The 57,671-nt window shown below is 59.3% G+C and carries 48 protein-coding genes (1 of these 48 running past the window's edge); 19 read left to right on the top strand and 29 right to left on the bottom strand.

Going from position 1 to position 57,671, the window contains the following annotated elements:
* The 8 genes from ACR0CR_RS04275 to ACR0CR_RS04310 form a co-directional block, all read right to left on the bottom strand.
* Nucleotides 1-240 carry the 5' portion of an NADH-quinone oxidoreductase subunit A gene (locus ACR0CR_RS04275; protein ID WP_010442778.1) on the bottom strand. It extends 126 nt beyond the left edge of the window, so only the first 240 of its 366 coding nucleotides appear in the window; it begins with the start codon at nucleotides 238-240; the stop codon falls past the left edge of the window.
* A 187-nt stretch (nucleotides 241-427) separates the two neighbouring features.
* Nucleotides 428-1,216: a crotonase/enoyl-CoA hydratase family protein gene (locus ACR0CR_RS04280; protein WP_480597058.1), complete on the bottom strand. Its 789-nt coding sequence runs from the start codon at nucleotides 1,214-1,216 to the stop codon at nucleotides 428-430.
* Nucleotides 1,217-1,219: 3 nt separating this feature from the next.
* Nucleotides 1,220-2,074 (bottom strand): hydroxymethylglutaryl-CoA lyase, encoded by an 855-nt coding sequence (locus tag ACR0CR_RS04285; protein WP_480597060.1) that lies wholly within the window; start codon nucleotides 2,072-2,074, stop codon nucleotides 1,220-1,222.
* 60 nt (nucleotides 2,075-2,134) lie between these two features.
* Entirely contained in the window at nucleotides 2,135-4,063 is a 1,929-nt protein-coding gene (locus ACR0CR_RS04290; RefSeq protein WP_480597062.1) for an acetyl/propionyl/methylcrotonyl-CoA carboxylase subunit alpha, read from the bottom strand.
* Nucleotides 4,064-4,066: 3 nt separating this feature from the next.
* A complete protein-coding gene (locus ACR0CR_RS04295) occupies nucleotides 4,067-4,489 on the bottom strand; it encodes an ASCH domain-containing protein (RefSeq protein WP_480597065.1) in 423 nt (140 codons plus the stop codon).
* A 1-nt stretch (nucleotide 4,490) separates the two neighbouring features.
* Nucleotides 4,491-6,095, bottom strand: a complete 1,605-nt coding sequence (locus ACR0CR_RS04300) for a carboxyl transferase domain-containing protein (protein WP_480597067.1) — start codon at nucleotides 6,093-6,095, stop codon at nucleotides 4,491-4,493.
* Nucleotides 6,092-6,556 carry a lysozyme inhibitor LprI family protein gene (locus tag ACR0CR_RS04305; RefSeq protein ID WP_480597068.1) on the bottom strand — a complete coding sequence of 155 codons (465 nt, stop codon included), beginning with the start codon at nucleotides 6,554-6,556 and terminating at the stop codon, nucleotides 6,092-6,094. Before ACR0CR_RS04305 ends, ACR0CR_RS04300 begins: the two co-directional genes overlap by 4 nt.
* The gene (locus ACR0CR_RS04310; RefSeq protein WP_480597070.1) at nucleotides 6,553-8,079 is read right to left on the bottom strand and encodes an AMP-binding protein; all 1,527 of its coding nucleotides are present in this window, start codon (nucleotides 8,077-8,079) and stop codon (nucleotides 6,553-6,555) included. Before ACR0CR_RS04310 ends, ACR0CR_RS04305 begins: the two co-directional genes overlap by 4 nt.
* A 136-nt stretch (nucleotides 8,080-8,215) precedes the next feature.
* Between ACR0CR_RS04310 and ACR0CR_RS04315 the strand changes: the two genes are divergently transcribed.
* A complete protein-coding gene (locus ACR0CR_RS04315; RefSeq protein ID WP_480597072.1) occupies nucleotides 8,216-8,821 on the top strand; it encodes an OmpW/AlkL family protein in 606 nt (201 codons plus the stop codon).
* A gap of 49 nt (nucleotides 8,822-8,870) precedes the next feature.
* Here ACR0CR_RS04315 and ACR0CR_RS04320 read toward each other — a convergent pair whose 3' ends face one another.
* The 3 genes from ACR0CR_RS04320 to ACR0CR_RS04330 form a co-directional block, all read right to left on the bottom strand.
* A complete protein-coding gene (locus ACR0CR_RS04320; protein ID WP_480597074.1) occupies nucleotides 8,871-10,034 on the bottom strand; it encodes an isovaleryl-CoA dehydrogenase in 1,164 nt (387 codons plus the stop codon).
* Between the two features lie 152 nt (nucleotides 10,035-10,186).
* Nucleotides 10,187-11,377: a DegT/DnrJ/EryC1/StrS family aminotransferase gene (locus ACR0CR_RS04325; protein ID WP_480597075.1), complete on the bottom strand. Its 1,191-nt coding sequence runs from the start codon at nucleotides 11,375-11,377 to the stop codon at nucleotides 10,187-10,189.
* Nucleotides 11,378-11,416: 39 nt separating this feature from the next.
* Entirely contained in the window at nucleotides 11,417-12,088 is a 672-nt protein-coding gene (locus tag ACR0CR_RS04330) for an HAD-IA family hydrolase (protein ID WP_480597077.1), read from the bottom strand.
* Nucleotides 12,089-12,222: 134 nt separating this feature from the next.
* Here ACR0CR_RS04330 and glmU point away from each other — a divergent pair, with 134 nt between their 5' ends.
* The 3 genes from glmU to ACR0CR_RS04345 are packed head-to-tail and all read left to right on the top strand — an operon-like array spanning nucleotide 12,223 to nucleotide 16,083.
* Nucleotides 12,223-13,575 carry a bifunctional UDP-N-acetylglucosamine diphosphorylase/glucosamine-1-phosphate N-acetyltransferase GlmU gene (glmU, locus tag ACR0CR_RS04335; protein ID WP_480597079.1) on the top strand — a complete coding sequence of 451 codons (1,353 nt, stop codon included), beginning with the start codon at nucleotides 12,223-12,225 and terminating at the stop codon, nucleotides 13,573-13,575.
* Between the two features lie 3 nt (nucleotides 13,576-13,578).
* Nucleotides 13,579-15,402 (top strand): glutamine--fructose-6-phosphate transaminase (isomerizing), encoded by a 1,824-nt coding sequence (gene glmS / locus ACR0CR_RS04340; protein ID WP_480597081.1) that lies wholly within the window; start codon nucleotides 13,579-13,581, stop codon nucleotides 15,400-15,402.
* A 6-nt stretch (nucleotides 15,403-15,408) separates the two neighbouring features.
* On the top strand, nucleotides 15,409-16,083 hold the full coding sequence (locus tag ACR0CR_RS04345) for a DNA alkylation repair protein (protein WP_480597083.1): 675 nt from the start codon (nucleotides 15,409-15,411) through the stop codon (nucleotides 16,081-16,083).
* Here ACR0CR_RS04345 and ACR0CR_RS04350 read toward each other — a convergent pair.
* Nucleotides 16,080-16,421 (bottom strand): hypothetical protein, encoded by a 342-nt coding sequence (locus tag ACR0CR_RS04350; RefSeq protein ID WP_480597086.1) that lies wholly within the window; start codon nucleotides 16,419-16,421, stop codon nucleotides 16,080-16,082. The genes ACR0CR_RS04345 and ACR0CR_RS04350 overlap by 4 nt on opposite strands.
* A 163-nt stretch (nucleotides 16,422-16,584) precedes the next feature.
* Here ACR0CR_RS04350 and moaA point away from each other — a divergent pair, with 163 nt between their 5' ends.
* Both moaA and ACR0CR_RS04360 read left to right on the top strand, forming a co-directional pair.
* Nucleotides 16,585-17,592, top strand: a complete 1,008-nt coding sequence (gene moaA / locus ACR0CR_RS04355) for a GTP 3',8-cyclase MoaA (RefSeq protein ID WP_480597087.1) — start codon at nucleotides 16,585-16,587, stop codon at nucleotides 17,590-17,592.
* A 1-nt stretch (nucleotide 17,593) separates the two neighbouring features.
* Entirely contained in the window at nucleotides 17,594-18,919 is a 1,326-nt protein-coding gene (locus ACR0CR_RS04360) for a 3-deoxy-D-manno-octulosonic acid transferase (RefSeq protein WP_480597089.1), read from the top strand.
* A 45-nt stretch (nucleotides 18,920-18,964) separates the two neighbouring features.
* Here the strand turns inward: ACR0CR_RS04360 and ACR0CR_RS04365 are convergent, their stop codons facing one another.
* The 5 genes from ACR0CR_RS04365 to ACR0CR_RS04385 are packed head-to-tail and all read right to left on the bottom strand — an operon-like array spanning nucleotide 18,965 to nucleotide 25,504.
* Nucleotides 18,965-20,128, bottom strand: coding sequence for a M20 aminoacylase family protein (locus tag ACR0CR_RS04365; RefSeq protein WP_480597090.1), 1,164 nt, complete (start codon nucleotides 20,126-20,128; stop codon nucleotides 18,965-18,967).
* A gap of 17 nt (nucleotides 20,129-20,145) precedes the next feature.
* Complete coding sequence (locus tag ACR0CR_RS04370; protein ID WP_480597092.1) at nucleotides 20,146-21,309, bottom strand: M20 aminoacylase family protein; 1,164 nt, start codon at nucleotides 21,307-21,309, stop codon at nucleotides 20,146-20,148.
* Between the two features lie 14 nt (nucleotides 21,310-21,323).
* Nucleotides 21,324-22,490 (bottom strand): M20 aminoacylase family protein, encoded by a 1,167-nt coding sequence (locus ACR0CR_RS04375; protein WP_480597093.1) that lies wholly within the window; start codon nucleotides 22,488-22,490, stop codon nucleotides 21,324-21,326.
* Between the two features lie 21 nt (nucleotides 22,491-22,511).
* Nucleotides 22,512-23,678, bottom strand: coding sequence for an acetylornithine deacetylase (gene argE, locus ACR0CR_RS04380; RefSeq protein WP_480597095.1), 1,167 nt, complete (start codon nucleotides 23,676-23,678; stop codon nucleotides 22,512-22,514).
* Between the two features lie 5 nt (nucleotides 23,679-23,683).
* Entirely contained in the window at nucleotides 23,684-25,504 is a 1,821-nt protein-coding gene (locus ACR0CR_RS04385) for an ABC transporter ATP-binding protein (protein WP_480597096.1), read from the bottom strand.
* A gap of 285 nt (nucleotides 25,505-25,789) precedes the next feature.
* Here ACR0CR_RS04385 and ACR0CR_RS04390 point away from each other — a divergent pair, with 285 nt between their 5' ends.
* The 3 genes from ACR0CR_RS04390 to ACR0CR_RS04400 all read left to right on the top strand — a co-directional run bounded on the left by ACR0CR_RS04390 (nucleotide 25,790) and on the right by ACR0CR_RS04400 (nucleotide 29,571).
* Nucleotides 25,790-27,496 (top strand): peptide ABC transporter substrate-binding protein, encoded by a 1,707-nt coding sequence (locus ACR0CR_RS04390; RefSeq protein WP_480597098.1) that lies wholly within the window; start codon nucleotides 25,790-25,792, stop codon nucleotides 27,494-27,496.
* A 94-nt stretch (nucleotides 27,497-27,590) separates the two neighbouring features.
* Nucleotides 27,591-28,598 carry an ABC transporter permease gene (locus ACR0CR_RS04395; protein ID WP_170523487.1) on the top strand — a complete coding sequence of 336 codons (1,008 nt, stop codon included), beginning with the start codon at nucleotides 27,591-27,593 and terminating at the stop codon, nucleotides 28,596-28,598.
* A complete protein-coding gene (locus ACR0CR_RS04400) occupies nucleotides 28,591-29,571 on the top strand; it encodes an ABC transporter permease (RefSeq protein WP_480597100.1) in 981 nt (326 codons plus the stop codon). The genes ACR0CR_RS04395 and ACR0CR_RS04400 overlap by 8 nt, the downstream gene beginning before the upstream one ends.
* Before the next feature lie 7 nt (nucleotides 29,572-29,578).
* On the opposite strand, the gene ACR0CR_RS04405 is transcribed toward ACR0CR_RS04400, so the two are convergent.
* The 6 genes from ACR0CR_RS04405 to ACR0CR_RS04430 form a co-directional block, all read right to left on the bottom strand.
* Nucleotides 29,579-30,715 (bottom strand): MFS transporter, encoded by a 1,137-nt coding sequence (locus ACR0CR_RS04405; RefSeq protein ID WP_480597102.1) that lies wholly within the window; start codon nucleotides 30,713-30,715, stop codon nucleotides 29,579-29,581.
* Nucleotides 30,716-30,784: 69 nt separating this feature from the next.
* The gene (locus ACR0CR_RS04410) at nucleotides 30,785-32,062 is read right to left on the bottom strand and encodes a DUF3422 family protein (protein WP_480597103.1); all 1,278 of its coding nucleotides are present in this window, start codon (nucleotides 32,060-32,062) and stop codon (nucleotides 30,785-30,787) included.
* Nucleotides 32,063-32,169: 107 nt separating this feature from the next.
* A complete protein-coding gene (locus tag ACR0CR_RS04415) occupies nucleotides 32,170-32,526 on the bottom strand; it encodes a VOC family protein (RefSeq protein ID WP_480597104.1) in 357 nt (118 codons plus the stop codon).
* Nucleotides 32,527-32,686: 160 nt separating this feature from the next.
* The gene (locus ACR0CR_RS04420) at nucleotides 32,687-34,138 is read right to left on the bottom strand and encodes an NAD(P)(+) transhydrogenase (Re/Si-specific) subunit beta (RefSeq protein ID WP_480597106.1); all 1,452 of its coding nucleotides are present in this window, start codon (nucleotides 34,136-34,138) and stop codon (nucleotides 32,687-32,689) included.
* A gap of 13 nt (nucleotides 34,139-34,151) precedes the next feature.
* Nucleotides 34,152-35,723, bottom strand: coding sequence for a Re/Si-specific NAD(P)(+) transhydrogenase subunit alpha (locus tag ACR0CR_RS04425; protein WP_480597107.1), 1,572 nt, complete (start codon nucleotides 35,721-35,723; stop codon nucleotides 34,152-34,154).
* 130 nt (nucleotides 35,724-35,853) lie between these two features.
* Nucleotides 35,854-36,303, bottom strand: a complete 450-nt coding sequence (locus ACR0CR_RS04430) for a methyltransferase family protein (RefSeq protein ID WP_480597108.1) — start codon at nucleotides 36,301-36,303, stop codon at nucleotides 35,854-35,856.
* A gap of 192 nt (nucleotides 36,304-36,495) precedes the next feature.
* On the opposite strand from ACR0CR_RS04430, the gene kynU reads away from it, so the two are divergent.
* Nucleotides 36,496-37,689 (top strand): kynureninase, encoded by a 1,194-nt coding sequence (kynU, locus tag ACR0CR_RS04435; RefSeq protein WP_480597109.1) that lies wholly within the window; start codon nucleotides 36,496-36,498, stop codon nucleotides 37,687-37,689.
* Here kynU and ACR0CR_RS04440 read toward each other — a convergent pair.
* Complete coding sequence (locus ACR0CR_RS04440) at nucleotides 37,682-38,275, bottom strand: TetR/AcrR family transcriptional regulator (RefSeq protein WP_480597110.1); 594 nt, start codon at nucleotides 38,273-38,275, stop codon at nucleotides 37,682-37,684. The genes kynU and ACR0CR_RS04440 overlap by 8 nt on opposite strands.
* An 81-nt stretch (nucleotides 38,276-38,356) precedes the next feature.
* On the opposite strand from ACR0CR_RS04440, the gene ACR0CR_RS04445 reads away from it, so the two are divergent.
* Nucleotides 38,357-38,821: a (2Fe-2S)-binding protein gene (locus tag ACR0CR_RS04445; RefSeq protein WP_480597112.1), complete on the top strand. Its 465-nt coding sequence runs from the start codon at nucleotides 38,357-38,359 to the stop codon at nucleotides 38,819-38,821.
* 3 nt (nucleotides 38,822-38,824) lie between these two features.
* Nucleotides 38,825-41,065, top strand: coding sequence for a xanthine dehydrogenase family protein molybdopterin-binding subunit (locus tag ACR0CR_RS04450; protein ID WP_480597113.1), 2,241 nt, complete (start codon nucleotides 38,825-38,827; stop codon nucleotides 41,063-41,065).
* Nucleotides 41,066-41,112: 47 nt separating this feature from the next.
* Here the strand turns inward: ACR0CR_RS04450 and ACR0CR_RS04455 are convergent, their stop codons facing one another.
* The 3 genes from ACR0CR_RS04455 to ACR0CR_RS04465 all read right to left on the bottom strand — a co-directional run bounded on the left by ACR0CR_RS04455 (nucleotide 41,113) and on the right by ACR0CR_RS04465 (nucleotide 44,741).
* The gene (locus ACR0CR_RS04455; RefSeq protein ID WP_480597114.1) at nucleotides 41,113-41,892 is read right to left on the bottom strand and encodes a gamma-glutamyl-gamma-aminobutyrate hydrolase family protein; all 780 of its coding nucleotides are present in this window, start codon (nucleotides 41,890-41,892) and stop codon (nucleotides 41,113-41,115) included.
* Between the two features lie 205 nt (nucleotides 41,893-42,097).
* Nucleotides 42,098-42,523, bottom strand: coding sequence for a GlcG/HbpS family heme-binding protein (locus tag ACR0CR_RS04460; protein ID WP_480597116.1), 426 nt, complete (start codon nucleotides 42,521-42,523; stop codon nucleotides 42,098-42,100).
* An 82-nt stretch (nucleotides 42,524-42,605) separates the two neighbouring features.
* The gene (locus ACR0CR_RS04465; RefSeq protein ID WP_480597117.1) at nucleotides 42,606-44,741 is read right to left on the bottom strand and encodes a malate synthase G; all 2,136 of its coding nucleotides are present in this window, start codon (nucleotides 44,739-44,741) and stop codon (nucleotides 42,606-42,608) included.
* Between the two features lie 206 nt (nucleotides 44,742-44,947).
* Between ACR0CR_RS04465 and pepN the strand changes: the two genes are divergently transcribed.
* The 7 genes from pepN to ACR0CR_RS04500 all read left to right on the top strand — a co-directional run bounded on the left by pepN (nucleotide 44,948) and on the right by ACR0CR_RS04500 (nucleotide 54,239).
* The gene (gene pepN / locus ACR0CR_RS04470) at nucleotides 44,948-47,500 is read left to right on the top strand and encodes an aminopeptidase N (protein WP_480597119.1); all 2,553 of its coding nucleotides are present in this window, start codon (nucleotides 44,948-44,950) and stop codon (nucleotides 47,498-47,500) included.
* Nucleotides 47,497-47,925, top strand: a complete 429-nt coding sequence (locus ACR0CR_RS04475; protein ID WP_480597121.1) for a hypothetical protein — start codon at nucleotides 47,497-47,499, stop codon at nucleotides 47,923-47,925. The genes pepN and ACR0CR_RS04475 overlap by 4 nt, the downstream gene beginning before the upstream one ends.
* 126 nt (nucleotides 47,926-48,051) lie before the next feature.
* Nucleotides 48,052-49,314 carry a hypothetical protein gene (locus ACR0CR_RS04480; protein WP_480597123.1) on the top strand — a complete coding sequence of 421 codons (1,263 nt, stop codon included), beginning with the start codon at nucleotides 48,052-48,054 and terminating at the stop codon, nucleotides 49,312-49,314.
* 67 nt (nucleotides 49,315-49,381) lie between these two features.
* The gene (gene gatB, locus ACR0CR_RS04485) at nucleotides 49,382-50,893 is read left to right on the top strand and encodes an Asp-tRNA(Asn)/Glu-tRNA(Gln) amidotransferase subunit GatB (RefSeq protein WP_480597124.1); all 1,512 of its coding nucleotides are present in this window, start codon (nucleotides 49,382-49,384) and stop codon (nucleotides 50,891-50,893) included.
* A 93-nt stretch (nucleotides 50,894-50,986) separates the two neighbouring features.
* Nucleotides 50,987-52,243: a peptidase T gene (pepT, locus tag ACR0CR_RS04490; RefSeq protein WP_480597126.1), complete on the top strand. Its 1,257-nt coding sequence runs from the start codon at nucleotides 50,987-50,989 to the stop codon at nucleotides 52,241-52,243.
* An 80-nt stretch (nucleotides 52,244-52,323) separates the two neighbouring features.
* Nucleotides 52,324-52,782, top strand: a complete 459-nt coding sequence (locus tag ACR0CR_RS04495; protein ID WP_480597128.1) for a DUF4177 domain-containing protein — start codon at nucleotides 52,324-52,326, stop codon at nucleotides 52,780-52,782.
* A gap of 89 nt (nucleotides 52,783-52,871) precedes the next feature.
* The gene (locus tag ACR0CR_RS04500; protein ID WP_480597130.1) at nucleotides 52,872-54,239 is read left to right on the top strand and encodes a DUF3179 domain-containing protein; all 1,368 of its coding nucleotides are present in this window, start codon (nucleotides 52,872-52,874) and stop codon (nucleotides 54,237-54,239) included.
* A 1-nt stretch (nucleotide 54,240) separates the two neighbouring features.
* On the opposite strand, the gene ACR0CR_RS04505 is transcribed toward ACR0CR_RS04500, so the two are convergent.
* Nucleotides 54,241-55,926, bottom strand: a complete 1,686-nt coding sequence (locus tag ACR0CR_RS04505) for a chloride channel protein (protein ID WP_480597132.1) — start codon at nucleotides 55,924-55,926, stop codon at nucleotides 54,241-54,243.
* An 80-nt stretch (nucleotides 55,927-56,006) separates the two neighbouring features.
* A complete protein-coding gene (gene recN, locus ACR0CR_RS04510; RefSeq protein ID WP_480597134.1) occupies nucleotides 56,007-57,656 on the bottom strand; it encodes a DNA repair protein RecN in 1,650 nt (549 codons plus the stop codon).
* Nucleotides 57,657-57,671: the final 15 nt, after the last annotated feature.

Consider the following 57,671-nt stretch of genomic DNA (forward strand, 5'->3'; position numbering starts at 1 on the left):
CAGGAAAGCGATTTCCAGATCGAAGATGATGAAGAGGATCGCGACCAGATAGAACCGGACATCGAACTTCATTCGCGCATCGTCAAAGGCGTTGAAGCCACATTCATACGCGCTGACCTTTTCGGGGTCTGGATTGCGGACGGCCAAAACCACGGCGGCTAGAATCAGGACGATCCCGAGGCCCACGGCAACGGCCAGAAACACCAGAATCGGGAGGTACTCCCGCAGCAGGTCTTCCACGAATAGCTCCTTTCCTGCGCATACCTTTGAAAGGTGCGCCGTCAATTGGCGAGTTGACTGGACATTCTCTATCCGTGCGGGGTCAGAGGGTCAACCGAACTCAGACGCGCAGGGTGCTAATATTCGGTTTAATTTGGCGCTTTGGATATTGAGGTTTTCTTTGCGGTCACCCCATTGGGACCTGCTCCTAAAGCTCACTGCTCCATACAGGTTTTCGTTTCTCGAAGAACGCGCTGATTCCCTCATCTGCCTCAGCCGTTTCCCAGCGCCCCACAAGCGCCCGAATGGTCTGGTCAATCACGGAATCGTCAATACGTGGGCCCAGCGCCCGCACCAATTCCTTGGCGGATGCCACGGCACCGGGGGCGCAAGACAGATAGGGCGCGACTTCAGCTTCGATTGCATCCGCCAGCGCGTCGGCGGGAACCGCTTTGGCCAACAGCCCAAGGTCCACCGCTTCGGCGGCATCAAACAGACGGGCCGACATGAACACACGCCGCGCACGCGCCTCGCCCATGCGCGCGATCACATAGGGACCGATGGTCGCCGGAATCAGGCCTAGACGGGTCTCGGTCAGGCCCATTTTCAGCGTTTCCACACCGATCGCCACATCACAGACCGCCGCCATCCCGACGCCACCGCCGAACGCATTGCCCTGCACCGCGCCGATCAGCGGTTTCGGCATCGTGTTCAGTGCCTGCAACATCTCGGCCAACTTGCGCGCCTCGACAAAGCGGGTTTCCGGGTCGGCGGCCATCTGGGCCTGCATCCACCCCAAATCGCCGCCTGCACAAAAGCTTTTGCCGGTGCCGGTCAGAACGACAACCCGAACGGTGTTGTCCTCACCCAACAGCGCGGCGGCGCGCGTTAGTTCGCTGATCATCTGCGCCGACATCGCATTGTGCTTGTCCGGACGATTCAACGCCAATGTGGCAACGCCGCGTGCATCTGTGGAAATCGAGATCGTGGCAAACATCACCTACTCCGCACGCATGGCCCGCGCCATCTGCGCTGCTTCTTCAACGACGACAGGGTCAATTCCCGTCTCATAACCCAGACGGTCCAGATGCGCGACGACGGCTTCGGTGGCGACATTCCCTGCCGCGCCGGGCGCATATGGGCAACCTCCCAGCCCTCCGACCGCCGAGTCGAACGTCCGTACGCCCAGCGCCAAAGCCGCATCGATATTGTCGATAGCCCGGCCATTGGTGTCGTGGAAATGCCCTGCCAGCCGGGTTACGGGAACGCGATCCCGAACAGCCAGAAGCATATGGGCAATGGTGTCGGGCGTTCCCTGCCCGATGGTATCACCAAGCGAGACTTCATAGCAGCCCAATGCGAACAGAGTATCAGCTACTTCGGCCACCTTTTCGGGCGGCGTCGGGCCGTCATAAGGGCAATCGGTCACACAGGACACGTAGCCCCGGACCGGCAGATCGATATGGCGCGCGGCCTCCAGGATCGGCGTGAACCGTTCAATGGATTCGGCAATGGTCGCGTTGATGTTGGCTTTGGAAAACCCCTCGGAGGCCGAAGCGAAAACCGCGATCTCATCGGCCTTGGCGGCAAGCGCGTCCTCATATCCGCGCATATTCGGCGTCAGCGCAGCGTAGCGGATACCATCCGCACGCGTGATCCCGGCCAGCACTTCGCCACTGCCAGCCATCTGCGGCACCCATTTGGGCGAGACGAAGCTTGCAACCTCGATCCGGTTAAAACCGGCACGGCTGAGGCAATTCACAAGGGCGATTTTCTCGGCCACGGGAATTTCGTGCTGTTCGTTCTGCAGCCCGTCACGGGGCCCCACTTCGAATATCTCGACCCGATCACCCATTATGTTCCTCCCGCCAAGTTGTTGATCCGACTGTGCCACGGCTGGCGCGATTGGAACAGATCATTCCTCCTCCAGCCGGACCAAAGCGGCGCCGGCTTCGACCTGAGCGCCCGCCTCGGCCAGCACTTCGGCCACAACACCGTCGCGGGCGGCCAGCAGCGAATGCTCCATCTTCATCGCCTCAAGGATGGCCAGCCGGTCGCCCTCGGCCACGGTCTGCCCCGCCTCTGCGAAGACAGCCTTGACCAGCCCGGGCATCGGAGCTTCGATCACGTTGGTATCGCCGGTCGCGCTGGTATCGCGGTCCAGTGGATCGATGACGTCAAAGACCTGCCCATAGTCCTCGAATACCGTGATCCGGGACCCAGTCATGGCGACGCGCGGCATGGCGACCCCATCAATAATCCACCCGCCGGACGAGCGCTTGGCTATGACAGTCTCATCACCGATCTGCCAGATCTGCCGGTTCGCGCCTTCGACCTGCACATCCAGATCGATAACCTCTTCCGACCGCAACTGAACCGCACGATGCAGCGGAGCCCAGAGAGAAAACCCCGTTTCTTCGTCGGTCTCCACCAGCCCCAGCGCCGTCATGGCTGCCGCGACGCTCGCCCGGTTCGAGGTTGGCGCAGACTGAACCAACGCGTCCAGATCACGTCCGATCAGCCCGGTATCCACATCGCCCGACGCAAAGCCCTGATGACGAGTCAACGCGCCCAGAAAGGCTAGGTTGGTGACAGTTCCGGCAACCTCTGTCTGTTGCAACGCACGGTGCAATTGTTCGAGCGCAACGGCGCGTGTGGGGCCATGCACGATAACCTTGGCAATCATCGGGTCATACCACGGGCTGATCGTATCCCCCGCCCGCACGCCGCTGTCGGCGCGGCAGTGCGCAGGGAAACGCAAATGCGACAAAGTCCCTGTCGCAGGCAGAAAGCCTTTGGGCACGTCCTCAGCGTAAAGACGCGCCTCAAACGCGTGGCCGTTGATCGACAGTTCGCTCTGGCTTTTTGGCAACGGCTCGCCCGATGCCACGCGCAACTGCCATTCCACCAGATCGATGCCCGTAATCGCCTCGGTCACCGGGTGTTCGACTTGCAGGCGGGTGTTCATCTCCATGAACCAGAACCGATCCGGTCGCAGCCCATCCGAGGCGTCGACGATGAACTCAACCGTACCCGCGCCTTTGTAGCCGATCGCCTCGGCCGCACGTACGCCCGCCTGCCCCATCGCCTCGCGCATCTCGAGCGTCATGCCGGGCGCCGGAGCTTCTTCGATCACCTTTTGATGTCGCCGCTGAAGCGAGCAGTCCCGTTCAAACAGATGCACCGCATGGGTGCCGTCGCCAAAGACCTGAACTTCGATATGCCGAGGCTTGGAGACGAATTTCTCGACCAGCACTGCGTCATTGCCAAAGGCGGTGCGTGCCTCACCCCGCGCGCTATTCAGTGCGTCCGAGAACGCTTCGGGAGTCTCCACCAGCCGCATGCCCTTGCCGCCACCGCCCGCAACCGCCTTGATCAGAACAGGGTAGCCAATGACTGCTGCCGCGTCGGCCAAATGAGCAGGGTCCTGATTGTCGCCGTGATATCCGGGCACGACAGGAACGCCTGCGTCTTCCATCAACACCTTGGCCGCGTCCTTGAGGCCCATCTTGCGGATCGCATCCGCCGATGGACCGATGAAGGTCAAGTCGGCGGCCTCAACCGCATCCACGAAATCCGGGTTTTCGGACAGAAACCCATAGCCCGGATGGATCGCCTGCGCCCCCGCATCTAGTGCTGCCTGAATGATCACATCGCCCTTCAAATAGCTCTCGGCCGGGGCCGCCCTGCCGATATGTACAGCCTCATCCGCCATCTGCACATGCTTGGCCGATGCATCCGCGTCTGAATACACCGCAACGCAAGCCACGCCCATGTTCTGAGCGGTTTCAATCACGCGGCAGGCAATCTCACCCCGGTTGGCAATCAGGATTTTGTTGAACATGTTTTATTCCTTGTCCGCAAGATCTTCGACAAGTCGGAACCGTTCGCAGACCAGTTCCATATCGGGCTCAAAACCTCCGTTGCGCTCGAAATACCGGCGATGATCTTCTCGCCAGCCTTCAAGCGTGTCGTTCTCTCCTTCGGCCAGCGCGAAATCCTCGGTCACATCGCAATACCGGCAGATCGAAACCTCAACCGTTTCGATCACCAGCGCCGGACGGTCATCCCAGTCCAAAGCAATGTCCCGTCGCCCCACAACCGGAGTCTCAGCACTGCCTTCGGGATAGTCTCGCAAAGCACCGCAGGTTGCGGTTTTCTGACCTGATCGCACCAAAGCCAGAAGCTCGGCGCTCAGCTTAGCATTGTCTCCGAACTTGAAAGTCTGCGCGCCGGGATAGCGGGTTTTCAGGTGTTCCAGATCGCTCATCTTACATCCTGAACACGCCGAAACGTGTCTCCTCAATCGGGGCATTCAGCGCGGCATTCAGCGATAGGGCCAGGACATCGCGTGACTTACGCGGGTCGATGATGCCGTCATCCCATAGCCGGGCGGATGCATAAAGCGGGTGCGACTGTTCTTCGAACATTTCCAGCGTCGGGCGTTTGAATTCTGCCTCTTCCTCAGCCGACCATGTCCCGCCCTGCCGTTCGATCCCGTCGCGCTTGACGGTGGCCAGAACGCCCGCCGCCTGCTCGCCGCCCATCACGGAAATCCGTGAATTCGGCCAGGTCCACAGGAACCGAGGCTGATAGGCTCGGCCCGCCATGCCGTAGTTTCCGGCCCCGAAGGACCCTCCGACAAGCATCGTGATCTTGGGAACGCTGGTCGTCGCCACCGCCGTCACCATCTTTGCGCCATGCCGCGCGATGCCTTCGTTTTCGTATTTACGACCGACCATAAAGCCAGTGATGTTCTGCAGAAACACCAGCGGAATGCGACGTTGAGAACACAGCTCCACAAAATGCGCGCCCTTCTGTGCGGCCTCGGAAAACAGCACGCCATTATTGGCGATGATCCCGACAGGGCAGCCTTTGACATGGGCGAACCCGGTCACCAGCGTCTCGCCGAAGCGCGGCTTGAATTCGTCGAACCGAGAACCATCGACCAGACGCGCAATGACTTCGCGGATGTCATAGGGCGTCCGCAGATCAGCCGGAACAACGCCAAGGATTTCCTCAGGGTCATAAGCTGGGTCTTCCGGGCTGGCCCAATCGACTGTCTGCGGCTTGCGTAGGTTCAGCGAGCCAACAGCCCGACGTGCCAGAGCCAGCGCGTGGGCGTCATCTTCGGCCAGATAGTCTGCCACACCGGACAGGCGGGTATGGACGTCTCCGCCGCCCAGATCCTCTGCGCTGACCACCTCTCCGGTCGCGGCCTTCACCAGAGGCGGCCCGGCCAGAAAGATCGTGCCCTGCTCTTTTACAATGATCGTCACATCCGACATCGCGGGCACATAGGCCCCACCCGCCGTACACGACCCCATCACCACAGCGATTTGAGCGATTCCCTTCGCGCTCATCCGCGCTTGGTTGTAGAAGATGCGGCCAAAGTGGTCGCGGTCGGGGAAAACCTCATCCTGATTGGGCAGGTTCGCACCCCCGCTATCCACCAGATAGATGCAGGGCAGATGGTTCTCCTCGGCAATCTCCTGCGCGCGGAGGTGTTTTTTAACCGACATCGGATAGTAAGTGCCGCCTTTCACGGTGGCGTCGTTGCACACCACCATAACCTCACGCCCCTGCACCCGGCCAATGCCCGCGATCACCCCAGCACAAGGGGCCGCGTTGTCGTACATCCCATGCGCAGCCGTCGCGCCGATTTCCAGAAATGGAGACCCCGCGTCCAGCAAGTTGGCTACCCTGCGCCGTGGCAGCATCTTGCCCCGCGACTCATGCCGCGCACGGGATTTCTCACCGCCTCCCATGCGGGCCGCTTCAGCAGCGGCCGAGATTTGCGCCAGCGCGTCCAGATGGGCGGTGCGGTTTGCCTTGAAGCCCTCGGAGGCGGGCGTAGCCTTTGACTGTAGTCTCATTTCATCTTTCCCAAGTCACGCAAGTCCACAGCACGTTCGGCGGTGTGCGAGAGCATACAGCTGGCTGCAACAATTGTACGTATTGTTCCACCCGACCAGATACTGTACCGCAACCCGCAATCAGCATCCCGAAATCCAATCCAGGCGCGCTGCGCATCGCGTAGTTGATCAGGCAGGTCCGGGCCAATTCCGAGCAGTTCGGTGCGGCGCAATTGATACTGTTCGCTCAGAAACCTATCCCAGACTTGGGTCTCAGCCTGAACACACTGAGCTATCCCAATGGTTGTATCGTTTCCCGGTGCCGTTTGGCAGGCTGCCGCAGCTTTACCCATGCAAGAAGATAGACCGTCGCGTTGCTCAGCCTGTGAGAAACACCATTCGATGTAGCTTTGATCCACCCAAGCCTGCTGTGCGTTCAAAAAAGTTGGGAACGCAGCTGCCAACAGAGCCAATCGCATCATTCGACCAGCTCCCCCGCCGCTCGCGCCTTCAATTCCTTGCGGATCACCTTGCCAGTCACCGTCATCGGCAACTCGTCCAGAAACGCCACCTCGCGCGGATAGGAATACTGCGCCAGACGGTCCTTGACCCAGTCCTGCAAATCCGCGCCCGTCGCCTCGGCCCCGGGTTTCAACACCACATAGGCCTTCACGATCTCGGTCCGCAGCGGGTCGGGCTTGCCGACCACGCCGACCGTTGCCACCGCCGGGTGGGTCAGCAGGCAATCCTCGATTTCGGCCGGGCCGATGCGATATCCGGCGGAGGTGATCACGTCATCATCGCGGCCCACGAAGCGCAGATAGTCGCCGTCCCATACGCCTCGGTCTCCGGTGATCAGCCAGTCGCCGCGGAACTTCTCAGCAGTGGCATCAGGCCGGTTCCAGTATTCCAGCAGCATCGAGGCCGAGCCACGCCGGATGGCCACGTCACCCTCGTCCCTCGTGGGCGTGCCATCCTCATCAATTACCGCGACCTCATGGCCCGGAACCGGTTTGCCGATACAGCCGGGGCGCACCGGGAAATCTTCAGCGCAAGAGGACACGACCATGTTGCACTCGGTCTGGCCGTAGAATTCGTTGATCGTCAGACCAAACGCGTGCTGCCCCCAGGCCAGCATCTCGGCCCCCAGCGGCTCACCCCCCGATGCAACAGAACGCAGACCGGGGATCGCCTGATCCGCCGCCTTCAGTATCCGCAGAGCGGTTGGCGGGAAAAACACATTCCGAACCCTGCCGCGTGCCACCACGACGGCACAAGCCTCGGGCGAGAACTTCTCAAGCCGCGCCGCGACCACCGGGATTCCCAGCGCCAGGCCGGGCATCAGCACGTCGAACAGCCCTCCGATCCAGGCCCAATCGGCAGGGGTCCACAGGCAATCTCGGTCGCGCAGGTGATTGTGGCTGATCGAAACACCCGGCAGATGGCCAGTCAAAACGCGATGACCATGCAGCGCGCCTTTGGGGCTGCCGGTGGTGCCAGAGGTATAGATCAACACCGCCGGATCTTCGGGTCCGGTATCGGCAAAGGGCAGCGGATCGTCCGAAGGTGCAATCTGATCGACCAGAACGGGGTGCGCCAGATTGCCCAGCATTCCGGCCCCATCAATATCCGTCAGAACCAGATCGACCCCGGAATCTCCGATCCGAGAAGCCAACGCATCATGCTGAAACAGTTTGAACAGTGGCACCGAAATCGCACCGATCTTCCAGACCGCCAGATGCGCAGCCGCACACCACGGAGACTGGCTGAGCAGCACACCAACCCGGTCGCCAGGTTGCACCCGCTGCAACAGATATCGCCCCAGACCATCGGTCATGCGCCTCAGATCGCCATAGGAGATCTCCCGGCGCTCCGCTTCGGCCAGATCAACAATTGCGGTCTTGTCGTCCGGATGCAACAGGCACTGCCGCGCCATGTTCAGGCGATGCGGTACGTTCCAGCCACCTTCCGTGAGCAACCCCGGTATGACGCTACCGGGACACATCCGCGCGGCTCCTTGTTTTTCTGGAAGTTACCTTACGTCCGCAGTTTTTTCGTCTCGCAGAAATTTGATTCAGATCAGAGTTTGGCTTGCGCCTGCCGTGCAAAACCGCACCATCAACAAATTCAAAGGTTCTGAAATGACCATGAAACTCGCCGCTTTGACCCTCTCCACAGCGCTTGTTGCGCTGGCCGCCCCCGCCTTCGCCCAGTCTCAGGGCGATTGGACCGTTGGTGTCGGTGTCGGCTACCTCGACCCGAAATCCGACAACGGAACACTTGCTGGGCTTGACGCAGATGTCGACGACGACACCCGCCCGATCTTTACCGTCGAGTACTTTGTCCGCGACAATCTGGGCATCGAATTGCTGGCCTCGACGCCGTTCGAGCACGATATCACCTTGGGTGGCAGCACCGATGCCGGCAGCACCAAGCACCTGCCGCCCACCTTGTCGCTGAACTATCACTTCCCGACCAACAGCGCGTGGAAGCCCTATGTTGGCGCGGGCTTGAACTACACCATCTTCTTTGACGAAAGCTCTCCGCTGGGCGATCTGGAACTCGACAACTCGTTCGGCGTTTCGGTCCAGGCCGGCCTGGACTATCAGGTCACCGAAAAAGGCGCTGTCCGTCTGAACGTGCGCTGGTTCGACATCGACTCGGACGTCAAACTGAACGGAGCCGATATCGGCACCGCGGAAATCGATCCCTGGCTGGTCGGCGTATCCTACGTCCATCGCTTCTGATCCATCGCAAATATCGCCCCGCAAACAGTCTGTTCGCGGGGCGTTTTTGTCACAGCATTTCGTTCATAAGTTCCCGCCCGATCAACATCCGGCGGATTTCGCTGGTGCCTGCACCGATTTCCATCAGTTTGGCATCGCGGAAAATGCGGCTGACTGCCGAATCCGACAGAAACCCGGCCCCGCCCATGGCCTGAACGGCCTGATGCGCCTGCGTCATCGCCTGTTCCGAGGCATAAAGACAGCACGCAGCCGCGTCCTGCCGGGTCACGTCCCCTCTGTCACAGGCTTTGGCCACCTCGTAGACATAAGCCCGCGCAGAGTTCATCGCGGTATACATATCAGCGATCTTGCCTTGCATCAGTTGGAAGCTGCCGATGGGTTTGCCGAATTGTTTACGTTCAGACAGATAAGGCATGATCTCGTCCAGACAGGCCGCCATGATGCCCGTGCCGATCCCGGCCAGCACGACGCGCTCGTAGTCCAGACCCGACATCAGGACAGCGACGCCCTTGCCTTCTTCTCCCAGAACGTTTTCGAACGGTACTTCGACATCTTCGAAAATCAATTCCGCCGTGTTCGACCCACGCATCCCCAATTTGTCGAAATGGGGCGAGGTCGAGAAACCGGTCATCTCTTTCTCGATCAAGAAAGCCGTAATCCCACGTGACCCTGCATCCGGATCGGTCTTGGCATAAACAACCAGAGTATCGGCGTCCGGCCCGTTGGTGATCCAGTACTTACTGCCGTTCAAACGGTAGTGATCGTTGCGCTTTTCCGCGCGCAGCTTCATGGAAACCACATCCGACCCAGCCGAGGCCTCGGACATGGCCAGCGCACCCACATGTTCGCCCGACACAAGCCGCGGCAGGTATTTCGCCTTCTGCTCATCGGTCCCGTTCAGCTTGATCTGATTGACGCACAGGTTCGAGTGCGCGCCGTAAGATAGCGAAACCGAAGCCGAGGCCCGCGCAACTTCCTCGACCGCAACCGTATGCGCCAGATACGACATCGCCACTCCGCCAAATTCTTCAGGCACGGTAATACCCAGCATGCCCAGCTCGCCCATTTCGCGCCAAAGCGCATTGGGAAACGCGTTCGAGGCATCGATCTCAGCCGCCATGGGCTTGACCCGCTCCTGCGCCCAGCGATGCACCATCTCGCGCAACGCGTTCACGTCCTCGCCCAGATCGAACTGCATGGTTGCCGTGAACATAGGCGATCTCCTCCCGCTTTAATGAACACTTGTTCAATAAATATCAGCGAATCGTTCTGCGGTCAACGACAGCCACAGAAAAAACACCGCCGTCCCGTCAGGGGCGGCGGTGTTAAAGAAATGAGCGTGCGCGACCAGCGCACTCCTTTGGATTACGATTGATAGACTGCGCCAACCTCAGCCCGAATGATCCGCGCGATCAGGCGGCAATCCTCCAGCGAGAATGTCAGTGGCACGCGCATATCCATGATCCCTGCCAAAACTCTGTCGCTCGCAGGCATGGGCGCACTGTCGGCATAGCGCCAACTGTCATAGCGCGAGGTAAACCCCGTCGGCTCGGCCCCACCGAACCACTTCAACTCCACCCCGCGAGCGGCACAGCGGCGGATCACATCAGCGATCCGTTCGGGCGACCAATCCAGCAACAGGAATTGGATCGACGAGCCCACATAAGTCTCGCCCTCGGGCCTATCGACTATGGTCAAACCCGGAGTATCACGCAGACCCGTCTCAATCTCTCTGTACCGCTCATTCCAGCGCTCAACCTGCCGGTCCAGATCCCGCAACTGCGGACGCAATATCGCCGCCCTCAGGTTGTCCATGCGCCCCGACACATTGGGCGTTGAATATTTAATCCGCTCAAACACCTCTGGCCCTGGCGCGGCCAGATGGCGTTCGTAAAGCATGTAGGACCCTGACAGCATCGTGGCCTTGGCCGCCAACTCCTCGTCATCGGTGACAAGCAACCCGCCCTCACCGGAATTCACATGCTTATAAGTCTGGCACGAATAGCACCCGATCGCTCCCTGCCGCCCCGACAACTGACCCCGCCATGAGGCCCCCATCGTATGCGCACAATCCTCAATCACGGTCACACCGGCGGTATCGCACATCTGCATAAGCCGATCCACATCGCACAAATGACCGCGCATGTGGCTGAGCATCAGCACCCGCGCCTGATCCAATTTGGCTTCGAGATCGTCGAGATCGATCACCAATCCCTCGGTCACGCCCACAAATACGGGGCGCGCGCCGACCGATGCAATCGACCCCGGAACTGGCGCAAGCGTGAACGCGTTGGTCAAAACCGGATCACCGGGCTTCACCCCAACCGCCCGCAGCGCGGTCGCCAGCGCATATCCCCCGGACGAGACAGCCAGACAGAATTTCGCCCCCATTTGCGCCGCAAATTCCTGCTCCAACAAAGCAACTTCGCCCAACTCTCCGGGCACGACGTTATACCGATGCAAACGGCCATGGCGCAGCACGGCCATGGCGGCCTCGATCGCCTCATCCGGGATGGGTTCTTGCTGCGTAAAACTGCCAGTAAACGTCTCGGTCATAGTCACGTTCTGAGGCCGCGCGCGCGCAGCGTCAAGAGACTAAGCCGCCGCACCGATCAGACCGGTCACCACCTGCGGCAGGTCATCGAAGTGATGCAACAGAGCCTCGGGCTCTAGCGCGGCCATATCATCACCGGACGGTCCAAACGTAACCAGAACCGAAGGCACTCCGGCAGCACGCGCTGTGTTTCGGTCTGTGTCCGAGTCGCCGATCAGCACACAAAGGTCCGGATCCCCCCCGGCCCGGCGCGCCGCTTCTCGCAGCGGTTCAGGGTTCGGTTTGCGAACGGGCAGAGTGTCGGCCCCGACAAGCGAGGCAAACTGTTCCCGAACGCCCATCTGGTTCAAAAGCTGATCTGCAAGTCCCTCGGGCTTGTTGGTGCAAATACCCACGCCGTAGCCTATGGATTTCAATGCCTCGACCGCGTCCAATGCACCGGGATAGAAAGTGGTGTGGATATCGATAGCCTGCGCATAGGCGTCCAAAAGCATCGGGTAGTAGTCCGTTATGATCTGTTCTTCGAACGCTCCGACGCGTTTTAAACCATGGGTCAGCATCATACGCCCTCCGCGCAGGGCGACACCCGCGTCCTGCCCGTGCACCAAGACATCTCCGTGGCCCATATGCCGAAAACAATGGTTCGCGGCCTCCAGCAAATCGCCCGATGTATCGGCCAAAGTGCCGTCCAGATCGAAGATAACGGTGCGCATTTTGCCTCCTGCCTCGGCGGGTTCCCGCCATGAGATGTTGCAAACGGCAATCTTGTTTGATGGCTGAACCGCTTGCGCCTTTGCCCCCAGCGGATAAAACGGAGCGCAACAAAACACAAAGAGAAAACGATTTCATGACCACTGCCCTTGTCATCCTTGCCGCCGGAAAAGGCACGCGGATGAATTCGGATATTCCAAAAGTCCTGCACCCCATCGCTCAGACGCCAATGTTGATCCACGCCATGCGCACCGGGGCTGCCCTGTCGCCTGAGCGCACAGTCATCGTCACCGGACACGGGTCCGACGCTGTTGCCAAGGCCGCGCGGGCCGAAGATGAAACAGCCATCGTCGTCAAACAAGATGAGCAGTTGGGCACCGCCCATGCCGTGGCGCAGGCGCGCGGCGCGTTGGACGGGTTCGAAGGTGACGTCGTGGTCCTGTTCGCCGACACGCCGTTTTTGCAGCCCGACACGCTAGAGCGCATGATCGAAGCCCGCGCGCAGAGCGATCTGGTCATTTTAGGGTTTCAGGCCGCTGACCCCGCCCGCTATGGCCGTCTGGTCATGCGGGGTGAAACACTGGAACGGATCGTCGAATACAAGGATGCGTCAGATGAGGAACGCGCGATAACATTCTGTAACTCTGGCCTTTTGGCTGGTAACGCGCAGGTTCTTTTTTCCCTGATCGAAGCGGTCGGCAATGACAATGCCGCAGGTGAATACTATTTGCCGGACGTGGTCGAGATTGCCCGCAATCGCGGCCTGAACGTCACTGCCGTCGCCTGTGATGAGGCGCAAACATTGGGCGTGAACTCTCGCACGGATCTGGCTGCAGCCGACGCGGTGTTTCAAGCCCGGGCACGCGCCGAATTGCTGGGTCTTGGCGTCACGCTTATGGCCCCCGAAACCGTCTATCTCGCCGCAGATACGGTGATCGGGCGCGACACCGTGATCGAGCCCAACGTGGTTTTCGGCCCCGGCGTGACCGTCGAAAGTGGCGCAACGATCCGGGCGTTTTCGCATCTGGAAGGTTGCCACGTGAGCCGCGGTTCGGTTGTCGGCCCTTATGCCCGGCTGCGTCCCGGCGCGGAACTGGCCGAAAACGCGAAGATCGGCAATTTTGTCGAGATCAAGAATGCCGAGATTGCCGAAGGCGCGAAGGTCAATCACCTCAGCTATATTGGCGATGCGTCGGTCGGGGCTGCATCGAACATCGGCGCGGGCACGATCACCTGCAACTATGATGGCGTGATGAAGCATCGCACCACCATTGGTGAGAATGTGTTCATCGGATCGAACACCATGCTGGTGGCCCCGGTGACGCTGGGCGACGGTGCCATGACCGCGACCGGAACGGTGGTGACTCGGGATGTTGAGCCCGATGCCCTGGCCGTGGCACGATCCAAACAGGAAAACAAACTGGGTTATGCGCGTAAATTGTTCGAAATGTTGAAGGCGAAAAAGGCTCGCCGTGACAAAGGAGCCTAAGGCATGTGTGGAATTGTAGGTGTACTGGGTCAACACGAAGCTGCGCCCATTCTGGTCGAGGCGCTGAAACGGCTGGAATATCGCGGCTATGACAGCGCCGGGATCGCGACGGTCAATGATGGCGCGTTGGGTCGCCGCAGAGCCGTGGGCAAGCTGGTCAACCTGAGCGATCTGCTGGTGCATGATCCGCTGCCCGGTAAATCCGGTATCGGACACACCCGCTGGGCCACCCATGGCGCGCCGTCGGTGACCAACGCACATCCGCACAAGGCAGGTCCCGTTGCAGTGGTGCATAACGGCATCGTCGAAAATTACCGCGAAATGCGTGCCGAATTGGCCGACAACGGAATCGGCTTTGAAACCGAGACGGACACCGAAACAGTGGCCTTGATGGCTCAGCACTACATGTCCACTGGTTTGTCCCCTGTCGAGGCGGCCTTCAAAACCATAGATCGTTTGGAAGGTGCCTTTGCGCTGGCCTTCCTGTTCGATGGCGAGGATGACTTGATTGTCGCCGCACGCAAGGGGTCTCCGCTGGCCATCGGGCATGGGGACGACGAGATGTTCGTCGGCTCAGACGCCATCGCGCTTGCCCCGCTGACCGACCGGATCACCTATCTCGAGGAAGGCGACCGCGCGGTCGTTACGCGAACGTCCCTGGAAATCCGCAACGAGAGCGGCGAGTTGGCCAATCGCGAGACGCGCAGGATCAAGCTGGATCAGACCCGCGTAGATAAAGGCGGGCACAAGCATTACATGGCCAAAGAAATCTCCGAGCAGCCCGTTGTGGTCGCCGAGGCGATCCGGTCCTATCTGCCCACCGGTGGCGATCAGGTTGTTCTACCGGGCACCGATCTGGATTTCTCAAAGCTGGACCGTCTGACCATGGTCGCTTGCGGTACGGCGTTCTACGCCTGTTTGACTGCGAAATACTGGTTCGAACAACTGGCAAAGATGCCGGTCGAAGTCGATATCGCCAGCGAGTTCCGCTATCGCGAACCCCCGATCACCGACCGCACGCTGGCACTGTTTGTCAGCCAATCAGGCGAAACCGCCGACACGCTGGCCGCTCTGCGCTATTGCGAAGGCAAGGCCGACAAGATTGTTTCGGTCGTGAACGTCCCCGAAAGCTCGATTGCGCGCGAAAGTGACATCGCATTGCCGATCCATGCAGGTGTTGAAATCGGCGTGGCCTCGACCAAAGCCTTTACCTGCCAGCTCAGCGTGTTGCTGATGCTGGCGCTGAAAGCCGCCGCCGACCGGGGCACCCTGAGCGAAGAAGAAGTCGCCGACCACGCCGCCGCTTTGCGTGGGTTGCCCTCGGTTCTGAACACTGCGCTGGACCAGAACCGCGCCATCAAAAAGGCGGCTCAGCGTTTGTCCGAAGCGCGCGACGTTCTGTTTCTGGGTCGTGGCCTGATGTATCCGCTGGCAATGGAAGGGGCGTTGAAGCTCAAGGAAATCAGCTATATCCATGCCGAAGGTTACGCCTCGGGCGAGTTAAAGCACGGCCCCATCGCCCTGATCGACAAGCATATGCCGGTGGTCGTCATGGCTCCGCGTGACGCGGTGTTCGACAAGACGGTGTCGAACATGCAGGAAGTGATGGCACGCAAGGGCAAGGTTATTCTGGTGTCGGATGACGATGGCATTGCCGAGGCGGAAGACGGCGTCTGGAGCACGATCCGCATGCCACACGTCCATACCAGCCTGGCGCCGATCCTTTATTCTGTGCCCGCGCAGCTGTTGGCCTATCATACAGCCGTCGCCAAGGGCACCGACGTAGACCAGCCGCGCAATCTGGCCAAATCCGTAACGGTCGAGTGACCGGTCGTGCGGGCCTATCTGGATCAGATCAAAGCGCATGCCGATCCTGAGCGCGCCGAGCAGGTCGCGGCCTATCACAAGGTCGACCGCATCTATCTTGGGGTGCCGAACCCGGTTCTGAACGACCTGACAAAGGGTTGGCGGCAACAGCTAAGCGTCGCTGATCGAGTTCCCGTCGCCTGTGACCTTTGGCAAACCAACATTCACGAGGCCCGGGTAGCCGCCGCCAAGCTGCTGACGCAGGCTCGGATCAAGCCGGATGACGCCGTCTGGGACCTGCTGCAAAGCTGGGTGCCCGACTTTGACGCTTGGGCTATCGCCGATCACGCCTGTGTGGCAATTCAGAAACGCCTGAGTACTGATCCGACGCGTTTGGATCAGGTCGAATCCTGGACCACATCTAACCACATGTGGACCCGCCGCGCCGCGTTGGTCGCGACGCTGCCCTGGACCAAGCAAAACCACCCGAAACCCGAGGACCTGGTCCACAGGGACCGGGTTCTGGGTTGGGCCGCCGGAAATGTTCCGGATCGCGAATGGTTCATCCAGAAAGCGGTCGCGTGGTGGCTGCGCGAGCTGTCAAAACACGACCCCGGCCGTGTCAAAGCTTTCCTGAAGCAGCACGGCGACGCAATGAAGCCCTTTGCCCGCAAAGAAGCAGGCAAGTACCTGCGGGGCTAGTTTGAATAGACGTCCAATTCGACCAGTTCGTCGAATGGCACCAAAAGCTCTCGCATCGCGTCAAGCGACAATTGGCTTCCGCCGCCCGCGGGACCCGGTGTTGGCACCAGAGTGATGTAAGCCTGCGCCCCGGTACGTGGCACAACAACCCGCCCATTGATCTCGGCCTCTACCAAGGGTGTCCGCAACCAACGCCCCGGCGTGGTGGGATCACCGAGGCTCGCAATCGTCCGCTTCGGTCCAACCCAGCCGACCGCCACAGCGGGTTCAGGTTCGTCTGTTTCAGCCTCAACAACCTCTGGCGCGTCTTGCGGCGGTGGCTCCGAACCACCAAACACTCGCTCTGTCGTCGATCGAACTGCGTCACACCCCACCAACGGGAGACAGAGGATAAGCCACGTGTATTTCATGCCAAAAACTTATATCTCTGCGCCGATCTGTTCCAGCGTTATCTAAGGGTTCCCTCTTGCCGCTGCCCCACCTCCGCTTTACGTATGGAGCATGACTGCTCCGCTCATCGACCCGTTTGCCCGCGCTATCACCTATCTCCGAGTTTCCGTCACGGACCGGTGCGATTTCCGCTGTGTCTACTGCATGTCGGAAAACATGACCTTTCTACCAAAGAAAGACCTGTTGACGCTGGAAGAACTGGACCGGATGTGTTCGACCTTTATTAAGCTGGGCGTGGAAAAGCTGCGGATCACCGGGGGCGAGCCCTTGGTGCGCCGCAATATCATGACCTTCTTCAACTCCATGACGCGGCATCTGGAAAGCGGCGCATTGAAGGAACTGACGCTGACAACCAATGGTTCGCAATTGCACCGCTTCGCAGATGACCTCTACGCGGCGGGTGTGCGGCGGGTCAATGTCTCGCTGGATACGCTTGACGATCAGAAATTTAGCGACATCACCCGTTGGGGCCGCCTGAAACAGGTTCTGAACGGCATCGACGCGGCCCAAAAGGCAGGTTTGCGGATCAAGATCAACGCGGTCGCTCTGAAAGGCTTCAACGAGGAAGAATTGCCGCAAATCACCGAATGGTGCGCGGAACGCGACATGGACCTGACCTGGATCGAAGTTATGCCCATGGGCGACATCGGCAATGAAGACCGGCTGGATCAGTACTGGTCCCTCAAGGACGTGCGCAAGGAATACGAGAACCACTACAGCGTGACCGATCTGGCCGAGCGCACCGGCGGCCCGGCCCGCTATGTCAGGCTGGAAGAAACCGGCCAAAAGATCGGCTTTATCACGCCGCTTAGCCATAACTTCTGCGAAAGCTGCAACCGCGTGCGTCTGACCTGTACGGGTGAACTCTATATGTGTCTGGGCCAGGAAGACATGGCCGACCTGCGCGGCGCGCTGCGGGATCACCCCGACACCGAAGCGCCGCTTGAGGATGCAATTCGCGCCGCGATCAACCTCAAGCCCAAGGGCCATGACTTTGATTATTCCCGGCAAGCTGTCGACGGTCAAATGACCCGTCACATGAGCCATACTGGCGGCTGACATGTCTTCGCGGGACCTGCGCCCAACGCTGATTTATCGTCTGTATTGCACATTCACGGCCCTTATTGAGCCGCTCGCCTGGAACACAGTGCGCAAAAAGCTGCAGACTGCCGATGTGCCCGAAACCCGTCAAAGGGAACGCTTGGGCTATGCCAGTCACCCTCGCCCCAATGGCCGGCTGATCTGGTTTCACGCCGCGAGTGTCGGTGAAAGCCTGTCCGTCCTCAGCCTGATCAAACGACTTGGCGACCGCCTGCCAGACGCCGAGTTTCTGATCACCTCCGGCACCCCGACTTCAGCCGCACTGATCGAAAAACGGATGCCGCCCCGCACCCGTCATCAATACCCCCCGCTGGACACCGCAGGACCTGTGCGCCGGTTTCTGGAACACTGGCAACCTGACGCAGGCATCTTTGTCGAAAGCGAGATTTGGCCACGACTGATTGTCGAAAGCGGCCTCCGAGGTATGCCGCTGGCGCTGCTGAACGCGCGTCTGTCCGACAAGTCGGTTGCTGGCTGGAAAAAGCGGCCAAAAACCGCGCGCTTTCTGCTGGGACAGTTCAAGGTTTTCCTGACCCAAAACAAGAAAACCGCCGACAACCTTCTAACTATGGGCGCGAACCCGGATCGCGTGCACGCTGGCACCAATCTGAAAGCCATGTCCGACCCCCCGCCCGTGGATCAAGAAACGCTGGAGGACATCCGCACTCAGATCGGGGGACGCCCGGTCTGGATCGCAAGTTCAACGCATGCCGGAGAAGAAGAAGCCGTCCTAGCCGCGCATTCGGAACTTCTAGGACGCTGGCCAGATCTGCTTTTGTTGCTGATCCCCCGCCACCCGGAACGTCGGACAGATGTCACTGACCTGATCAAAAAAGCAAACCTCAGTTATGCGCTCCGCAGTTCACACCAAAACATCACGAGCACAACGCAAATCTACGTCGCCGACACATTGGGTGAGACCGGCACGTGGTACGCCCTCTGCCCCATCGTATTTTTGGGAGGGTCCCTCAAGGAAATCGGCGGCCACAACCCGTTTGAACCCGCGCAAGCCGGTGCAGCCGTCATCACTGGCCCCGGCTATTTCAACTTTGCTGAAACCTTTGCGCCCTTGATCGAAACGGGTGGTGCAATCGAGGTCCAAAAGGCGAGCGACCTGTCACATGCAGTCGCAACTTGGTTAAGCGATCCCGAAGCCTTGAAAACAGCCCGAGCAGCGGCGCAAAGCTGCGTAAATTTGCAAAAATCCGCGCTAGAGGACGTGATCCAAACACTCTGCAAAGAACTTGACCTCACAGCGATCCCGAATCCTTCTTCATCTGGCTAGAAATATCCCGGGGAGCGCGAGGGGCTGGCCCCTCGCTTCACCCGATCACGCAGCAGGCATCCGCTGCTCAACAATCTCGGCCCACCAGCTACACCCAGCCGGAATGGCCTCATCGTTGAAATTATATTCGGGATGGTGCACAGCAGCGGTGTCTCCATTCCCCACCAAAATGTAGGCCCCAGGACGCTCCTCAAGCATGAAGGCAAAATCCTCGCCTCCCATGACCAGCGGCGCGTCATCACAGCTGCCAGACACCGACTTCGCCACTTCGGCGGCAAAATCTGTCTGCTCGTCGCTGTTGATCATCACCGGATAGCCACGAATATAGGTTACATCCGCCGTACCTCCGAAAGTGGCGGCAACGCCGGTACAAATCTCATTGATCCGTTTTTCGGCCAGATCGCGCATCTCTTTGCTCATGGTGCGCACGGTGCCTTTGATCTGCACCGTCTGCGGGATCACGTTGAACGCTTTCGAAGACGTTTCAAATGACGTCACCGACACCACCACCTGATCGATCGGATCGGCATTGCGCGCAGCAATGGTCTGCAGAGCCAGAACGGCTTGCGCGGTCATCACCGTCGTATCAATGGTCTCCTGAGGCTTCGCCGCGTGACCACCACGGCCTTCGAAGGTGATGTCAAACTGGTCGGTCGCGGCAAAGAACGAGCCCGGACGGATCGAGAAACTACCGACCGGTTTGCCCGGCCAATTGTGCATGCCGTAGACTTCCTGAATATTCCAGCGGTCCATCATGCCGTCGTCACACATCTCCTTGCCGCCGCCGCCGCCTTCTTCGGCGGGTTGGAAGATCACAACGACAGTGCCATCGAAATTGCGCGTCTCGGACAGGTATTTTGCCGCCCCCAGCAACATCGCAGTATGCCCGTCATGGCCACAGGCATGCATCGCCCCATCGGTTTTTGAGGCATAGTCAAGCCCCGTCGCCTCATGGATCGGCAGCGCGTCCATGTCCGCGCGCAGCCCGATGACTTTGCCCGCTGTGTCCGCTTTCCCTTTGATGACACCGACAACGCCGGTGCGTCCGATGCCGGTTACGATCTCGTCGCACCCAAACTCTTTCAGCTTTTCGGCGACCAGAGCACTGGTGCGATGGGTTTCGAACAGAATTTCTGGGTTCTCATGAATGTCCCGTCGCCATTCGGTGATTTCGGCCTGCAATTCGGCAAAGCGGTTCTTAACTGGCATTTCTTATCTCTCCTAACTCAAGCCGCCGGCATCCGGCGCTCGACCATTTCGGCAAACCAGGAACATCCCATTGGGATGATCTCATCGTTGAAGTTGTACTCGGGGTGGTGCAGCCCGGCGCTGTCACCGTTGCCCAGCACGATGAAGGCGCCGGGGCGCTCTTCCAGCATGAACGAGAAATCCTCGCCACCCATCACCATCGGGGCCTCACCACAACTGCCGCCAACGGAAATGGCTGCCTCAGCAGCAAAACCTGTCTGTTCTTCGGCGTTGATGGTCACCGGAACGCCACGCGTGTAGGTCACTTTGACCGTGCCACCGAAGGTTTCGGCAATGCCCTGCGCGACCCCGGTCAGTCGCCTTTCGATCAGGTCACGCATATCGTTCGAATGCGTCCGCACCGTGCCGCGCACCTGTGCCGACTGAGGGATCACGTTGAACGCCTTGGATGACGTCTCAACCGAAGTCACAGACAGAACCGCCTGCAAGATCGGGTCCGCGTTGCGCGACACGATGGTCTGCAGCGCGACGATCAGTTGCGACAGCATCACCGTCGTATCAATGGTCTCATGTGGCTTGGCCGCGTGGCCGCCCCGACCTTCCAGATGAATGTCGAACTCGTCCGCTGCTGCCAGCAGCGGTCCGGACCGGATCGCAAACTGACCGGTGGGTACACCGGGCACATTGTGCATGGCATAGACTTCCTGAATACCAAAGCGGTCCATCAGCCCGTCCTTGCACATCGCCTCGGCGCCATTCCCGCCCTCTTCGGCGGGCTGGAAGATCACAATGGCCGTGCCATCGAAATTCCGCGTCTCAGAGAGGTATTTCGCCGCGCCCAACACCATCGCAGTGTGGCCGTCATGGCCGCAAGCGTGCATCGCGCCTTCGGTCTTGGAGGCATAGTCCAACCCCGTCTGCTCCTGCATCGGAAGCGCATCCATATCCGCTCGCAAGCCGATCACGCGGCCCTGCGTATCGGTCTTGCCCTTGATCACGCCAACAACACCGGTGCGGCCAATGCCGGTCACAACTTCATCACAGCCGAACTCTTTCAACTTTTCGGCCACAAGGGCACTGGTGCGGTGGGTCTCATACAGGATCTCGGGGTGTTGATGAATATCCCGCCGCCAACCGGTGATTTCCTCGTGCATTTCGGCAAGTCGGTTCTTGATTGGCATCTGATCCTCCCAAATCAGGCGACGGGCAATCGTCGTTCCACCAGTTCAGCAAACCAGCTGCAACCGGCGGGTATGGCGTCGTCGTCGAAGTTGTATTCCGGGTGATGGCACATAGCCGTGTCCCCGTTTCCGATAAAGATGTAGGCTCCGGGCCGTTCTTCAAGCATGTAGGCGAAATCTTCCGACGGCATGATCGGATCGGTGCTGTCATTGACCTTGCCCGCCACGGCCTGAGCAGCCTCAGCGGCATAGATCGTTTCGTCGTCCGAGTTCACCGTCACCGGGTAACCCGGCGTCCACGTCATTTCGGCCGAAGCACCGAAGGCCGAAGCGGTATCCTCGGCGATCCTGCGCACATGCTCCTCGGCAATCTTTCGGTATTCTGAATCCAACGTCCGCACCGTGCCTCGCAACCGCACCGTATGGGCGATTACGTTCGAGGCGACGCTGTCCGTTTCAAACGTACCCACGGTCAGCACGACACGCTTGACCGGGTCAACGGTACGGGACACAACCGATTGCAAGGCCACAACAATATGCGATGCCACAAGGGTCGTATCCACCGCGTCATGTGGAGCAGCGGCGTGGCCACCTTTGCCGGTCACAACGATCTCGAACTCATCGGACGAGGCCAATAATGCGCCGGGCCGGATCGCGAATTCTCCGACCGGCAGGCCGGGCATGTTATGCATGCCATAGACTTCCTGAATGCCCCAACGGTCCATCAGACCGTCCTGACACATGGCCAGACCACCGGCCCCGCCTTCTTCGGCAGGTTGGAAGATCAGCACCACCGTTCCGTCGAAATTCCGCGTCTCTGCCAGATATTGCGCCGCACCCAACAGCATCGAGGTATGGCCGTCATGCCCACAGGCATGCATCTTGCCGGATACGGTCGAGGCATAGTCCAGCCCGGTCGCCTCTTCGATCGGCAAGGCATCCATGTCAGCGCGCAGACCGATAACCCGGCCCTTGGTATCCGTGCGGCCCTTTATCACCGCAACAACACCCGTTTTTCCAATACCGGGCGTGATTTCGTCGACGCCAAATTCCTTTAACCGATCCTGAACGAATGCCGCCGTTTTATGGACGTCATACATCAATTCAGGATGCGCATGCAGATGGCGGCGCCACTTGGTGATCTCAGCATGCGTTTCAGCGAGCCGGTTCTTGACGGGCATTTTCTATCTTCCTTCAAGGTGTCAGTCGCAGAGCTTCTGTACCAGACGCTCCATAAATTTTTGGCCTGCGTTAAATTGAGAAATCGTAATGAACTCATTTGGTTGATGGGCTTGTGCGATATCGCCGGGGCCGCAGATGACAGCGGAATAGCCCGCCTCCTGAAACTGCCCAGCCTCGGTGCCATAGCTCACCACGTGGCTGGCATTGTCACCTGTGAGCGAGCGCACAAGCATCTCGGCCTCGCCATCTTCTTCGGGCACAAGACCTGGAATCGAGAAGTGTTCGGACAATTCGATCCGCGCTTCGGGATGAACCGCCTGCATCCGCGCCTCGACCTCTCGCACTTTGTCGAAATAGGCCTTTTGCCAGTCCGACTTTTTGTCGTCCGGAACCGTCCGGAAATCCATCATGAACCGGCAGTCCTTGGCGGTGATGTTGTGTGCGGTGCCGCCTTCGATCATACCCACATGGCATGTGGTCCAGGGCGGATCGAACACGGATGCAATTTCCAAAGGCTGTGCTGCCATGCTCTCGGCATTGCGCGCGTTGGCCCAATCTATCAGAGGCGCGGCCTCCATGATCGCGTTCACGCCTGTGTGCATGATAGAGCTATGCACCTCGAAGCCCACAATATGCGTGTCGAAGCCGAATCCGCCCTTATGCCCGGTCACAGCCTGCATCACCGATGGCTCACCCACGATCACCGCCGAGCCCTTGGGCAGCACGTCCTGCATCGCCTCGATCATCGGCGGGGCACCGGTGCAACCAACCTCTTCGTCAAAGCTGAGCGCCAGTTGCAAAGGGCGATTGATGCTGGCGTAGTGCGCCTCGACCAGCGACCAGATGGCCAGGGCGTCAAAGCCTTTCATATCGCAGGTCCCGCGCCCGAAATACTTGCCATCCTTCTCGGTCACCGTGAATGGATCGGTGTCCCAAGGCTGGCCATCGACCGGAACTACATCCGTGTGCCCTGAAAGGACGACCGCCCCTTCTTCCCACGGACCGACATGCGCAAAAAGCGCCGCCTTGTGCGGCTGATCCGGGTCCGGCCAACGGTGCGAGTCAATGCCGTGACTTTGCAGATAGCCTTCCACCCAATCAACAAGCGGCAGGTTGGTGTCGCGGCTGACGGTTGGGAACGAGATCAACTTTGTCATGATCTCCAGCGGAGACAGGCGCTCAGCCATGGTGATCAATATCCGCTGTCAGTGGTCAGGATGAAATGGCCCGGCTCAACCTCTTGATATTGTGAGGGTTCGGGTGTGTAGCCAATGGGATGAATAGGCGACGGGATCGGTTTGAAGTTCAGGTCCTTTTCCGATTTGCGCTGATTTGGATCGGCAATCGGCACGGCCTTCATCAATGCCTGCGTGTATGGGTGCTGGGGGTTCTCGAACACCCGTGCGCGCGGTCCCAGTTCAACGATCCGGCCCAGATACATCACGCCGACATGGTGGCTGACCCGCTCGACCACGGCCATGTCGTGGCTGATGAACAGATAGGACAGACCAAGCTCGGATTGCAGTTCCATCATCAGGTTCAGGACCTGAGCCTGTACGGATACGTCCAAGGCCGACACCGCCTCATCTGCGATGATCAGTTTGGGATTCAGGGCCAATGCGCGGGCGATGGCGATCCGCTGACGCTGACCACCTGACATCTCGTGCGGGAAACGGCGCATGAAACTGCGCGGCAGTTGCACCTTGTCGAAGAGTTGCGCCACCCGGTCCTGCAACTCCGACCCTGAGGCGACGCCGTAGTTGCGCATCGGCTCCGCGACCTGATCGACCAGTTGCATCTGCGGGTTCAGCGAGGCGAAGGGGTCCTGAAAGATCATCTGCATATCCAGCCGCGCCTTGCGCAGGCCCGCCGGGTCCAGCTTCATGATATCGACGCCATCGAGGTCGACCTCACCCGCCATCGGCTCAACCAATCGCAGGATTGAACGTCCGGCCGAAGATTTACCACACCCCGACTCGCCCACGAGGCTGAGCGTTTGTCCACGATTGAGGGTGAACGACACATCCTCGACCGCATGAACGTTCGAGATCGTTCGGCGCAGCAACCCGCCTTTGACCGGAAAGCGCGTGGTTAGGTTCTTGACGGTCAAAAGAACTTCGCTCGTTCCAGGGATGGGCGCGATCTTTTGGCCGTCGACCCCCAAAAGCTTCATCGGTTCGGGTGCGGCCTTGCCATGCATCTCACCCAGTTTAGGAACCGCCGCCAGCAAAGCTTTGGTGTAATCATGCTGCGGGTTCTCGAAGATTTCGTTGACCGTACCTTCTTCGACCTTATTGCCCCGATACATTACCACCACGCGGTCTGCCATCTGGGCCACGACCGCCATGTCATGCGTGATGAACATCACTGCCGTGCCGGTTTCACGCTTGAGGCGATCCATCAGCGCCAGAATTTCGGCCTGAATTGTCACATCCAACGCAGTCGTTGGCTCATCTGCGATCAGCAGGCGCGGTTCGCAGGCCATGGCCATCGCGATCACAACGCGTTGACGCATCCCGCCGGACAGCTCGTGCGGATATTGCTTCAGACGCCGTTCGGGCTCGGGGATACGCACTTGGCGCAGCAGCTCCAACGCTCGGTCCTCGGCTTGCGATTTGGACATGTCCTTGTGGATACGCAATCCTTCGGTCAGTTGCCGACCAACGGTGAACACAGGGTTCAGCGCCGTCATCGGCTCCTGAAAAATCATTCCGATCTCATTGCCGCGAATCTGTTTCATCAGATCCTGATCGGCGTTGGCCAGGTTCATCTCGTCACCATCACGGCGATCGAACAACAATTGACCACCGGCGATTTCGCCGCCGCCGAATTCCACCAGCCGCATCAGCGACAGCGAGGAAACGGATTTGCCCGACCCGGATTCACCAACGATACAGACGGTTTCGCCCGGATTGACTTCGAACGAGACATCCTCGACCCCCACCACGGGACCATCTTTGGTCTGAAACTCAACACGCAGTTTTCTGATCTGGGCAATTGGCTGGTCCAGCACGCGCGCACTCCCCTTGGCGGCAAATCTGAGCGAATGCCAAACGCTAAGGCGGCAGGGCGGGAAAAGTCAAACCGATTGGTCAAATTTCGCAAGCCAAGGCTTGCAATTTTCCAAAACTCTGTTTCGATACGCCGCGTAACCGTTTTTGGGAGAGGACGGAAAACACGTTTATGTGAGACTCTTTATCGTTTCAAATCAAAACGATAACCCCAGATACGGCCACGCCTAATCCGCGGGCATCGCGGAGAAAATCGAGACACGCAAGTGTCCAACATGGAGTGTATGATGAAGATCAAAACCCTTTTGCTTGGTGCGATTGCAAGCACGGCGATGGCCCCGATGGCCTTTGCCGAGCGCGGATCGGACGGCAATGTCAGCATCATTTACTGGCAAGCGCCCTCGATCCTGAACCCGTTCCTGTCGGGCGGCACCAAGGATGTGGAATCGGCATCGTTGGTGATTGAGCCCTTGGCGCGCTATGACCAAGACGGCAATATGGTTCCGTTCCTTGCGTCGGAAATTCCGACCGTGGAAAACGGTGGCGTCAGCGAAGACCTGACCTCGATCACCTGGAAAATCGCACCTGGAATCACCTGGTCGGATGGCACGCCATTTACCTCGGCAGACGTCAAATTCACCGCTGAATACTGTATGCACCCCGAAGGCGGCTGCGCGCAGGTCACCAAGTTCGAAGGCGTGACTTCGGTCGAGGCTGTGGACGACCTGACCGTCAAGGTCACCTTCGACGCGCCGACTCCGTTCCCTTACGGCCCGTTCGTGGGCGGTGAAAGCCCGATCATTCAGGCTGCTCAGTTCGCGGATTGCCTTGGTGCAAAAGCGCCTGAGTGCACAACCGAGAACTTCAACCCGATCGGCACCGGCCCGTTTGTCGTCACCGAGTTCAAACCGAACGACGTGATCACCTTCAAGGCCAATGACAACTACCGCGATGCAGCGAAGCCCGCATTTGCGACAGTCACCTTCAAAGGTGGCGGCGATGCAACCGCGGCTGGCCGTGCAGTCATGGAAACCGGCGAGTTTGACTATGCCTGGAACCTGCAGCTTGCACCCGAGGTGATCTCGCAAATGCAAGAGGGCGGCAAAGGCACTCCGGTTGCTGGCTTCGGCCCGCTGGTCGAGCGTATCATGCTGAACCAGACCAACCCCTCGCCCGATTTGCCAGAAGGCGAACGTTCGACGGCCAAGCATCCACACCCGTTCCTGCAGGATCCTGCGGTTTACAAGGCTCTGTCGATGGCCATCGACCGTCCGTTGCTGGTTGAAATCGGCTACGGTCAGGCGGGCAAAGTGACCTGTAACTGGGTTCCGGCCCCGGCGGCGTTCAACTCGACCTCGATGACCTGCGACACGCAGGATATCGAAGGCGCGAAAAAGCTGCTGGATGATGCAGGTATCGTCGACAGTGATGGCGACGGCGTGCGTGAAAAAGACGGCGTTCCGTTGAAAATCGTCTACCAGACCTCGACCAACGCCGTCCGTCAGGACTTCCAGGCGCTGATCAAGGAATGGTGGAGCCAGATCGGCGTTGAAACCGAGCTGCGCAATATCAACGCATCGGTCTTCTTCGGTGGTGATCCGGGTTCGCCCGATACCTTCCAGAAGTTCTATGCCGACGTTGAGATGTACGCGAACACCTTTAACGGCACCGACCCGCAGTCCTATCTGGGCAACGGCCTGTGCGACAAGGCACCGCGTCCTGAGACTCAGTGGCAGGGCGAAAACATCAGCCGCTTCTGCAACGAAGAGTTCGACAAGCTGCACGGTCAGCTGGCCGAAACTGCTGGTCTTGAAGACCGCGCCAAGATCGCCAAACAGCTGAACGACATCATCGTTCAGAACGGCGGTATGATCCCGCTGGTGCACCGCGGTCGTCTGTCGGCGCATGCTAACACCCTGGGTGGTGTTGTCCTGAACGTTTGGGACAGCGAGCTTTGGAACATTGCGGACTGGTACCGCAAAACCGGTTCCTAAGCGTTAATCTTGCAAAGCCGCGCCCCGACCGATATCGGGGCGCGGTCATTTGCACCCCACTCCAACAAGAAGACGCATATAAAGGCGCCTCTTAATGCTCAACTTTACAATCAGACGACTGGTGCTGGCTGTCCCAACACTGCTGTTCATCAGCCTCGTCATTTTCCTGCTGCTCGAGCTTGCCCCAGGCGACCCGATGGCACAGGTTCCCCTCACCGTTCCGCCCGAAGTCAAAGAGAAGATGCGCGAGGCGCTGGGCCTCGGCCAGCCGATGCATATCCGGTTCTGGAAATGGATCGTGCAGTTCTTCTGGATCGAACCACAGGTTTTGGTCGACCACATGTTCGGCACCACCTTTTCCGAAGGTGACCTGCGTGTGATTTCGTGGCAGACCCGTTCGCCCGTCATGGACATCGTCGTTCAGCGCATCCCGCAGACCCTGTGGGTTGTTGGCACCGCCTATGTGGTTGCTATCCTGATCGCCCTGCCCATTGGCATCTACTCTGCATACCGTCAGTATTCCTGGTTCGATCAGATGGGGACCTTCGTGTCGATGGTGGGATTCTCGGTTCCGCCGTTTTTCTCGGGCGTATTGGTGATCGTGATCTTCTCGGTCCAACTAGGCTGGTTCCCGTCGATCTATGACACCACCCTTGTGGTGAATAGCTGGGACAGCTTCATGCTGCAATTGAAGCAGATGATCATGCCGGTCATGGTCCTGGCGCTGCAGATCACCGCGCAGCTTTCCCGCTTCATGCGCGCCTCGATGCTGGACAACCTCAATCAGGACTACGTCCGCACCGCCCGCGCCAAGGGGCTTAGCGAATACACCGTCGTCATGGTCCATGTCTTGCGCAACTCGATGATCCCGGTGGTCACCGTGATTGCGCTGGGTATTCCGGCCATCTTCGGCGGTGCCATCATCACCGAGCAGGTGTTCAAGGTAAACGGCATCGGCCAGTTGCTGATCGGTGCGATTCAAGCGAATGACCTGCCGATGGTACAGACGCTGACCTTCATCTTTGCCGTGCTGATCGTGCTTTTCAATCTGATCGCCGACGTCCTGTACGGCATTCTGGACCCGAGGATTCGCTATGACTGATCATGATCGTACCGACACCCTCGTCCCCGACGAAGGGCTGGCCCCCGCCTCGACCGCTCTGCCCACCACTGATGTGATGGAAGAACTGGCCACCCCACCGCGCAGCCAATGGCGCGACGTGTGGGACCAGTTCAAAACCCACAAAGGTGCGATGCTGGGAGCAGTTTTGTTCATCTTCATCGTCGCTGCCGTCTATCTGGGTCCTTATCTCTGGACCATCGACCCGACGCAGATCGACATCCGGTCGCGCAATCAGGGGCCAAGCCTCGCGCATCCCTTCGGGACCGACCAGTTGGGGCGCGATATCATGTCCCGTATGATGTCCGGCGGTCAGACGTCTGTGTCCGTCGGCATCACCGCGATGCTGCTGGCACTGTTTCTGGGATCGTTCATCGGCGTTTTGGCCGGGTTCTTCAAACGGTTGGACGGCCCGCTGATGCGCCTGACTGATCTGTTCCTGGCCCTGCCTCTGCTGCCCTTGCTTCTCGTCATGATGCTGCTGTTCCGCGAGCCCCTGTCGGCAGCCTTCGGGCTTGAGCGTGGGATCTTCATTCTGATCGTCTGCGCCATCGGCATCACATCGTGGATGCCCACTGCGCGGATCGTGAGGGGGGACGTTCTGGCCATCAAGGAGCGTGAATTCGTTCTGGCCGCGCGGTCTATCGGCACCAGCAACAGCCAGATCATCACGAGGCATATCCTGCCCAACGTGCTGTCGCCGATCATGGTGTCGGCCACGCTGGGCATCGCCACGGCGATCATTACGGAAAGCGCTTTGTCCTTCCTTGGTCTGGGCTTCCCGCCCGATTTCCCGACATGGGGCCGCCTATTGTTCGATGGTGTCGATTACCTGCAGCAATATCCCGAGCGCGTGTTCTGGCCCGGACTAGCGATCTCGCTGACCGTGCTGAGCGTCAACTATTTGGGCGACGGCCTGCGCGACGCGCTGGATCCGCGTATCCGCGGTCGTTAAACGAACCTCAGTCGGCGCGCTTCAGCGCGCCGGCCAACACGATGATCAAAACGGCCAGCGGCAACAAAACCGCAAAAGCCAGCCGCAGGGTCATCAACTCGGCCAGAAACCCGATCAGGGGCGGCCCGATCAACAGACCTCCGTAGCCCAAAGTCGCAACGCTGGCGATTGCCTGACCGGGCGGTACGTCCGGATCATTGGCCGCGCGACTGAAGGCAAGCGGCATGATGACCGCATAGCCCACACCCATCAGCGCAAAGCCAGCAAGCGCCAGCCCCGGCTCTCCTGCCGAAACCGCACCGAACACACCCAGCGCGGCACAAACGCCGCCAAACCGCGCCGTCGCGACGGGACCGAACCGGGCGATGACAACGCCGCCCGCCAAACGAAACGCCACCATCGTCACAGAAAAGACCGCATAACCCAAGGCGGCGACGCTCTCGGCTGCACCCGTCTCATCCCGCAGAAAAATGGCGCTCCAATCTGCAACCGCCCCTTCGCCAAGCGCGCCGCACAACGCGGTGAATCCCACGAGGACCAGAGCCCCTGAAGGCAACGCAAATACCGAACCGGGTTTTGAGGCCGTTCGCTTCGAGGTCCAACGCACCCACGACAAACCAAGCGCAAGCGCCACCACAACGCCACCGGCCAGCAGAAAGTGCTGCAGCACTGACAGTCCCATCTGAACCGCCGCATACCCGCTGAGCGCTCCAAGTCCGGCCCCCAGGCTCCACATCGCGTGAAAGGACGACATGACCGGATTGTCATAAGCCTGTTCCACCTCTGCCGCCCAGGCGTTCATCGCAACATCCATCGAGCCATGAAACGCGCCGAACACAAACAGGAACGCCGCAAGCGTCCAGAATCCTCCAGCGAAAGCCAGCAACACGAGCGAAAAAGTATAAAGCACCGCGATGACCCGCGTGATCGCCACCGCGCCGAACCTGTCGGTCAAACGGCCAGTCACCGGGAACGAACACACCGCGCCTGCCGCCATGAACAGAAGACCAAGCCCCAAGGCCTCGTGAGTCAAATCCAGCTTGTCGCGGACCGCAGGAATGCGGGACGCCCAGATGCCGAACAGCGCTCCGTTCAGGATGAACATGGCAGCCACAGCGCGCCACGCAGCCACAATACCGATCACAGGGAATCCTCGCCAGATTTGCCAGACATCGCCTGTTCTACAGATCGTGCGGCAAATGGCAAAGACCGCTCATTCCAACCGTTTTCGAATCCGCCGGACACCATACCAAACCGCAAGCACGACCGGTAAAGTCACCGCAGCGGTCAACATCCCTTTGCTGATCCCTGCCTGCGTCACCGGATAGAGCAAATAGCTGACCAAAGACACAGCGTAATAGCTGATCGCAACCACCGACAAGCCTTCAACAGTGTGCTGCAATCGCAGCGCCAGATCGGCGCGCCGGTCCATGCTTTCCAGCAAGGCCTGGTTCTGTGCGCTCCGCTCCACATCCACGCGTGTGCGCAACAGCTCTCCGGCGCGAATGGCCCGGTCAGACAAAGCCTGCAAGCGCCGTTCGGTCGACTTCACCGTCCGGATCGCGGGGTCATAGCGGCGCATCATGAAATCGGCAAAGGACTGACGGCCCTCAAAACGCTCCTCTCGCAGCACTTCGATGCGTTGATTCACAATGGCTTCATAGGCCCCGGTCGCCCCGAACCTAAAAGAACAGCGAGCCGAGAGCGTTTCCAGTTCAATCGAAGTAGACAGCAAATCTGGCAGCAACGCATCCGGATGGGCTGAATTGTCGGTCATCTGCCCCATCAGCCGGGTCAACTTTCCGTCCAGCTCTCCTATTCGCGGCATCAGCTGTTTGACGCGGGCGAAACCCAACATGGACATCGCCTTGTAGGTCTCAATTTCGCATAGCCGCTGGATGACGCGCCCGATCCGACGGCGCCCGGTTTCTTTGTCGACGAACATCGCAAACCGCATATGCCCTGCCGGATCGATCCGAAAATCGCTAGCACAGATGGCGGAACTGTCCAGCACACGCGCCACGGCCAGGCTTTCCGGTTCGAACCAATCGCCCAATGCCGTCTTCACCGCGTCATCCCCCTGGTATTCGACGACACGGATCATGGCCGAAGTCACCCGTTGCCCCGGACTTGCCATCAGCCAGTCCGGCGGGAAAACCTCAAAATCCGCCGGGTTGAACGCACGATCACTAACGTTCGAAGTAATGGCCGTATATGTGACAAACTCAGTATGTTGTTCCCATTTCACCCAATGACGACCGATCTGACCGGCATAGTGGGTGGCTTCGGGTTGCGGGTGCGGTGCCCCGTGACGATCAAGCAAATTGATCAGATGGGCCATATCCTCACTTGGGTCGCGCCCAAAGGATTCTTCGGGTTTCTTGATCGCCAGAAACACAACTGTGCTGGGTGTGACCGCCACGGGAAATGGTCGCGCGTGCAGTTCATTCGCCAACGTGTAGCGCAATGGATGGTCATCAATTGGCGTCATACAAAGCTCCGGCATCGTCGGGGCACTATACGACAGATAACAAATACATCAATTATCTTTTTATTTCATATACTTACAAGGATACAACGGTATACAATCCGGCTATCCTATTGATTTGGTTCCCACAGCTCGACTGGATTGCCCTCGGGATCATGAATGCGAGCGAACTTTCCGACCTCGCTGTCCCAATCCGGATTGGTCGCAACGCTGATCCCCGCAGCCTCAAGCTGAGCAATGAGCGCTGCCAGATCATCGACCCGAAAATTGATCATCCACTGCTGTTCAGCCCGACCAAAATAGTCTGTGTCCTGCGCAAAGGGCGCAAACACTGTGTACCCTTCTTTTTGCTTCCACGGCACCGGATCAAAGTGGTTCACCCCAAGGTGTTTTTCGTACCACTCCGTCAGCGCCTGCGGGTCGCGCGCGCGAAAAAACACGCCGCCAATACCGTTCACCTTCTCCATGCACGCTCCTCCAATCAAACGCGGCCTTGAACCAGCATACCACATTCCGCCCGCTTCATCTGGCTACAAATATCCTGGGGGTTTGGGGGCAAAGCCCCCACGAAAAGAAAAAGAAAAGGGCGCCGACAGGCGCCCTTTGCAATTTTACTTAACTCGCTGCTCAGTCGATCATCGGCAGCAACTTGTCCAGCGACTGTTTGGCGTCGCCATAGAACATGCGGGTGTTCTCTTTGAAGAACAGCGGGTTTTCGATGCCCGAATAGCCGGTGCCTTGACCACGCTTGGACACAAACACCTGCTTGGCCTTCCAGCATTCCAGAACCGGCATGCCGGCGATGGGGCTGTTGGGATCTTCCTGTGCAGCCGGGTTCACGATGTCGTTCGAGCCGATGACGATGGCCACATCCGTGTCCGGGAAATCGTCGTTGATCTCGTCCATCTCCAGCACGATGTCATAGGGCACCTTGGCCTCGGCCAACAGCACGTTCATGTGACCCGGCAGGCGACCGGCAACGGGGTGGATTGCGAAACGCACCTCTTTGCCCTTTGCGCGCAATTTGCGGACCAGTTCGCTGACCGATTGCTGTGCCTGTGCAACCGCCATACCGTAACCCGGAATGATGATCACACTGTCGGCGTCGTTCAGCGACGCTGCCACACCATCCGCATCGATAGCGATCTGCTCACCTTCAACAGCCATCTGCTCACCCTGCGGACCGCCGAAGCCACCCAGGATCACGCTGACAAAGTGACGGTTCATCGCCTTGCACATGATGTAGGACAGGATCGCACCCGACGAGCCCACCAGCGCGCCAACAACAATCAGCAGGTCGTTGCCCAGCGAGAAACCGATCGCTGCTGCGGCCCAACCCGAATACGAATTCAGCATCGACACAACCACCGGCATATCCGCGCCACCGATACCCATGATCAGGTGATAGCCGATGAACAGCGCCGCCAGCGTCATCAGGATCAGAGGCAGCAAACCACCCGACGCGGTGTACCAGATCAGACAGATCAGCGAGAGGCCAGCTGCCGCCGCGTTCAGCGCGTGGCCACCGGGCAGCTTGGTTGCCGCCGAGGTCACTTTGCCCGCCAGCTTACCATAGGCCACGACCGAACCGGTAAAGGTGATCGCACCTATGAAGATACCGAGGAACAGTTCCACATGCAGGATTGTCAGCTCCGCAGGTGTTTTCTTGGCGATTAGTTGGGCAAACGAACCCATTCCGTCCATCTCAACCTCTTTCGCGGCATCTGCGATGGCAAAGACTTCGGCGACATTCTGGATCTCAAAATGCGCGTTAAAGCCCACGAATACAGCCGCCAGACCAACCAGCGAGTGCATGGCGGCCACCAGCTGCGGCATCTCGGTCATCTGGACGCGCTGCGCCACGTACTGACCGATGAATCCGCCACCCGCGATCAGCAGCAGCGACAGCAGCCACAGGCCGGAACCCGGGCCCACAAGCGTGGCGAAAACCGCCAGCGCCATACCAACAATGCCGTACCATACGGCGCGCTTGGCGCTTTCCTGGTTCGACAACCCGCCCAAGGACAGGATGAAAAGGACAGCCGCAACAACATAAGCGGCAGTGGTGAAGCCAATCATCTACCCGGCCTCCTTAAGATTTCTGGAACATGGCAAGCATGCGCCGGGTGACAAGAAAGCCGCCGAAGATGTTGATCCCGGCCATAAAGACCGACACCGCCGCCAGCAGAATGACCAGGACCGAGCCCGATCCGATCTGCATAAGCGCCCCAACGATGATGATAGACGAGATCGCGTTGGTGATTGCCATCAGCGGGGTGTGCAGGCTGTGCGCCACGCCCCAGATCACCTGGAAGCCCACAAACACGGCCAGCACGAACACGATGAAGTGCTGCATGAAGCTGGCCGGAGCGACCAGACCCACCAGCAGCATCAGCGCGCCGCCGACACCCAGCAGGGTGAACTGCTGCTTGGTCTGCGCCTTGAACGCGGCAATCTCTTGCGCCTTTTTCTCTTCCGGAGTCAGTTCCTTGACCTCGGGTTTTTTCTGCGCCGCAATCGCCTGCACTTTCGGTGGTGGCGGCGGGAAAGTGATCTCACCTTGATAGGTCACGGTCGAGCCGCGGATCACGTCATCTTCCATGTCATGATTGATCTGACCGTCCTTCTCAGGCGTCAGGTCAGTCATCATGTGACGGATGTTGGTTGCGTACAGCGACGAAGACTGCGCCGCCATCCGGCTGGGGAAGTCGGTATAGCCGATGATGGTCACGCCATTGTCGGTCACGATCTTCTCATCCGCGACGGTCAGCTTGCAGTTGCCGCCTTTTTCCGCCGCAAGGTCCACGATGACCGAGCCCGGCTTCATGCTTTCGACCATATCCTTGGTCCAAAGCTCAGGAGCCTCGCGGTTCGGGATCAGCGCGGTGGTGATCACGATGTCCATCTCTGGCGCCAGCTCGCGGAACTTGGCCAGCTGCGCGTTGCGGAATTCCTCGGACTGGACCGATGCATAGCCGCCGGTGGCCGCGCCATCCTGCTGCTGCTCTTCAAAGTCCAGATAGACGAACTCGGCACCCATCGACTCGACCTGTTCGGCCACTTCGGGGCGCACGTCGAACGCATAGGTGATCGCGCCCAGCGAGGTGGACGTCCCAATCGCGGCCAGACCAGCCACACCGGCCCCAACGATCAGCACCTTGGCCGGCGGCACCTTACCCGCCGCCGTCACCTGACCGGTGAAGAAACGACCAAAGTTGTTGCCCGCCTCGATTACGGCACGATAGCCCGCGATGTTCGCCATCGAGGACAGCGCGTCCATCTTCTGGGCACGCGAAATTCGCGGCACCATCTCCATCGCGATGACATTCGCGCCTTTGGATTTGGCCAGTTCCATCCCCTCGTCATTCCCGGCTGGGTTGAAGAAGGAAATCAGCGTCTTGCCCTTGGTCAGGCGCTTCAGCTCGGTCTCGTTGGGTTGGCGCACCTTGGCAACGATGTCAGCAGTCTTCCAGAGCGCCGCTGCGGTTTTCACGACCTCAACACCCGCAGCTTCATATGCCGCGTCCGAGAACCCAGCCGCCGCGCCAGCGCCTTTTTCGATCAGGCACTCATAGCCCAGTTTCTGCAGTTGCACGGCCGAGTCGGGCGTCATCGCAACCCGGTTCTCTCCGTCCAGAATTTCCTTTGGTGTGCCTATCTTCACCGGCAATTCCCCCTAATTTTCACTCTGACCGAGCGGGTGGTCGGTATTTCTCATCAATCATTCATCTATCTTGCGCAACATTATTTCGCAAGCGCAGCGAAATTGACGTTGTGTAAAATACGTCAACCTCTCAGATCCAGCGCCGCGTCTGGCGTTCATATCGGGCGAAATCCGCGCGGAACGTCCGGCGCAGGCGGTCTTCTTCCGGCAGGATGAAACGGCGTTCCAACAGCCAGACGAAAATTGGGACAAGGATCAGCGACAGCACGGCATCAAACCGCAGGATCAGCCCGGTCAGGATCAGCACGTCCCCCAGATAGATCGGATTGCGACTGCGCTTGAATATCCCGCTCTGCACCATCGATGTGGGCACCTGATGCGGAATGATTGTGGTCTTGAACCGCCGGAATTCGGCTATGGCCAGCATGGCCAGGATAAGCCCGGCTCCGATCAGCAAACCACTGAGCAGATTGGTGAACCAGCCGTCCAGCGACAGGCCTAACGACACATACCGCGCCTGCAGCCACGCAAGAACCGCAAAGCCCAGCAACCAGACCGGAGGAAGATCAACTTTACGCATTACGGTTAGCTCTCTGGCCGGATTCGGCGACGGGATGTCGCTTTTGACCGCCGCTCTATCGTTTTCTGGCAGATTTGGCAAAACAACAGATAGTCGCAGGGATGGCTTTCAACCTGTCGAAAAGCCTGCGCAGATGGACAGGATCACCCGGATGGGCTAGCCCTTGAAAAAGACCTTTGACGCAGGACCGCCATGACCGATTTTGCCGCCACCAAAGCCATGTTCCACCTGCCCGAGGGCGTTATTTACCTGGACGGCAACTCTCTGGGGCCGCTGCCCCGCGCCGCACGTGATCGGGTGGGCGATATGATGAACAGGGAATGGGGGCAGATGCTGATCACCGGCTGGAACAAGGCCGGATGGATGGGATTGCCGACCGGTTTGGGCGACCGTATCGGGCGTCTTATAGGCGCAGAGCCGGGCAGTGTGGTGACAGGCGATACGCTGTCGATCAAGGTCTATCAGGCCGTCGCTTCGGCGCTGGAGTTATGCCCCGGCCGCAAGGTCGTTCTGTCAGATAGCGGCAACTTTCCTTCTGACCTTTACATGGTGGACGGGTTGCTGCGGTCGCTGGGGCCGGATTATGAGCTGCGCGTCGTCAGTCCTGAGGATGTGGCCGAGAACATCACCGACGACGTAGCCGTCCTGATGCTGACCGAGGTCGACTACCGGTCGGGTCGAATGCATGACATGAAAACGCTGACCGAGTTGGCCCATGCGAATGGCACTGTCACCGTCTGGGATTTGGCCCATTCCGCCGGCGCGATCCCGGTAGACATGTCAGGCTGTAACGCCGATTTCGCGGTAGGGTGCACTTATAAATATCTAAATGGTGGCCCAGGGGCTCCTGCCTTCATCTATGTCGCCCCGCGTCTAGCTGGCCGGGTGCGACCAGCGCTTTCCGGCTGGTTGGGGCACGAGGCCCCGTTCTCATTTGACCTCGATTATCGCCCTGGCAACGGGATCGAAAGGATGCGGGTCGGGACGCCACCGATCATCCAGATGACTGCGCTTTCGGCGGCGATGGATGTCTGGGACATCGCAGACATGGCCGATGTCCGCGCCAAATCCATCGAGCTGACCGAATTGTTCATCGCGCGGGTCGAGGCCACCTGCCCTGACTTGCAACTTGCCAGTCCGCGCAATCCGCTGCAGCGCGGCAGTCAGGTCTCGTTCCGCTTTGCTGACGGCTATGCGGCCATGCAGGCGCTGATCGCGCGCGGTGTGATCGGAGATTTCCGCGCCCCCGACATCATGCGGTTCGGCTTCACGCCGTTATACATCGATGAACAGGACGTTGAAAATGCGGTCACAATCCTGGCCGACATCATGCAGAACCGCCTGTGGGACACCCCGGAATACAAGGTGAGGCAGAGGGTTACCTGACTTCGATCCCTTCGCCGATAATGGTGGCAAAGTTCGAGTTCGACCGTGTGAATTCCTGATAATCCGTGGCCGAAACCTTGATTCCACGCAACGCTGAGGCGATCATCTTGGCCGTTTCCCGCGGCCCGTCAAACAAACGCACCCGGCCATTCGCAGCCTCGCGCTTGAGCCATTCGGCATACAGCGCCATAAGCTGCGCCTCGCCTTGCGTCACGATGTCCGCCGCTGCGGACACACTCGCATCCAGCAATTCCAACCCGTGCGGCGAAGACAGAATCTCGGCCATTCCGTCCGTTTGAACGTGAATGGCGTTGCCGATGATCTGCGACACCGTTCCTTCGATTTTCAATGCCTCCGCGACTGCGGCTATCTTGCGCTGATAATATCTGCTGGTCAGTTCGCGCAAAATCGCATCCTTGTTGTCGAAATACAGATACAGCGCAGGCCGGGACATGCTGGCCCCTTTTGCAATGTCATCCATCGACGTTTTTTTGAACCCATAGGTCGAAAACGCCCTGAGCGCTGATTCCAGAATAATCTGGCACTTTTCGTCCGGGACAAAGTCTTTTAATCGCGCCTCTGACACTTTTACCTCACTTTGTCAGTTGACTGTCTGACACTTTGCAATAGATATGTCATAACGTCAGAAAATCCAAGAGGGAACGCCATGACGATCAATTTGAAAGTTAACGGTACGTCATATCAGGTCGATCTGCCAGAGGAGGTCCCCCTGCTGTGGGTTCTGCGCGATGAGATCGGGCTGACGGGCACCAAATTCGGCTGCGGCGTTGCGGCCTGCGGTGCCTGTACCGTTCATATAGACGGTGAAGCGGTGCGCTCCTGTCAGGTGTCCCTGTCGGACGTGTGGGGAGATGTGACAACGATCGAAGGGCTGGGAACACCGGGCACAATGGCGACGATTCAACAGGCTTGGGTCGAGCATCAGGTGGCACAGTGTGGCTATTGCCAGTCGGGTCAGATCATGCAGGCCGCGGCATTGTTGGCTGAAAATCCAGCCCCGACGAATTCGGATATTGATGACGCCATGCAAGGCAACCTGTGCCGTTGTGGCACCTACCCTCGAATCCGCGCCGCGATTCACGACGCCGCCGCAAAGCTGCAGGAGGCGTAACCCATGGCATCTTTTGGTAAAATCCTTCGCAGAACCTTCCTGATAGGCTCGGCCGCTGTGGTCGGCGGTGTCGCGTTCGGTGCGTATTATGTAACGCGTCCCGCCCCAAACCCGCTAAAACCGGTAGAAGGCGAAACCGCGCTTAGCCCCTTCATTCTGATCGACCAACAAGGTGTAACCCTGTTCGCCCCCCGCGCCGAAATGGGCCAAGGTGTGATGACCACATGGGCCGCTCTGATCGCCGAAGAGCTGGACGTGGAACTGGCCGATATCCGCGTCCTGCATGGTCCCGCGGCAGCCGCCTATTACAATACCGCTCTGATCGGCGAGGGGTTGCCGAACAAAGGCTATGACATCTCGGATTTTCAACACAATCTGGGACAGGCACTGGGCGTGATTGGAAAGACCCTGAACCTTCAGCTCACGGGCGGATCGACTTCGATGCGCGACGGGTTCGAACGGATGCGCCAAGCTGGCGCGACTGCCCGCGAAACGCTGAAGCAGGCCGCCGCTGACCGGCTGGGTGTGGATCGCGCGCAGCTACAGACGCAGGGCGGCGCGGTTATCGCGCCGGACGGAACCCGCCTTGCCTATACCGAATTGGCTGAGGCAGCGGGACAGATTGAGCCCCCAAACGCTGCTTTGCGCGACCCGTCAAATTGGCGCATGTTGGGCCAGAACCTGCCGCGCGTGGATATTGTTGGCAAGTCCACCGGCACGGCCGAGTTCGGCATTGACGTGCGGCCCGAGGGTCTCAAATTCGCTTCAGTACGGATGAACCCCAAATTGGGCGGCACGATGAACGGCTTTGACGCCAGCGACGCGGAATCCATGCCTGGTGTTGAAAAGGTTGTCGATCTGGGCAACGGCGTGGCGGTGGTCGCAAACAACACATGGCTGGCCATTCAGGCGGTCGAGGCAATTGACGTGGACTGGGGCGACGCCCCCTACCCGCCCGAGACCGACGACCTGTTCGCCAAGATCGCCGAAGCGTTTGATGATTCGCCGAACTCGACCATGCGAAACGATGGCGATGTGGACGTACTGCCCGACGGCGCGACCGAGATCTCGGTCGAATACCGCGTGCCTTACCTGGCCCATTCCACGATGGAGCCGATGAACGCCACCGCGCTGTTCACCGGCACCAAGCTGGACCTGTGGTGCGGCAATCAGGCCCCGACCCTGTTGCAGATTCGCGCCGCCAATACCGCCAATCTGGACAAGGACGCGGTCGCGGTTCACACCACTTATCTGGGCGGCGGCTTTGGACGGCGCGGAGAACTGGATTTTGCCGAAATCGCTACCAAGGTCGCGATGGCGATGCCTAACGTTCCCGTCCAAACTACGTGGAGCCGCGAAGAAGACATGCGCCATGACTTCTATCGCCCCGGCGCACTGGCGCGGATGCGCGGTGCGGTCAAGGACGGCAAAGCGGTTTTGATCGACGGTAAGGTAGCTGCACAATCCTGCACCCAACAAGCATTGGAACGCTACACCGGCGTGCCCGGCGGGGGCCCTGACAAAATACTGGTCGAGGGCCTGTTCAACCAGCCCTACGCAGTGCCAAACTATCGCATCAGCGGTCATATTGCTGATCTGGACGTGCCAGTGGGCTTTTGGCGCTCGGTCGGCAACAGTCATAACGGCTTTTTCCATGAGACCTTCATGGACGAGATGGCCTATGCCGCTGGTCGTGACCCATTGGAATTCCGTCTGGAACTGGCCAAGGCCGAGCATGGACCCTCGGCTGGTGTTCTGCAGGCTGTAAAGGACATGTCGGGATGGACTGGTAAAACCCCAGACGGGGTTGGGCGCGGCGTGGCGATGACCTACAGCTTTGGCACTCCGGTCGCGCAGGTGATCGAGGTGGTTGACGAAGACGGCACCATCCGCATCGCCAGGGCGTGGATTGCCTGCGACGTCGGCCTCGCGCTGGATCCCGGCACGGTCGAGGCGCAGATGTTCGGCGGCATGATCTATGGCCTTTCCGCCGCCGTAATGGGCGAGATCACGTTCGCCGAAGGTGAAGTCGAACAGTACAACTTCCCGGACTATGACGCCTTGCGGATGCACAACGCGCCGGTGACCGAGGTTCAGATTCTGGAAACCAATCGCCATCTGGGTGGCGTGGGCGAACCCGGAACACCCCCGTCCATGCCTGCGCTTGGAAACGCGCTGTTCGACCTGACGGGTGAGCGTGCGCGCACCCTGCCCTTGATCAATCAGTTCAATCTGCTGGTTTGATCGCGATGCGCCGGTCTGGTTCCTCTCTCCCGGACCGGCGCACGAATTCAGGCGCTCTGTTGCACCAATCCGGCCTGCGACCCGGTTGACCACGCACGCGCCGCATCACCAAACGCTTCGAACAGCGGACGTGACACCGGGTCGTTCACAGCGTCCCATTCCGGGTGCCATTGCACCGAAAGAGTGAAACCGGGCGCGTCTTTGACGAAAATCGCCTCGGGCGTGCCATCAGGCGCGAGGCCGTCGATCACGATCCGATGCCCCACCGTTTTGATCCCCTGGCCGTGCAGCGTATTGGTCATCACCTCACGCGCCCCCATCAGGCGATGGAAGACGCCACCGTCACTTAGGGTGACCACATGGCGCAGGGCAAATTTTTCTTCCAATGTGCCCTCGGGCGGCATCCGGTGGTTCATCCGCCCCGGCAAGTCCCGGATTTCCGGATAAAGCGTGCCGCCCATCGCCACGTTCACTTCCTGAAAGCCCCGGCAAATACCAAAGAACGGCTGGCCGCGTTCAACGCATGCTCGGACCAGAGGCAACGTGATCGCGTCGCGGGCACGGTCAAAATCTCCATGCGCGTCTGTCGCGCACTCACCGTATTCCTCGGGATGAACATTGGGCCGACCGCCGGTTAACAGGAACCCGTCGCATACCTCCAACAATTCCTCGACCGAAACATAGCGTGGATCGGCCGGGATAAGCATCGGCAAGCAACCCGACACATTGGCCACCGCATCCGAGTTCATCGTCCCGCCAGCATGGGTCGGGTATTGGTCGTTCATCAAATATGAGTTGCCGATAATACCGACGACGGGACGAGACATTCTGCTTTCCTAAACTTTTCCGCGAGTTTCAGGAAAACTATCGGCAGGGTTGGCCGCGCGCAATAGCACAAGCCCTGTGTGTCAGCGCAGGTACTTGTTCAGCCCTGCACATACGGTTCAAGTCGTGCGCGTTTGCCCATTTCCAGGGCATTTCGCAAACTCCGTAGGATGGAGGGCCGTGTCGGCTCTCTAATTATTTGTCGGATCAGCTTTCGCCTATCAAACCTGCGGCCTCGATTCCGGCCATCGCTGCAGCGGCATCGTTGTCCGATGTGTCGCCGGTCACACCAACGGCCCCGATCACAGCGCCTTTCTTGTCGCGCAACAGAACACCGCCCGGCACCGGCACGACCTGCCCGCCATAGACACCGTTCACGGCGGCCATGAAATAGGCCTGCGCCTCGGCCCGCGCCATCTGCGCGGTACCCGCCATGCCAAGCATGACCGAGCCATAGGCCTTGCCCTGCGCAATCGCAAAACGACCGGGCGCGGCACCGTCTTCGCGTTCAAACGCGATCACATGACCACCGGCGTCCAAAACGACAACCGAGAGGGGTTTCAGTTCCAATTCGCGGCCTTTTTCCAAAGCCTTGCGCACAATTGTGCGCGCCTTGCGCAATGTAACAGCCATGCCTGATCCCTTTCATCTGGCTAAAAATATCCTCGGGGGAGTGCGAGGGGGCAGACAGCCCCCTCGTTCCAACCCTATCCGTTCAGCCCAAGCTGGCTTTCAACTCCAAACGGCGGGCGTGCAAAACCGGCTCGGTATAGCCCGAGGGCTGCACCCGGCCCTTGAAAACCAGATCGCAAGCGGCCTGAAAGGCGATGCCGTCAAAGCCGGGCGCCATCGGGCGATAGCTTGGATCGCCTGCATTCTGACGGTCCACCACGGCGGCCATCTTCTGCATCGCGGCCATCACCTGTTCCTCGCTGACCACGTCATGATGCAGCCAGTTGGCCAGTGCCTGAGACGATATCCGGCAAGTCGCGCGGTCTTCCATCAGACCGATATCGTTGATGTCCGGCACTTTCGAACAGCCAACACCCTGATCGACCCAGCGCACCACATAGCCCAGAATGCCTTGTGCGTTGTTCTCGATTTCACGCGCGATTTCATCATCGCTGAGGTTGCGTCCGCCCAGCAGAGGCACGGTCAGCAAATCGTCCAGCGTGCCCCGCGCGCCTCCTGCGGCCAGTTCGGCCTGGCGCGCCAGGACGTCGACTTTGTGGTAATGCGTGGCGTGCAGGGCCGCAGCCGTCGGCGAGGGGACCCAGGCGCAAGTAGCGCCTGACCGCGGATGACCAATCTTGGCCTCCAGCATATCGCCCATCCGGTCGGGCATCGCCCACATGCCCTTGCCAATTTGCGCCTTGCCCTTCAGACCGCAAGCCAGACCGATGTCGACGTTGCGATCCTCGTAAGACGCAATCCAAGGCGTGTTCTTGATGTCGCCCTTCGGCATCATCGGACCGGCCTCGATTGATGTGTGGATCTCATCCCCAGTACGGTCGAGGAAGCCTGTGTTAATGAAGGCCACACGCGATTTTGCAGCACGGATACATTCCTTGAGGTTGGCCGAGGTGCGACGCTCCTCATCCATGATGCCCAGCTTTACGGTGTTGCGCGGCAGGCCGAGGATGTCTTCGACCATATCGAAAATCTCAACCGCGAAAGCCACTTCGGCGGGGCCGTGCATCTTGGGCTTCACCACGTAGACCGAGCCTTTGACCGAGTTCCCGCCCTCGCGTTGCAAATCGTGCATCGCAATCAGCGTGGTACAGAGCGCATCCATCAGGCCCTCGCCGATCTCATGACCCTCGCCGTCCAGAACGGCCGGGTTGGTCATCAGGTGTCCAACATTGCGGATCAACATCAGCGAGCGGCCTTTCAGCACGCCCGGCGCGCCGCCAGCGGTGGTATAAGCAAGGTCTTCAGCAAGTCTGCGGGTAAAGGTGGTGCTGCCTTTGGTTACGTCTTCGGCCAAATCGCCTTTCATCAGACCCAGCCAATTGCCATAGGCCACAACCTTATCTTGGGCGTCCACACAGGCCACCGAATCCTCGCAGTCCATGATCGTGGACAGGGCTGATTCCAGATGGACGTCCGCAATGCCCGCCGGATCGGCGGAACCGATGTTGCTGGACGCATCAATGATGATCTTGATGTGCAAGCCGTTGTTTTTGAAAAGCACGAATTCGGGTGCTTCAGCCTCGCCGCCAAAGCCCACAAAACCGGCATTGTCGGCGAGTGCGGGCTGCAGAACACCGTCTTCAACGCGCAACTCGGACACATCCGCCCACGATCCGGCGGACAAGGGAACCGCGTCATCCAAAAAGCTTTTGGCCCAAGCGATTACACGCCCACCACGCGCTTCGTCGTAGCCGCCTGCCGCAGGCATGTCGCCCATCGCGTCGGTGCCGTAGAGCGCATCATACAGGCTGCCCCACCGCGCATTGGCGGCATTCAGGGCAAAACGCGCGTTTGTGATCGGCACAACCAGTTGCGGGCCGGGTGTTGAGGCAATCTCGGGGTCGACATTGGTGGTCTCTATCTGGAAATCACCGCCCTCTTCGACCAAGTACCCGATCTCACGCAGAAATGCCTGGTAGGCGTCCGCGTCGTGATCCTGACCTTTACGTTCAATGTGCCAGGCGTCCAACTGACCCTGAATCTTTTGGCGCTTGGCAAGGAAATCACGGTTCTTGGGCCCCAACTCAGACACCATGCGCGACAGACCATCCCAAAACGCATCAGCGGTGACGCCGGTACCAGGCAGAGCCTTGTCTTCGATAAACGCGGCGAGAACCGTGTCGACCTGAAGTCCGCTGCGTGTCTGTCGGTTGCTCATTGTGTTCCTCCCACCTGAGTGCGCCATTGCATACAGCCAGCGTTTAGAGCGAAAGTTTCCGATAGGCAACGTGTGCCGTGGCGTTCCGGTAAAAAATATTTACCAAAATCTGGAGTTTTAAGAAACGCGTACCAAATGCCCCCGCTTGCAGCCCATCGCAGCAACCCATAACGTCGCGCAAGACATCAACCCATGCGAGGCCCCCGATGCGCGACGCTGCCCCCCAAACGATCTATCTGAAAGACTACACGCCGTTTGGCTATCTGGTCGACAGCGTGCATCTGACCTTTGATCTGGCCGCACATGCGACGCGTGTCACCTCGCGCATTGCTTTCCGCCCGAACCCCGACGCGACCGATCGCACCTTCTTTCTGCATGGCGAGGATCTGACCTTGATCCGCTCCGCCATTGACGGCACCGAGATCACACCCGAGATCACCGACAAGGGATTGACCGCCGCCGCCCCCGATGCACCTTTCGTTTGGGAAGCCGAAGTTGAGATTGACCCCGCCAGCAACACCGCGCTTGAAGGGCTGTATATGTCCAACGGCATGTATTGCACCCAATGCGAGGCGGAAGGGTTCCGTAAAATCACCTTCTACCCAGACCGCCCCGACGTAATGTCCACATTTACCGTGCGCATCAACGGAGACCTTCCGGTGCTGCTGTCCAATGGCAACCCTTCGGGCAAAGGCGACGGCTGGGCTGAATGGACCGACCCTTGGCCCAAGCCCGCTTATCTGTTCGCGTTGGTCGCAGGTGACCTGATTGCGCATCCCGGTCAATTCACCACCATGTCAGGGCGCGAGGTCGAACTGAACCTCTGGGTCCGTCCAGGGGATGAGGGCAAATGTGCTTTCGGGATGGAGGCGCTGAAGAAGTCTATGAAATGGGACGAGGACGTTTATGGCCGCGAATACGATCTGGACGTGTTCAACATCGTGGCCGTGGATGACTTCAACATGGGCGCGATGGAGAACAAAGGGCTGAACATTTTCAACTCGTCCGCCGTGCTGGCCAGCCCCGAGACCTCAACTGATGCCAATTTCGAACGCATCGAAGCGATCATCGCCCATGAGTATTTCCACAACTGGACCGGTAACCGCATCACCTGCCGCGACTGGTTTCAGCTGTGCTTGAAAGAAGGGCTAACGGTGTTCCGTGATGCGCAGTTCACCTCTGACATGCGGTCAGCCCCGGTGAAGCGCATCCATGACGCCATCGATCTGCGCGCGCGGCAGTACCCCGAGGATAATGGACCTCTGTCGCACCCGGTCCGACCTGAAAGCTTTCAGGAGATCAATAATTTCTACACTGCGACCGTCTATGAAAAAGGTGCCGAGGTCATCGGTATGCTGAAACGGCTGGTGGGGGATGACGCCTATGCCAAAGCATTGAACCTCTATTTCGACCGTCACGATGGGCAGGCCTGCACCATCGAAGACTGGATCAAGGTGTTTGAGGATACGACGGGTCGCGAGCTGAGCCAGTTCAAGCGGTGGTACAGCCAGTCCGGCACGCCGCGCGTGACCGTGGCCGAAGATTGGGCTGATGGTACTTACACTCTGACGCTATCGCAGCATACCGAACCCACCCCGGGTCAGGCTGATAAACTGCCGCAGGTGATCCCGATTGCCGTGGGCCTGCTTGGCCCCAACGGTGACGAGGTTCGCGCAACCGAAATATTAGAACTGACCGAAGCCAGCCAGCGGTTCCAGTTCACCGGGCTGGCGGCGAAACCCACGGCCTCGATCCTGCGCGATTTCTCTGCTCCGGTCATTCTGGAGCAGACGCAAAGCAACCCGGAACGCGCATTTCTTTTGGCCCATGATACCGACCCGTTCAATCGCTGGCAGGCTGGGCGTTCGCTGGCGCAGGACACGCTTTTGCAAATGATCCGCGAGGACGCGACGCCAACCGTCGATTATTTGGATGGGATTCTGTCGGTGCTGCGCGATCGGGACCTGGATCCTGCTTATCGCGCGCTGATGCTGGGACTACCGACGCAGGCGGAATTGGCTGCCGCCCTATTCGAAGGCGGCCAAACACCTGATCCCACAGCCATATGGACCGCGGTCGAAACTCTGCGGCAAGCCTTGGCTCAGCATGTTCAGGACTTGCTGCCCCGATTGCAGAGCGAGGCCGTGGTCGATGCATCCTACAGCCCGGATGCCGAACAGTCCGGCAAACGGGCCCTTGGAAGCGCAACACTGTCGCTGATGACTCGACTGGATGGCGGCGTCGCAGCGGCGGAACAATTTGTCAAAGCCGACAATATGACATTGCAACTGACGTCACTGGCTTGTTTGCTTCGGGCTGGAAAGGGTCAATTGGAACTCGCAAGCTTCTATGACCAATGGCAGCATGACAGACTGGTGATCGACAAATGGTTCGGTCTGCAGGTGTCGATGGCTCAGCCACAGGTCACAGCCGAAATCGCGCGCGGACTAACGGAACACCCAGAGTTCAACTGGAAAAACCCAAATCGTTTCCGCGCCGTGATGGGTTCTCTGGCCATGAATCACGCTGGATTTCACACCGAAAGCGGCGATGGCTACACAGTGCTGGCCGATTGGCTGATAAAGCTGGATCCAGTCAACCCGCAGACAACCGCGCGGATGTGTTCGGCTTTTCAGACCTGGCGGCGCTACGACGGTGCTCGGCAATCTCTGTTGCAGGCTCAGTTACGACGGATCGCCGATACCCCTGAACTATCGCGCGACACAACCGAAATGGTGGCGCGAATCTTGGGGTCATGACACCGTTCACCTTTACGCGCCACAACCGCACCCCGCGCACGGTTGTGATTTTGATCGGAGTCTATGCGGTCTTGCTGGGTTTGGTGATCCTGTTCAACGCGGCATGGTGGTTGGTCACGCTGTTGGCGATACCGACACTCCCATCTCTTTGGGATCTAACCCACGACACCCGTGCAGGGATCGAGATGGACGGGCGCGCCCTGCGTTGGCACACAGGCCAAAGACATGGAGAATTGGCGCTGTCCGAGGTCGACAGATTCCGATTTGATACGCGCTGGGACTTCTCGGTACGGGTCTCTGCCATTCTACAATCCGGCAAGCACATTCGGCTGCCAGACGAGTCTCTGCCACCGCATAAACAGCTGGAATCGCTGCTCCAACACGCCGGAATTGCCGTAGAGCGGCACCATTTCAGGGTTTTTTGAAACGATCCATGGCGATCACAGCGATTGACCGTGAACGCCCCAGGATTCAGCCCCAGACCTTGCAATTTGATGAAAAATCGTACAGGCTTGAGCGGTTACTGTGATGTTTTTTGTTCGAGTTTAGCCATGTTTCGGTCTTTCAAGGCGTTTTCCGCCAGATTCTCCGGTTCTTCCAAAGCCACGCAGCCTCATGGCCTGCCGTCTGGCCGTGTGGCGGAAATCCCGCTTGCGGACACCGGAAAGCTGAATATCCCGGTCGCCCAGCCCGGTCTGGATGAAATCGTTGATCGGAAAGCCTTTTTGCGTGGACGTGATCTGGTTCGCCAGGATGACTGGGCACAACTGTCCCGCGAGATGCAGGAAGCCGACAGGACACGCGAGGTCGCGCCATGTGGCCAACCCATCGTTGACCTGTTGGCATTTGGCGCACGCTCGGACGTAGTGCTGGCTGTCGAACATGCTTTGTCCGAGGGACACGAGATTTGTGACTATGACCTGCTGGGTGGAATTTCCGAGCTGGAAGGCGAAATGCAGGAACACCCCGGCGACCCCATGATCGGGTTGATTGTGGCGTTGACGCATATTGATTTGGCTTGGGCCTGGCGAGGGACTCGGGGGCGTGGGGGCGCCCTGCCGCCTCTGCATCAATCACGCTGCGCCGCGCATTTTGACCGTGCATCAGCAATCCTGCCCGATTGCCGCGCGGCATTGCCGGATAGCCCTGCTGTGGCGGCGGCAGATTGTGCCCTGTTGGCGGGACAGCGCGTTTCGCGCGCCCGGGTGGCTGAAAAGTACGAAGCGCTGATCGCGCTCGATCCAGAAAACCATCGTCACATGCGCGCTATGGGAAGTCACCTTTTGCCGCGTTGGTTCGGTAGCTACGAAGAGCTGGAAGTTCAGGCGCTACGGAACGCGGCTGGAACCCAGAGCGTCTGGGGCGCAGGTGGATATACATGGGTCCATTTCGACGCCATCGCGCTGGACGATGAGGCCTGTGCAAGAGTTGACGTCGAATATTTCTTGGAAGGGTTACGCGATATTGTCGAACGCCGACCAGATCAGCAGACGATCAACTTGTTGGCGGCTTATTGTGCGATCACGCTCAAATCCCGCATGGGCCTAAATGAACATGCCGACAAAGCCCGCCAGCAGATTTGCGCGGCGGCGGATTGGCTTATCCGCGATCACCTGACCGAGCTGCATCCCCTGATCTGGGCGCACGCGGCGGACGGGTTCAACAACAGCCTTCGTGTAAGTTCACCGGAACGGTTTGCCGCCCGCGGTCACCGCGATGCGCTGCGTGCTATTGCCGGTTTGTTGCGCGACGAGCTGCGCAGCGGGCAGAGCGTTACGTTCACCCCAACCGGGCTGCAATTCTCGGGCAACTAAGCACTTGCCCCTTTGGCGTGGCACGCCTAATACGCAGGCTTAGATTTCTGCGGATATGAGGCGCGCCATGCTCGACCTGACATACGAAATGCCCAAAATCAAAACCATTGCCGGGGCCAAGCACGATTGGGAACTGGTGATCGGGATGGAGGTGCACGCTCAGGTCTCTTCCAATGCCAAACTGTTCTCGGGAGCGTCGACCCAGTTCGGGGCCGAACCGAACTCGAACGTGGCCTTCGTGGATGCGGCGATGCCGGGTATGCTGCCAGTGATCAATGAATATTGCGTGGAACAGGCTGTGCGCACGGGTCTGGGCCTGAAAGCGGATATCAACCTGAAATCGGCTTTTGACCGCAAGAACTATTTCTACCCCGACCTGCCGCAGGGCTATCAGATTTCGCAGCTTTACCATCCCATCGTGGGCGAAGGCGAAGTGCTGGTCGAGATGGGCGACGGCACCGCGCGCATGGTGCGGATCGAACGCATCCACATGGAGCAGGACGCGGGCAAATCCATCCACGACATGGACCCGCATATGTCTTTCGTCGACCTGAACCGGACCGGCGTCTGCCTGATGGAGATCGTCAGCCGTCCCGACATCCGTGGCCCGGAAGAGGCCGCCGCCTATATCGCCAAGCTGCGCCAGATCATGCGCTATCTGGGCACCTGCGACGGTAACATGCAAAACGGCAACCTGCGGGCGGACGTCAACGTCTCGATCTGTTTGCCGGGCGCTTATGAGAAGTATCAGGAAACGCAGGACTTCTCGCATTTGGGTACACGGTGCGAGATCAAGAACATGAACTCGATGCGGTTTATCCAGCAGGCGATTGAGGTCGAAGCCCGCCGCCAGATCGCCATCGTCGAAGCCGGTGGTGAGGTCGATCAGGAAACGCGCCTGTATGACCCGGACAAAGGTGAGACCCGTTCGATGCGCTCCAAGGAAGAAGCGCATGACTACCGCTATTTCCCGGACCCTGACCTGCTGCCGCTGGAGATTGAGCAGGCATGGGTGGACGATATCGCGGCCAAGCTGCCTGAACTGCCCGACGCCAAGAAGGCGCGGTTTATTGAGGCATTTGGCCTTACGGACTATGACGCCTCGGTCCTGACCGCCGAAGTAGAATCGGCGGCCTATTTTGAAGAGGTCGCCAAAGGCCGCAACGGCAAGTTGGCCGCGAACTGGGTGATCAACGAGCTGTTTGGCCGCCTCAAGAAAGAAGATCACGACATCACCGACTCGCCCGTGTCTCCGGCGCAGTTGGGTGGGATCATCGATCTGATTTCCTCAGACGCCATCTCGGGCAAAATCGCCAAGGACCTGTTCGAGATCGTCTATACCGAAGGCGGCGACCCGGCCCAGATCGTCGAAGAGCGCGGCATGAAGCAGGTCACCGACACTGGCGCCATCGAGGCCGCTTTGGACGAGATCATCGCCGCCAACCCGGCACAAGTCGAAAAGGCCAAGGTCAACCCGAAACTGGCGGGATGGTTCGTAGGTCAGGTCATGAAAGCCACTGGCGGCAAGGCCAACCCCAAGGCCGTGAATGAGCTAGTGAGCAAAAAACTGGGGTCGTAAGTCCCTTACTGCCCAATGCGAAGCGGAGTCAGGTCATCGGCTTGACTCCGTTTTCATTTGCACCCTTTCTTCCGCATCAGAGAGGTAGGTGCCATGCAGAACAGATTTGATCAGGAACTCGAAACCCGGCTAATGCGCTATGCCGCGATCGACAGCCAGAGCGACGAAACCTCGCCTTCGACCCCCAGCACCGAGATTCAGTTCGATATGCTGCACCTATTGCAGAAAGAACTGACCGATATCGGCGCGCAAGATGTCGAGATCACAGGCGACAGCGTTGTTGTGGCAACCATTCCCGGAACTGCACCTGGACCAACCGTGGGGTTTCTTGCGCACGTGGATACCGCCCCGCAGTTTAACGCAACGGGTGTGAAACCACGCGTGATCAAAGGGTACAACGGGGGAGACATCACCTTTCCGGACGACCCTGATCTTGTTTTGTCCCCGGACGATCACCCCTATCTCGCGCAGAAGATTGGGAATGATCTGATCACCGCCTCCGGCACCACTCTGCTTGGGGCAGATGACAAAGCTGGCGTGTCGATCTTGATGACCATGGCCCGGCATCTGATCGAGAACAAGGATGTGCGCCACGGCCCCATCCGCATCGCCTTCACCCCTGATGAGGAGATCGGCCGCGGCGTGACCGAGCAATTGCCCAAAGACCTGAAGGCAGACTTCGCCTATACGCTCGACGGGCAGGATGTGGGCGAGATCGAATACGAAAGCTTCTCGGCCGACCGCGCGGTCATCAAGATTACCGGCGTTTCGATCCACCCCGGTCTGGCCAAAGACAAGATGGTGAATGCCGCGCATCTGGCGGCGAAGATCGTACAGACCCTGCCCCAAGCCACTATGACACCGGAAGTCACCGATGGCCGTGAGGGATTCATTCATGTTACCCACATGAACGGCGGGTCCTCTGAGATGGAGATCAAACTGATCCTGCGCGATTTCGAGATGGAGGGGCTGGAGGCGCAGCGCAACATCGTCCGTCAGGTCTGCGCTGCCGTTCAGGCTACAGAACCCCGCGCGCAGATCAGTTGCGACATTTCCCACCAATACCGCAACATGCGCTATTGGCTGGAAAAGGACATGACCCCGGTCGATCTGGCCCGCGAGGCCTGCCAGGAACTGGGTGTGGAACCTGTGTCAGTCCCGATCCGGGGCGGCACCGATGGGTCGCGGTTGACCGAATTCGGCACCCCGACGCCCAACATTTTCACCGGTATGCAGTGCATTCACGGGCCGTTGGAGTGGATCTCGGTTCAGGACATGGCCCTTGCGACCGAGCTTTGCCTGTCGCTGGTCGAAAAGGCGGCGCGGGCTCAGGGCAACACTGACGGTTGAATTTCAAACCTTCAAGAAGATCGCTTTTCCCGGCGCGGCAAAATGTTAACGTGCCGGGACATCGCAACCGGGACCGAATGATGCAACGCTACGAATACAAAGTTGTTCCCGCCCCGCAAAAGGGCACCAAAGCCAAAGGGGTCAAGACCCCAGAAGGCCGCTTTGCCAATTCTGTCGAGCAATTGTTGAACACAATGGGTCAGGACGGTTGGGAGTATCAACGGGCGGAATTGCTGCCCAGCGAGGAACGTTCCGGATTGACCGGGTCAACAACCAACTGGCGCAACGTGCTGGTTTTTCGCCGCGCCATTGCGGAAACCGTCGCCGACGAGGTTCCGGTTGTCGCAACTCCGGAAGAAGAGGAAACGCCCGGCGTACGCGCAATTCCAGGGCCAGACGAGGCCTTAAACCCGGAAACACCTGAACCTGTCGCCGCCCCAGCACCGATTTCGGAAGAGGCGCAGGACCCTCCGTTGACCCTCAAACAGCCTGAGGACGATCCCGAACCTGAAGAAAGCGCACCCGACAAGCAGCCTTGAACGCCAAAATTGGTGCCGATCACAAGGGTGTTTCGTGAATGTGAGCGCGCTTGCGTGCAAACTAGACGTGGAATCTATCGGAGGATGCCATGTCAATCACGCGTCGCAGTTTCACTGGATTGCTGGGAACCGCAGCACTGACACCCACTGCGCTTTGGGCGCAAGAAGACCCGGTTCTCGCGGCCATTCGGACAACGCTCTATGGCAGCAGCTCAGAGTTCGAGCGGGGACTGGATTTCCTGCGGCAACGCGGCAATCCGGACGTTGTTCCGGCCCTATTGACCGCGATGCGATATGCCCGACGTCGCGACGATGAAATTGCCGAGGTCATGGATGAGCTGGCAGGCCAGAACATCGGTGATGACTGGTTCGACTGGATGCTATGGCAAGAGCAAAACCCTCAGATCGTCCCGCACCCGTCGCTGATCCCGTTCAAGCGTGAGGTGCTTCTGGGCATCGATCAGAACTTTGACCTGTTTCTGCGCCCCGAGTACCTGGAGCGCGACAAGATGAAGATCCGGCTGGAAGAGATTTCCTGGGGCGGCGTGGTCAAGGACGGCATACCATCGCTGGACTACCCATCGCTGCTGACGGTCAAACAGGCGGATTACCTGAAGGATGATGACCTTGTATTCGGCGTCGAGATCAATGGCGACGCGCGGGCCTATCCGTTGCGGATCATGGGTTGGCACGAGATGTTCAACGAAGTGATCGGCGGCGTGCCGGTGGCGCTGGCCTATTGCACCCTGTGCGGGTCAGGCATTCTGTTCGAAACGCAGTTGGAAGGACGGCGCAAACCGCTGGTCTTTGGGTCCTCGGGGTTCCTCTATCGATCGAACAAGTTGATGTTTGATCGCGAAACGCATTCGCTTTGGAACCAATATACCGGCAAACCCGTTGTCGGTCCGTTGGTCACCAGCGGTATCGAGCTACAACAGCGTCCGGTGGTCATCACGACGTGGGAAAGCTGGAAAACCTCGCACCCGGACACCAAGGTTTTGTCGCTGGATACCGGGTACAGGCGGAACTATGGCTCGGGCGTGGTCTATCGGGAATACTTCGCTTCACCTGATCTGATGTTCCCCGCGTTGGTCGATCAGTCGGATCACCGTCAAAAGGACTATGTGTTTGCGGTCCGCCAGTTTGGCGCGGCGCGCGCCTGGCCGCTGGACGCATTCGCTCGAACCCGGGTGATCAATGATGCCATCGCCAACCGCCCCTTGGTTTTGATCGGCAATGAAGACAGGCGAACGGTGCGCGCTTACGAGCGGAAATCCAATCGGTTCATGGTATCAGAAGGCGGTCTTGTGGATCAGTCCGGTCAGAAGTGGACGATGACCGAAGAGGCTCTGGTCGGGCCAGATGGCGCACAATTGCCGCGGGTGGCGGGCCATATCTCCTACTGGTTTGCCTGGGACAACTATCTGGGCGATGCGGCCACGGTGTATGGTGGCTAGTCTATGAGTGCTCTTCGGCTGCCGTCGCGGCCAGAGCACGATTGTACGCCTTCAAGGCATCAATGTGATAGAGCGCACCGACCGGGTTTTCGCATCCATCATTGTCGATCACAACGACAGGGATGCACGGAATGTCGTCCCGGTCGAAATAGGGCATCGCCGCTTCCAATGTCGCACTAGCCTTGACGCAAAGCCCTTGCTCGATCAGCGCCTGCGCCTCTGCTTTCGTGATCGAACGCGGGTCACCGATCGGGCGCATGACCGAGCCCGCCCTCAGCATCGCCAACAGATACGCTTGCGGTCCTGCAGCCAGATGGACATCGCGCCGCTCCAGCTGCGTCAGGAAGAACGACCGGTCCACGAGGCGCGAGGCCAGCGCCGTGGACATGGAGACCGAGACCATCACGGCCAAGCCGATCTGCCAGTCTCCGGTCAGTTCGAAAACAATCATCGTGGTCGAGATCGGGGCCCCCAGCACGGCGGCGGCAACGGCTCCCATTCCGGCGAAGGCATAAAGCGTATGCGTGCCTGACACATCTGGCAACAATCCGGTGGCGATCAGGCCAAAAGCGAGGCCGGTCAGCGCGCCGATCATGAGAGAGGGTGAGAACACACCGCCGCCCATACGCCCGCCCATCGTAATGGCGACGGCGACGGTTTTGATGACGGCAAACAAGATGGCGGCGGAAAGGACCAAATCCCCGGTTAAGGCACGAATGGTCGTTTCATAGCCCACGCCAATGATATGCGGAAACCAGATCGCCAGCAGTCCCAGCATCGCACCGGACACCGCAGGCCGCAGCCAACCGGGCAAGGACAGACGACTTTGGATATGATTACCAATGTCCTCGGCAAAGAAGATCGACCGCATGAGCAGCAGTGCCACAAGCCCGCAGATCAGACCGAGGATCAGAAAGGCGGGAAGCTCGACGTAGAATTGCAGCGATCCCGGCGTGTCCAGCGTGAACTCGGTGACGTCACCATATTCCAAGCGGTTGATGACAGTGCCCGCGACCGAGGCGATTACAATGGGCGCAAAGGCGTGTACCGCGAAGTGGCGCAGCACGACCTCTAGCGCGAACAAGGCCCCCGCGATGGGTGAGTTAAAGCTGGCCGAAACGGCCGCTGCGACCGCGCAACCCAGCAAATCTCGGCCCGTGATACCGTCCGCGTGGATACGGTTTGATACCCAGGTCGAGATCACCCCGGCCATGTGCACCACAGGCCCTTCACGGCCCGTTGACCCTCCGGTGCTGAGTGTAATCAGCGACGCGAACAAGGACGCGATCCCCGCCTTCCCTTCGACCCGGCCATCGGTCAGGGCCGCACCTTCGATGACGTCTGCAACCGATCGCACGCGCCCATCATCAGTGAACCTGTGTAGAATGATCCCAACAATCAGACCTCCGATAATCGGGGTGATCAGGATCAGGAACCACGGCAGTTTTTCGGCATGGCTGTGCAGCAGCAGGATGTCTTCGGTGTCATAGACCCATGCTTGCAGCGCCCGGATAGCCTTGCGAAATCCCAGCGCCATAAAGCCAGCGGCAATCCCGATCGCCAGCGCAATGAACCAGAACTGAATCTGGCTTGGCCCGCGCCGCGACATCACCCGCCACGCATCCTTCAACGCGGCCAAAGCCTGATTGAGCTGGTTGCGCAGGACAGTGCGGGTCGACTGGGTCATGTGCCCTCGGGGATCAATACCTAACCCTTACTAAGCCACGGAGCACACAGATAAAAGACAGGTCGCGCGTCTGTGAGGGGTTATGCGTCCAGAAGAGCACGGGCGGCGGCGCGCGCCTCGTCCGTAATCGTGTCCCCGGCGACCATACGGGCGATTTCATCCACGCGGTCTGGATCAGCCAGCGGGATCACCGTGGACAGGGTTTGCTCACCCGTCACGTGTTTCTGCACCCGCCAATGATGCGCCGCGCGCGCGGCAACCTGTGGTGAGTGCGTCACGACCAGCACCTGCCCGCCTTGTGCCAAAGACGCCAGACGGCGACCGACGGCATCTGCGGTCGCGCCGCCCACGCCCCGGTCGATTTCGTCAAAAATCATCGTGCACGCACTGTCATCGCCTGTCAGGCAAACCTTGAGCGCCAGAAGAAACCGGCTGAGTTCTCCACCCGAAGCGATCTTGTTCAGCGGCCCCGAAGGTGCGCCCGGATTGGTTGCGACGGTGAAGGCGACCGCGTCAATACCTTCCGGCCCCGGATCGGCTGGAGTTATCTCGGTCTGGAAGACCGCACGCTCCATTTTCAGCGGTGCGAGTTCCTCCATCACCGCGTCGTCCAGTCGGCCTGCAGCGTCTTGGCGCGCGGCGCTGAGCGTAGCGGCGGCAGCATCATATGTGCTTTGAGCGGTTGCAACAGCGGTGCGCTGCTCGGCCAGATCTGCATCTCCGGCTTCAAGGCGGCTCAAGCGGTCGCGCAGCGTGTCGGCAAAGGCCCCCAGATCGTCCGGCGCCACGTCGTGCTTGCGCGCCAGCGCACGGATCGCGAACAAGCGTTCCTCGGCGGTCTCAAGCTCTGCCGGATTGAAGTCCAACGCCTGAAGGCAGGCATTAACGCCATCCTGTGCCTCACCGAGCTCAATCAGCGCGCGCCCGAGTGCAGCAATCGGACCTTCCAGCTGACCTCCTGCATTGTCCGACACGCCTTCCAACCACCGAACGGCGTCGGACATCGCGCTCTCGGCCCCGTCTGCGCCCAGCAGGTCAAAGGCGCGTGCGACGTCGGCACGGATACGCTCGGCCCCCTGCATCATACGGCGACGGGCATCCAGATCGGCGTCTTCGCCCGGCTGCGGGTCGAGCTTATCCAATTCGGCAACGGAATGGCGCAAAAACTCTTCTTCGGCACGCATCGCGACCAGAGCGTCCTCGGTCTGAGCCAATGCCTTGCGCGCGCGAGACATTTCGGACCACGCCGCGCGTACTGCTGACAGGTGATCCTCAACATCAGCATAGGCATCCAGCATGGCGCGGTGTCCACGCGGGTTCAAAAGGCCTCGGTCATCATGCTGACCATGCAGTTCCACAAGTGTCTCAGAGAGAGCCCTCAGCACCTCACCCGAACACCGGCGATCATTGACCCAGGCGGTCTTGCGTCCTTCAGCGGTATTCACACGGCGCAAGATCAGCTCTTCACCGCCGGGCAATCCGGCCTCGGCCAGAATAGCGTGAGCCGGATGACCTTCGGATAACTCGAATTCCGCCACGACTTCGCCCTGAGCGGCGCCTTGACGCACCAGCTCGGCCCGGCCGCGCCAGCCCAGCACAAAGCCCAGTGAATCCAAAAGGATCGACTTGCCCGCGCCGGTCTCACCGGTCAACGCGTTCAGTCCCGGTTGAAACGTCAGTTCCAACCGGTCGATAATCAGCATGTCGCGGATATCGAGGGCGCGCAGCATCGGGTCTTAGCGTCC

The organism is Ruegeria sp. AM2 (genome assembly GCF_056540685.1).

Bases quoted from the DNA above. Each gene is read 5' to 3' on its own strand.
- moaA (WP_480597087.1), top strand. From the start codon at position 16,585: ATGACTGCTCCGCTCATCGACCCGTTTGCCCGCGCTATCACCTATCTC.
- kynU (WP_480597109.1), top strand. From the start codon at position 36,496: ATGACCGATTTTGCCGCCACCAAAGCCATGTTCCACCTGCCCGAGGGC.
- ACR0CR_RS04480 (WP_480597123.1), top strand. From the start codon at position 48,052: ATGTTTCGGTCTTTCAAGGCGTTTTCCGCCAGATTCTCCGGTTCTTCC.
- pepT (WP_480597126.1), top strand. From the start codon at position 50,987: ATGCAGAACAGATTTGATCAGGAACTCGAAACCCGGCTAATGCGCTAT.
- recN (WP_480597134.1), bottom strand. From the start codon at position 57,656: ATGCTGCGCGCCCTCGATATCCGCGACATGCTGATTATCGACCGGTTG.
- ACR0CR_RS04295 (WP_480597065.1), bottom strand. From the start codon at position 4,489: ATGAGCGATCTGGAACACCTGAAAACCCGCTATCCCGGCGCGCAGACT.
- argE (WP_480597095.1), bottom strand. From the start codon at position 23,678: ATGGCTGAGCGCCTGTCTCCGCTGGAGATCATGACAAAGTTGATCTCG.
- ACR0CR_RS04320 (WP_480597074.1), bottom strand. From the start codon at position 10,034: ATGTTCACGGCAACCATGCAGTTCGATCTGGGCGAGGACGTGAACGCG.
- ACR0CR_RS04445 (WP_480597112.1), top strand. From the start codon at position 38,357: ATGACGATCAATTTGAAAGTTAACGGTACGTCATATCAGGTCGATCTG.
- ACR0CR_RS04305 (WP_480597068.1), bottom strand. From the start codon at position 6,556: ATGATGCGATTGGCTCTGTTGGCAGCTGCGTTCCCAACTTTTTTGAAC.
- ACR0CR_RS04365 (WP_480597090.1), bottom strand. From the start codon at position 20,128: ATGCCAGTTAAGAACCGCTTTGCCGAATTGCAGGCCGAAATCACCGAA.
- ACR0CR_RS04450 (WP_480597113.1), top strand. From the start codon at position 38,825: ATGGCATCTTTTGGTAAAATCCTTCGCAGAACCTTCCTGATAGGCTCG.
- ACR0CR_RS04370 (WP_480597092.1), bottom strand. From the start codon at position 21,309: ATGCCAATCAAGAACCGACTTGCCGAAATGCACGAGGAAATCACCGGT.
- ACR0CR_RS04280 (WP_480597058.1), bottom strand. From the start codon at position 1,216: ATGTTTGCCACGATCTCGATTTCCACAGATGCACGCGGCGTTGCCACA.
- ACR0CR_RS04285 (WP_480597060.1), bottom strand. From the start codon at position 2,074: ATGGGTGATCGGGTCGAGATATTCGAAGTGGGGCCCCGTGACGGGCTG.
- ACR0CR_RS04315 (WP_480597072.1), top strand. From the start codon at position 8,216: ATGACCATGAAACTCGCCGCTTTGACCCTCTCCACAGCGCTTGTTGCG.
- ACR0CR_RS04290 (WP_480597062.1), bottom strand. From the start codon at position 4,063: ATGTTCAACAAAATCCTGATTGCCAACCGGGGTGAGATTGCCTGCCGC.
- ACR0CR_RS04430 (WP_480597108.1), bottom strand. From the start codon at position 36,303: ATGCGTAAAGTTGATCTTCCTCCGGTCTGGTTGCTGGGCTTTGCGGTT.
- ACR0CR_RS04395 (WP_170523487.1), top strand. From the start codon at position 27,591: ATGCTCAACTTTACAATCAGACGACTGGTGCTGGCTGTCCCAACACTG.
- ACR0CR_RS04330 (WP_480597077.1), bottom strand. From the start codon at position 12,088: ATGCGCACCGTTATCTTCGATCTGGACGGCACTTTGGCCGATACATCG.
- ACR0CR_RS04310 (WP_480597070.1), bottom strand. From the start codon at position 8,079: ATGTGTCCCGGTAGCGTCATACCGGGGTTGCTCACGGAAGGTGGCTGG.
- ACR0CR_RS04390 (WP_480597098.1), top strand. From the start codon at position 25,790: ATGAAGATCAAAACCCTTTTGCTTGGTGCGATTGCAAGCACGGCGATG.
- ACR0CR_RS04300 (WP_480597067.1), bottom strand. From the start codon at position 6,095: ATGAGACTACAGTCAAAGGCTACGCCCGCCTCCGAGGGCTTCAAGGCA.
- ACR0CR_RS04415 (WP_480597104.1), bottom strand. From the start codon at position 32,526: ATGGAGAAGGTGAACGGTATTGGCGGCGTGTTTTTTCGCGCGCGCGAC.
- ACR0CR_RS04360 (WP_480597089.1), top strand. From the start codon at position 17,594: ATGTCTTCGCGGGACCTGCGCCCAACGCTGATTTATCGTCTGTATTGC.
- ACR0CR_RS04505 (WP_480597132.1), bottom strand. From the start codon at position 55,926: ATGACCCAGTCGACCCGCACTGTCCTGCGCAACCAGCTCAATCAGGCT.
- ACR0CR_RS04325 (WP_480597075.1), bottom strand. From the start codon at position 11,377: ATGACCGAGACGTTTACTGGCAGTTTTACGCAGCAAGAACCCATCCCG.
- ACR0CR_RS04420 (WP_480597106.1), bottom strand. From the start codon at position 34,138: ATGATTGGCTTCACCACTGCCGCTTATGTTGTTGCGGCTGTCCTTTTC.
- ACR0CR_RS04410 (WP_480597103.1), bottom strand. From the start codon at position 32,062: ATGACGCCAATTGATGACCATCCATTGCGCTACACGTTGGCGAATGAA.
- pepN (WP_480597119.1), top strand. From the start codon at position 44,948: ATGCGCGACGCTGCCCCCCAAACGATCTATCTGAAAGACTACACGCCG.
- ACR0CR_RS04495 (WP_480597128.1), top strand. From the start codon at position 52,324: ATGCAACGCTACGAATACAAAGTTGTTCCCGCCCCGCAAAAGGGCACC.
- ACR0CR_RS04500 (WP_480597130.1), top strand. From the start codon at position 52,872: ATGTCAATCACGCGTCGCAGTTTCACTGGATTGCTGGGAACCGCAGCA.
- ACR0CR_RS04375 (WP_480597093.1), bottom strand. From the start codon at position 22,490: ATGCCCGTCAAGAACCGGCTCGCTGAAACGCATGCTGAGATCACCAAG.
- glmU (WP_480597079.1), top strand. From the start codon at position 12,223: ATGACCACTGCCCTTGTCATCCTTGCCGCCGGAAAAGGCACGCGGATG.
- gatB (WP_480597124.1), top strand. From the start codon at position 49,382: ATGCTCGACCTGACATACGAAATGCCCAAAATCAAAACCATTGCCGGG.
- ACR0CR_RS04460 (WP_480597116.1), bottom strand. From the start codon at position 42,523: ATGGCTGTTACATTGCGCAAGGCGCGCACAATTGTGCGCAAGGCTTTG.
- ACR0CR_RS04400 (WP_480597100.1), top strand. From the start codon at position 28,591: ATGACTGATCATGATCGTACCGACACCCTCGTCCCCGACGAAGGGCTG.
- ACR0CR_RS04465 (WP_480597117.1), bottom strand. From the start codon at position 44,741: ATGAGCAACCGACAGACACGCAGCGGACTTCAGGTCGACACGGTTCTC.
- ACR0CR_RS04455 (WP_480597114.1), bottom strand. From the start codon at position 41,892: ATGTCTCGTCCCGTCGTCGGTATTATCGGCAACTCATATTTGATGAAC.
- glmS (WP_480597081.1), top strand. From the start codon at position 13,579: ATGTGTGGAATTGTAGGTGTACTGGGTCAACACGAAGCTGCGCCCATT.
- ACR0CR_RS04475 (WP_480597121.1), top strand. From the start codon at position 47,497: ATGACACCGTTCACCTTTACGCGCCACAACCGCACCCCGCGCACGGTT.